General features: G+C 52.2%; 51 protein-coding genes, 1 pseudogene and 1 CRISPR repeat array (1 of these 53 running past the window's edge). Of the genes and pseudogenes, 34 read left to right on the top strand and 18 right to left on the bottom strand.

The window, feature by feature from the left end; all coding sequences use genetic code 11:
* The 14 genes from OR1_RS14730 to OR1_RS14665 all read left to right on the top strand — a co-directional run.
* On the top strand, positions 1-1,085 hold the 3' portion of the coding sequence (locus OR1_RS14730) for a beta-N-acetylglucosaminidase domain-containing protein (RefSeq protein ID WP_041972660.1). 415 nt of this gene lie to the left of the window's left edge; the window shows 1,085 of its 1,500 coding nt (coding positions 416-1,500); the start codon falls outside the window, past its left edge; it ends in the stop codon at positions 1,083-1,085.
* A gap of 53 nt (positions 1,086-1,138) precedes the next feature.
* Positions 1,139-2,515, top strand: a complete 1,377-nt coding sequence (locus OR1_RS14725; protein WP_041972659.1) for an O-antigen ligase — start codon at positions 1,139-1,141, stop codon at positions 2,513-2,515.
* Positions 2,516-2,595: 80 nt separating this feature from the next.
* Positions 2,596-3,201 carry a class I SAM-dependent methyltransferase gene (locus OR1_RS20975; RefSeq protein WP_052440485.1) on the top strand — a complete coding sequence of 202 codons (606 nt, stop codon included), beginning with the start codon at positions 2,596-2,598 and terminating at the stop codon, positions 3,199-3,201.
* A gap of 89 nt (positions 3,202-3,290) precedes the next feature.
* Positions 3,291-4,427, top strand: coding sequence for a glycosyltransferase family 4 protein (locus OR1_RS14715; protein ID WP_041972658.1), 1,137 nt, complete (start codon positions 3,291-3,293; stop codon positions 4,425-4,427).
* Positions 4,417-5,694: a lipopolysaccharide biosynthesis protein gene (locus tag OR1_RS14710; protein ID WP_041972657.1), complete on the top strand. Its 1,278-nt coding sequence runs from the start codon at positions 4,417-4,419 to the stop codon at positions 5,692-5,694. The genes OR1_RS14715 and OR1_RS14710 overlap by 11 nt, the downstream gene beginning before the upstream one ends.
* Positions 5,695-5,763: 69 nt before the next feature.
* Positions 5,764-6,930, top strand: a complete 1,167-nt coding sequence (locus tag OR1_RS14705) for a glycosyltransferase (RefSeq protein ID WP_041972656.1) — start codon at positions 5,764-5,766, stop codon at positions 6,928-6,930.
* 2 nt (positions 6,931-6,932) lie between these two features.
* Complete coding sequence (locus tag OR1_RS14700) at positions 6,933-8,114, top strand: glycosyltransferase family 4 protein (RefSeq protein WP_041972655.1); 1,182 nt, start codon at positions 6,933-6,935, stop codon at positions 8,112-8,114.
* Positions 8,104-8,757 carry a hypothetical protein gene (locus tag OR1_RS14695; RefSeq protein WP_041972654.1) on the top strand — a complete coding sequence of 218 codons (654 nt, stop codon included), beginning with the start codon at positions 8,104-8,106 and terminating at the stop codon, positions 8,755-8,757. Before OR1_RS14700 ends, OR1_RS14695 begins: the two co-directional genes overlap by 11 nt.
* Before the next feature lie 2 nt (positions 8,758-8,759).
* Positions 8,760-9,461, top strand: coding sequence for a hypothetical protein (locus tag OR1_RS14690; RefSeq protein WP_041972653.1), 702 nt, complete (start codon positions 8,760-8,762; stop codon positions 9,459-9,461).
* A complete protein-coding gene (gene pssD / locus OR1_RS14685; protein WP_041972652.1) occupies positions 9,454-9,912 on the top strand; it encodes a PssD/Cps14F family polysaccharide biosynthesis glycosyltransferase in 459 nt (152 codons plus the stop codon). The genes OR1_RS14690 and pssD overlap by 8 nt, the downstream gene beginning before the upstream one ends.
* Entirely contained in the window at positions 9,909-10,376 is a 468-nt protein-coding gene (locus OR1_RS14680) for a glycosyltransferase (RefSeq protein ID WP_041972651.1), read from the top strand. The genes pssD and OR1_RS14680 overlap by 4 nt, the downstream gene beginning before the upstream one ends.
* Positions 10,376-11,173 (top strand): glycosyltransferase, encoded by a 798-nt coding sequence (locus OR1_RS14675; protein ID WP_041972650.1) that lies wholly within the window; start codon positions 10,376-10,378, stop codon positions 11,171-11,173. Before OR1_RS14680 ends, OR1_RS14675 begins: the two co-directional genes overlap by 1 nt.
* 85 nt (positions 11,174-11,258) lie before the next feature.
* Entirely contained in the window at positions 11,259-12,800 is a 1,542-nt protein-coding gene (gene xrtD / locus OR1_RS14670; RefSeq protein ID WP_052440484.1) for a VPLPA-CTERM-specific exosortase XrtD, read from the top strand.
* 53 nt (positions 12,801-12,853) lie between these two features.
* Positions 12,854-14,422 carry an MraY family glycosyltransferase gene (locus OR1_RS14665; RefSeq protein ID WP_237754312.1) on the top strand — a complete coding sequence of 523 codons (1,569 nt, stop codon included), beginning with the start codon at positions 12,854-12,856 and terminating at the stop codon, positions 14,420-14,422.
* A gap of 30 nt (positions 14,423-14,452) precedes the next feature.
* On the opposite strand, the gene OR1_RS20970 is transcribed toward OR1_RS14665, so the two are convergent.
* The 10 genes from OR1_RS20970 to OR1_RS14615 form a co-directional block, all read right to left on the bottom strand.
* Complete coding sequence (locus OR1_RS20970) at positions 14,453-15,646, bottom strand: CAP domain-containing protein (protein WP_160295262.1); 1,194 nt, start codon at positions 15,644-15,646, stop codon at positions 14,453-14,455.
* Between the two features lie 343 nt (positions 15,647-15,989).
* Positions 15,990-16,754, bottom strand: coding sequence for a hypothetical protein (locus OR1_RS14655; protein ID WP_041972648.1), 765 nt, complete (start codon positions 16,752-16,754; stop codon positions 15,990-15,992).
* 33 nt (positions 16,755-16,787) lie between these two features.
* Complete coding sequence (locus OR1_RS14650; RefSeq protein ID WP_041972647.1) at positions 16,788-18,347, bottom strand: Wzz/FepE/Etk N-terminal domain-containing protein; 1,560 nt, start codon at positions 18,345-18,347, stop codon at positions 16,788-16,790.
* 36 nt (positions 18,348-18,383) lie between these two features.
* Positions 18,384-19,574 (bottom strand): outer membrane beta-barrel protein, encoded by a 1,191-nt coding sequence (locus OR1_RS14645; protein ID WP_041972646.1) that lies wholly within the window; start codon positions 19,572-19,574, stop codon positions 18,384-18,386.
* On the bottom strand, positions 19,564-20,175 hold the full coding sequence (locus OR1_RS14640; RefSeq protein WP_052440482.1) for a polysaccharide biosynthesis/export family protein: 612 nt from the start codon (positions 20,173-20,175) through the stop codon (positions 19,564-19,566). The genes OR1_RS14645 and OR1_RS14640 overlap by 11 nt, the downstream gene beginning before the upstream one ends.
* Positions 20,176-20,274: 99 nt before the next feature.
* Positions 20,275-22,563, bottom strand: a complete 2,289-nt coding sequence (locus OR1_RS14635) for a tetratricopeptide repeat protein (protein ID WP_041972645.1) — start codon at positions 22,561-22,563, stop codon at positions 20,275-20,277.
* Between the two features lie 174 nt (positions 22,564-22,737).
* Complete coding sequence (locus OR1_RS14630) at positions 22,738-23,532, bottom strand: hypothetical protein (RefSeq protein ID WP_041972644.1); 795 nt, start codon at positions 23,530-23,532, stop codon at positions 22,738-22,740.
* Positions 23,533-23,572: 40 nt separating this feature from the next.
* Positions 23,573-24,310 (bottom strand): hypothetical protein, encoded by a 738-nt coding sequence (locus tag OR1_RS14625; RefSeq protein ID WP_152609918.1) that lies wholly within the window; start codon positions 24,308-24,310, stop codon positions 23,573-23,575.
* A 12-nt stretch (positions 24,311-24,322) separates the two neighbouring features.
* Positions 24,323-24,934 carry a VPLPA-CTERM sorting domain-containing protein gene (locus OR1_RS14620; protein ID WP_041972643.1) on the bottom strand — a complete coding sequence of 204 codons (612 nt, stop codon included), beginning with the start codon at positions 24,932-24,934 and terminating at the stop codon, positions 24,323-24,325.
* 479 nt (positions 24,935-25,413) lie between these two features.
* The gene (locus OR1_RS14615; RefSeq protein WP_041972684.1) at positions 25,414-26,793 is read right to left on the bottom strand and encodes a sigma-54 dependent transcriptional regulator; all 1,380 of its coding nucleotides are present in this window, start codon (positions 26,791-26,793) and stop codon (positions 25,414-25,416) included.
* A gap of 146 nt (positions 26,794-26,939) precedes the next feature.
* Between OR1_RS14615 and opp4C the strand changes: the two genes are divergently transcribed.
* From opp4C to OR1_RS14575, 8 genes are all read left to right on the top strand, one after another.
* Positions 26,940-27,791, top strand: coding sequence for an oligopeptide ABC transporter permease (gene opp4C / locus OR1_RS14610; protein ID WP_041972642.1), 852 nt, complete (start codon positions 26,940-26,942; stop codon positions 27,789-27,791).
* Between the two features lie 143 nt (positions 27,792-27,934).
* Positions 27,935-28,426, top strand: coding sequence for a hypothetical protein (locus OR1_RS14605; protein ID WP_041972641.1), 492 nt, complete (start codon positions 27,935-27,937; stop codon positions 28,424-28,426).
* Positions 28,419-29,282, top strand: coding sequence for an ATP-binding protein (locus tag OR1_RS14600; RefSeq protein ID WP_041972640.1), 864 nt, complete (start codon positions 28,419-28,421; stop codon positions 29,280-29,282). Before OR1_RS14605 ends, OR1_RS14600 begins: the two co-directional genes overlap by 8 nt.
* A 212-nt stretch (positions 29,283-29,494) precedes the next feature.
* Positions 29,495-30,301: a substrate-binding domain-containing protein gene (locus OR1_RS14595; protein WP_041972639.1), complete on the top strand. Its 807-nt coding sequence runs from the start codon at positions 29,495-29,497 to the stop codon at positions 30,299-30,301.
* 21 nt (positions 30,302-30,322) lie between these two features.
* Positions 30,323-32,347 (top strand): methyl-accepting chemotaxis protein, encoded by a 2,025-nt coding sequence (locus OR1_RS14590; RefSeq protein WP_041972638.1) that lies wholly within the window; start codon positions 30,323-30,325, stop codon positions 32,345-32,347.
* A gap of 195 nt (positions 32,348-32,542) precedes the next feature.
* A complete protein-coding gene (locus OR1_RS14585; protein WP_041972637.1) occupies positions 32,543-33,214 on the top strand; it encodes a hypothetical protein in 672 nt (223 codons plus the stop codon).
* Positions 33,211-33,861, top strand: coding sequence for a FlgO family outer membrane protein (locus OR1_RS14580; RefSeq protein WP_152609917.1), 651 nt, complete (start codon positions 33,211-33,213; stop codon positions 33,859-33,861). Before OR1_RS14585 ends, OR1_RS14580 begins: the two co-directional genes overlap by 4 nt.
* Before the next feature lie 175 nt (positions 33,862-34,036).
* The gene (locus OR1_RS14575) at positions 34,037-34,666 is read left to right on the top strand and encodes an outer membrane beta-barrel protein (RefSeq protein ID WP_041972636.1); all 630 of its coding nucleotides are present in this window, start codon (positions 34,037-34,039) and stop codon (positions 34,664-34,666) included.
* Positions 34,667-34,761: 95 nt separating this feature from the next.
* Here OR1_RS14575 and OR1_RS14570 read toward each other — a convergent pair whose 3' ends face one another.
* The 3 genes from OR1_RS14570 to OR1_RS14560 all read right to left on the bottom strand — a co-directional run bounded on the left by OR1_RS14570 (position 34,762) and on the right by OR1_RS14560 (position 42,886).
* Positions 34,762-35,985 carry a hypothetical protein gene (locus OR1_RS14570; RefSeq protein WP_041972635.1) on the bottom strand — a complete coding sequence of 408 codons (1,224 nt, stop codon included), beginning with the start codon at positions 35,983-35,985 and terminating at the stop codon, positions 34,762-34,764.
* Between the two features lie 21 nt (positions 35,986-36,006).
* Positions 36,007-40,854: an Ig-like domain-containing protein gene (locus tag OR1_RS14565; RefSeq protein ID WP_041972634.1), complete on the bottom strand. Its 4,848-nt coding sequence runs from the start codon at positions 40,852-40,854 to the stop codon at positions 36,007-36,009.
* Positions 40,855-41,110: 256 nt separating this feature from the next.
* Positions 41,111-42,886, bottom strand: a complete 1,776-nt coding sequence (locus tag OR1_RS14560; protein ID WP_041972633.1) for a M3 family oligoendopeptidase — start codon at positions 42,884-42,886, stop codon at positions 41,111-41,113.
* Between the two features lie 162 nt (positions 42,887-43,048).
* Between OR1_RS14560 and OR1_RS20965 the strand changes: the two genes are divergently transcribed.
* Positions 43,049-44,566 (top strand): ATP-binding protein, encoded by a 1,518-nt coding sequence (locus tag OR1_RS20965; RefSeq protein ID WP_052440479.1) that lies wholly within the window; start codon positions 43,049-43,051, stop codon positions 44,564-44,566.
* Positions 44,567-44,688: 122 nt separating this feature from the next.
* Here OR1_RS20965 and OR1_RS14550 read toward each other — a convergent pair whose 3' ends face one another.
* Entirely contained in the window at positions 44,689-45,909 is a 1,221-nt protein-coding gene (locus OR1_RS14550; RefSeq protein ID WP_041972632.1) for an ammonium transporter, read from the bottom strand.
* A gap of 283 nt (positions 45,910-46,192) precedes the next feature.
* Between OR1_RS14550 and OR1_RS14545 the strand changes: the two genes are divergently transcribed.
* Positions 46,193-46,750 carry a transposase gene (locus OR1_RS14545; protein ID WP_041972631.1) on the top strand — a complete coding sequence of 186 codons (558 nt, stop codon included), beginning with the start codon at positions 46,193-46,195 and terminating at the stop codon, positions 46,748-46,750.
* Positions 46,751-46,873: 123 nt separating this feature from the next.
* Here OR1_RS14545 and OR1_RS21725 read toward each other — a convergent pair whose 3' ends face one another.
* Both OR1_RS21725 and OR1_RS14540 read right to left on the bottom strand, forming a co-directional pair.
* The gene (locus OR1_RS21725) at positions 46,874-47,014 is read right to left on the bottom strand and encodes an addiction module protein (RefSeq protein ID WP_082002972.1); all 141 of its coding nucleotides are present in this window, start codon (positions 47,012-47,014) and stop codon (positions 46,874-46,876) included.
* A complete protein-coding gene (locus OR1_RS14540) occupies positions 47,011-47,235 on the bottom strand; it encodes an addiction module protein (RefSeq protein WP_041972630.1) in 225 nt (74 codons plus the stop codon). The genes OR1_RS21725 and OR1_RS14540 overlap by 4 nt, the downstream gene beginning before the upstream one ends.
* A gap of 350 nt (positions 47,236-47,585) precedes the next feature.
* Here OR1_RS14540 and cas3 point away from each other — a divergent pair, with 350 nt between their 5' ends.
* Genes cas3 through cas6e form a run of 6 tightly spaced genes read left to right on the top strand, consistent with a single transcriptional unit; the run spans position 47,586 to position 54,581 of the window.
* Entirely contained in the window at positions 47,586-50,228 is a 2,643-nt protein-coding gene (gene cas3, locus OR1_RS14535; protein WP_041972681.1) for a CRISPR-associated helicase/endonuclease Cas3, read from the top strand.
* Positions 50,225-51,763 carry a type I-E CRISPR-associated protein Cse1/CasA gene (gene casA / locus OR1_RS14530; protein WP_041972629.1) on the top strand — a complete coding sequence of 513 codons (1,539 nt, stop codon included), beginning with the start codon at positions 50,225-50,227 and terminating at the stop codon, positions 51,761-51,763. Before cas3 ends, casA begins: the two co-directional genes overlap by 4 nt.
* Positions 51,741-52,190 (top strand): type I-E CRISPR-associated protein Cse2/CasB, encoded by a 450-nt coding sequence (casB, locus tag OR1_RS14525; RefSeq protein WP_041972628.1) that lies wholly within the window; start codon positions 51,741-51,743, stop codon positions 52,188-52,190. Before casA ends, casB begins: the two co-directional genes overlap by 23 nt.
* Positions 52,191-52,219: 29 nt before the next feature.
* On the top strand, positions 52,220-53,305 hold the full coding sequence (cas7e, locus tag OR1_RS14520) for a type I-E CRISPR-associated protein Cas7/Cse4/CasC (RefSeq protein WP_041972627.1): 1,086 nt from the start codon (positions 52,220-52,222) through the stop codon (positions 53,303-53,305).
* A gap of 3 nt (positions 53,306-53,308) precedes the next feature.
* Positions 53,309-53,989 carry a type I-E CRISPR-associated protein Cas5/CasD gene (gene cas5e / locus OR1_RS14515; protein ID WP_041972626.1) on the top strand — a complete coding sequence of 227 codons (681 nt, stop codon included), beginning with the start codon at positions 53,309-53,311 and terminating at the stop codon, positions 53,987-53,989.
* Positions 53,976-54,581 carry a type I-E CRISPR-associated protein Cas6/Cse3/CasE gene (gene cas6e / locus OR1_RS14510; protein ID WP_041972625.1) on the top strand — a complete coding sequence of 202 codons (606 nt, stop codon included), beginning with the start codon at positions 53,976-53,978 and terminating at the stop codon, positions 54,579-54,581. The genes cas5e and cas6e overlap by 14 nt, the downstream gene beginning before the upstream one ends.
* A gap of 277 nt (positions 54,582-54,858) precedes the next feature.
* On the opposite strand, the gene OR1_RS14505 is transcribed toward cas6e, so the two are convergent.
* Both OR1_RS14505 and OR1_RS14500 read right to left on the bottom strand, forming a co-directional pair.
* Positions 54,859-55,194 carry a type II toxin-antitoxin system PemK/MazF family toxin gene (locus OR1_RS14505; protein ID WP_041972624.1) on the bottom strand — a complete coding sequence of 112 codons (336 nt, stop codon included), beginning with the start codon at positions 55,192-55,194 and terminating at the stop codon, positions 54,859-54,861.
* Entirely contained in the window at positions 55,179-55,421 is a 243-nt protein-coding gene (locus tag OR1_RS14500; protein ID WP_041972623.1) for a ribbon-helix-helix domain-containing protein, read from the bottom strand. The genes OR1_RS14505 and OR1_RS14500 overlap by 16 nt, the downstream gene beginning before the upstream one ends.
* A 241-nt stretch (positions 55,422-55,662) precedes the next feature.
* Here OR1_RS14500 and cas1e point away from each other — a divergent pair, with 241 nt between their 5' ends.
* The 4 genes and pseudogenes from cas1e to OR1_RS21720 all read left to right on the top strand — a co-directional run.
* Positions 55,663-56,586 (top strand): type I-E CRISPR-associated endonuclease Cas1e, encoded by a 924-nt coding sequence (gene cas1e, locus OR1_RS14495; protein WP_152609916.1) that lies wholly within the window; start codon positions 55,663-55,665, stop codon positions 56,584-56,586.
* Positions 56,567-56,878: a type I-E CRISPR-associated endoribonuclease Cas2e gene (cas2e, locus tag OR1_RS14490; RefSeq protein ID WP_041972622.1), complete on the top strand. Its 312-nt coding sequence runs from the start codon at positions 56,567-56,569 to the stop codon at positions 56,876-56,878. The genes cas1e and cas2e overlap by 20 nt, the downstream gene beginning before the upstream one ends.
* A 39-nt stretch (positions 56,879-56,917) precedes the next feature.
* Complete coding sequence (locus tag OR1_RS14485) at positions 56,918-57,151, top strand: peptidase (protein ID WP_041972621.1); 234 nt, start codon at positions 56,918-56,920, stop codon at positions 57,149-57,151.
* Between the two features lie 29 nt (positions 57,152-57,180).
* Positions 57,181-57,294, top strand: a pseudogene (locus OR1_RS21720) (type II toxin-antitoxin system PemK/MazF family toxin); the annotation flags it as partial.
* Between the two features lie 82 nt (positions 57,295-57,376).
* A CRISPR array of direct repeats spans positions 57,377-57,649; the repeat unit is 29 nt; unit sequence ATGTTCCCCGCAGGCGCGGGGATGAACCG.
* Positions 57,650-57,671: the final 22 nt, after the last annotated feature.

Here is a 57,671-nt window from a genome sequence, read left to right as displayed (position 1 = left end):
AAGTTGGCAGATATTACGCGCTTCAGTCACTCAAACAGCTTCATGTCACTAACGGGAATGAATTTTATTTTCGGGCAGCGACCATTGTTGACCGTCCCTTGTATGAAACAAGGGGGATTGTTTTCGGAGATTTTAAAAGATGGTTTAATGGCCCGCCAGTCATTCATGATCGCAAAACAATTTATACGGGTTGGCCATATCGGGAAAGAGCCCAACAACTCAAATTCAATTTTGTATGGTTGGCTGGCTGGGATGATGCTCGAAAAAGAAGTACGTTGCCCTTTAATGATTCAGACAAGAAAAATTTAAAGGCATTTTTTGAAGATTGTTCAAAAAACTTTATAACGCCATCTGTTGGTCTGAGGCCTTATCGACAGTTTCCTTTCCCCGGACGTGAGAAGGGCGGGGTTATGTATTCATCTCAACAAGACGTTGAAGGGGTTACGAGGAATCTTCTCACCTTATATTCAATTGGATTTAGGAATTTATATTTGGCATTTGATGATATTCCGCCTGATTCGTATTTTTTATATGACCAAGATAAAGCAATGTTTAAACATTTGGGTGAGGCGCATTATCATTTTATTTCACGAGTATACTCTAAACTGAAAAAGGTGGCTCCAGACATTGTGTTTAGAATTATTCCAACAGAATATTCGGGAGTTCATAATCTAACAGAAGGCGGGAAAGCTTACCTGAAATCTGTTTCAATGCTGCCGAAAGAAATAGAATTCGTTTGGAGTGGAAGGACATATAGAGATCCAGTTGCAGACAGCAAGGAAGCCCAAGATTTCTCGCATGTATCGGGTGACAGAAAAATAATCGTTTGGTCAAATTATTATCCTGGAAAGTATTATCCTAAAGCTGCCGGTCAAACACCTATACCGAAAATAGTTGCTCCATTTAAAGGTGGTGATGAAAACTTATTTCGTTTTACATCCGGGTTTTTTTTCCTGCCTGTTGACCAGCCTAACGAAGATGGCGCCCATGTCTCGTGGTATACAACTTCTGATTATATGTGGCGCCCATCAGATTACTCGCCTGACGATTCATTTAACCGCGCATTGAAATATACAGCAAAATAATGTGTAAGAACGTTTCAGTTTTGATTTTGTGCGATGGAGAGTAAATAGAATTTATGGGACAAATTGCCAACGCAATATTGATTATAGGGGCATCATTTTTTGCAATTAGTCTTTTATTGAACGTGGGCAATTTTATAAAATATCTTCAGAGCATTAGAGGTTCAGCTAAGTTTCTTGGCTTAGTTTGGTTTATTTGGTTAATAGGGCTCGGGTTATGGTTCGGCAGGGATGAACCTCGTGTCGCTTTGGGTATTATGGACCGGTCGGCATTACTGCAGGTAATGTCAGTAGTAATCGGTGGGATTGCATTTATTGTTTTATCAATTAATAATGCGTGGGTTAAAAATTTGCGAGGGCCTCTTCTCTTCCTCATACTGTATGGAATATACGGAGTTTTGACCTCTCCGGTATCACCGGCTGTTTATCTTTCAGTATTTAAGGCGATTTCAATTGTTATCCTGGCATTGTTGGGTGTTGTAGCTGTTAATATTCTTCGTAAGCAAAACCACTCAGAATTTCTTGTCGAAATATCCTGTTTCTACTTCAGCATACTATTATTGTTGTCTGCACTCGGAGGAGTATTAGTCCCGCACATAACGCGTAAACCTAATCCCGGTCTTTTCGGGTTTCTGTTAGAAGGCTTCCCACATCTTAACTCGAATTCTTTATCATATATTGCTGCAATCGTAGCGATCACGGCATTATGTCAATATGGCAGTAATAACTATAAGTTCTCTTCAAAGACCTATGTTATAAGTAAAATTATTCTGGCAATGTCGGTATTGTTACTTGCCCAAGGTAGAACCGCAATAATAGGGCTTTTGTTATCATTTGTCATGTTGTCAGTTTATATGCCAAAGCTGAGATATCTTCTCTTTATGATATTTTTCGCAATACTTCTCGGTTACGCAAACTACGCAATTACAGGAAATTTAGGGGACGGTTTTGGTACCGTCGAAGCATATCTTCGCAGAGGAGCCACTGAAAAGAGTCTTGCCTCTATGAGCGGACGTACCGATGCTTGGTCAATCGGGTGGGAGTCTTTTTTAAAAGCACCAGGAATCGGCCATGGTTTTTATTCATCAAATTTTATTGGAATTGCAGCTCATAATTCATATATTAATGTACTGATAGACTGTGGAATGATAGGTTTTTCAATATGGTTTGCCATGCTTGCTTCAACTTTAAACAGATGTCTATTTGTAATAAATAGATGGTCTAAAAACGAAGATTTTGACCGCTATACATTTAATTTACAAATCGGATCTATTCTAATAATTCAATTTTTACGCACAATAACTGGATCTGATATCACGGTTAATTCATACTCACTTATATTATTCACTTCAATTATTGTATATGTTTATTCTGTTGATACAATGAAATGCGCAACGGAAAAGACAGACCTTGTTCAATATCCAACCAATTAACCCGGAACTATAGATCTAAACAAATGCGCAGCAATACTTGCTTCTCTTATTAAGATACTTATGCATATCGGAATGAGTATATGATCAATATTCAAAGATCTTTAGGGCTATTGATAAATCCAGACGAAGTATATTTCGATTATGAATCTCCCAGTGCCAAGGTAATGAATTACGGCTGTGGCAACCGCAAGAAGCCTGGGCATATAGGTGTTGATATCGTCAGCAGTGCTGATGCGGACTATGTGGTTTCGCCAGGGGCACCTCTACCATTTGCTGATAACACGTTCGATATGGTTATCAGCCGTTATGTATTGGAACATGTGCATGACCTTGACCAGTTACTATGTGAAATCAGCCGAATTCTGAAACCAAATGGCGTGTTTCGGTTCTGTGTTCCGCACGCATTCAGTATTGATATGTACGATGACCCCACGCACTGCCGTTTTATTACTTTGCGCACGATGAACTATTTTACCGGGTTAAGTAACGTGCACTATACGAGTTCAAGGTTTACTCGGTCTATCCCATATTTACGATTGACGTTGGCTTGGCCGCGTCTTCGCTTGATTCGCTATCCGGTAAATATTATTTTGGGGGGGATCGGGATGCTGGCGCCTTTTTGTGGGGAGCAGTTGATAAAATTGCCATTTATCAACGGAACACTCTTTTTCGAACTGAGAAAGTGAATTTCAATAAAAAATTCCAGATAAATATTTTACGTTTTGCATTAAGCTTCCATGATTGAACATACTTTTGCCATTGCAGGAAAATGACCATGATTTATATATTTTATAATAATGATCCTTATGCTGATGATCAAGGAGGGGGCGCAGAACATTTCAGATGTATTCATCGGGCATCAAAAAACAGCCATTTAAATTTCAAATTTATTGCGACACGCATTGCTCAAACAAATGAACCGGTCCATTCTGATGTTGAATATATATCGAAAGGGACTAATTTCTTCAGATATTATATCGGATTGTGGTTTTGGTTCTTTGTTAATAAGAATGCAATATCAGAACATGATGTCTTTCATTTTCATAGAAATTACGCTGCTTGGCCAAAATATATTCTGATCCCAAAAAATGGAAAAGTAATAATTACCTACCACGGGATAACAGGTATATTTCTTAAGAACAAACTTGGAGTGTTGTCTTCCCCGATCAGGAGGATAATGATGTTGCTGGAACGAAAGGCTGTTAATAAAGCTGACCGTTTGATTGTTGTTTCGAGACGAACTGCTGAATCTCTCAAAGAACAGATCCTGCTTAATAATTACAATCGAGTTAGTATTATCCCTGCAGTATTGAATACAAAAAACTTCTCAGAATCAATGCCACCTGATCCGAATTTGGCTTATAAGCTGGTTATTGTTTCAAGGCTTTCTGCTGAAAAGAACATAAAGCTGGCTATCGATGCTCTGTTTGAACTTGTCAGCACCGGTCATAATTATACTCTCACTATTGCCGGTGATGGAGACGAACGGAATAAGTTATTTGTACAATCGCAAAATCTCGGCCTTGCTGATCGGATAACATTTCTTGGCCGTATCCCCAATATACAAGTTCCGAGTCTTCTTCAGCAACATGGGATTGTTTTGTTAACCAGTCACGTTGAAGCATCTCCGACAATCGTAAAAGAGGCAATTTTCGCCCAACGTCCGATTGTGACGACTGACGTTGGCGACGTGCATGAATGGCTTGATAATAAATCCTATGGTTTTATTTGCCAACATACTGTCGAAAGCGTTGCAGAAGGCATTCAAAAAGCGAGTGTTTTGGTTTCCAGTGGCATGTACAATAGGACAATTAACTTGGACGATATCTCGGAAAGCTCAATTATGAACCGCGTGCTCAGGATCTATGATGACCTTTCGGCAGGATCGATCTCAAGAATCGATGACATTTAAACTTTCCGGTCGCACATTATCGCTCCTCTGCCGATCATCTTGGGTCTTTTTCGCAAAGATATCCTCGGCAATATGCGGTTTTGGCATTTTCTGGATTATTGCCCGACATTATTCCATTCAGCAGGTGGGAGAATATGTCTTTCTTCAAAGTGTTTCTGCTTTGGTAGTTATGACCTCTAACTGGGGGGTAAACGAACTGGTTTTCAGGGAGTGTAGTCTTTATCCTGAACAGTCCGGTTCTTATCTCAAAATCTCAAGAAAAGCCAAAGCAATTTTGGGCATAATGCTTGGTGTTGCCAGCGGTTTGATTTTATTCGGATTGTCACACTATTCAGTGAATATTTTCCTGGCACTCTTGATTACAGCAATGACAGATGCGCAAACAATCAGTTACTTTATGATTTTGAGGGCTAATGATGACAATTTGACTGAAGGTATTGTCTTGCCCACTAGAGCAATAATTAAATTATTGTTCTGTTCCAGCTTGTTCCTGGTTGACTTCAATCTGCTGGAACTTTTGTTGGTTATGCTCATTGCGAACCTTCTGGCACTGCTAATAGTTGGGCGGCGAACTAATTACAAGATACGATCAATTATTGCCGAGTTTCCTGAAGCCAATAATACAGTAGTAAATATTTTAAAAAGATCGACTCCTTACGCTCTTAGTGGAATAGTCGGTAGTATGAGTGCTCAGGCAAGGGTTGCATTGGTAGGTGTGCTTGGTGGTTCAGCGCTAGTGGCTCAATACAGTGTTGGAATGCAATTTTATCAAGTGATAAACTTTATTCCGAGTGCCTTGAATATCACCATACAACCCCGGATGGCAAGGCTTTATAGTAATGACCAAATGCTCTGGAGGCATGAAGTAAAAGTCTTGCTTGGCGGTGTGGCTCTCCTGGGAATATTGATCGGAGCTGGTTGTGTATTTATATTACCCCTTATTGTTGCCAAATTTTTTGGTGAAAGATATGCATCTGCACTGGAGCTTTTCCCATTTTTGGGTATTGCATGTTCTCTGAACGTTATGTGGGTTTCTATTCTATCCGCAGCAATTATTGGTGCGGGAAAAGTTCTTAAATTTGTTCGGATGTCCATTATTGAATTGGTTGTATCACTTAGTTTGGCCTGCTTGCTGATTCCGCAATTTGGATTGGTCGGCAGTGGGATAATGTTCATTACCAGTGATTTAATTATCTTCCTATTGTTAATGAGATGGTTCTGGGGCGAGTCAAGAGATATTAGGTCATGTAATTACGAAAAACATTGAGCTGTTATGGTGAAACAAACACAGACTTTGGTCCTGTTTTATAATGCCATTAAGGTGTAATTTAATAAAGTGCTTAATAATACGAAACAAAACAGAATAATCAGCATTCACTGGGGCTTTATCCCTGGTGGCGTAGCTGTTTATGCAAGTGAAATTGAGAATGTATCTAACTATGCCCCGATTAGTTTGAAAAGTTATTGTTTGCATGCGCAGAAATGGCAACTTGATCATACCAGTATTGATAAAATGAACATTGTCCTCTTGCCAATAGTTTCGAGACTTGATCTGTCATGTATACTGACATTGCGAAAAATACTTTTGAAAGAGAAACCAGACCTGATTCTTGCTCATGGTTTCAACGGAGTCTTTGTTGCGGCTCTTTCAGGAGTTGGGTTTGATATTCCAATAGTATCCTCTTGGCATGGAGACTATTTCCCCAGCACACCGGCTCAGAAATTGAGAAAACCTTTATTTGACGCTCTGCAAAAGATCCTCTTTCGTTATGTTGTCAAGGATGTTGTTACCGTGTCCCGGTTTTCCAAAGAAATACTGGTTTCTAAAGGTGTCGACGAACAGAATATCAGTGTTATATACAATGGCATCCCTGATATCGAGTATCTCCCTGAAAAACGTGAAGAGATACGTAAGTCTCTTGGAGTGCCAGATGGTTGTTTTCTTGTCGGGACGGCTTGTCGTCTGGCGTCTCAAAAAGGGCTGCAATGGTTTCTTCATACAATTGCTTTGATAGTCGAGATCAGACAGGATGTTAGATTTGTTATCTGGGGTGATGGCCCATTAAAGAACCAGCTCTTAACATTGGCACAATCACTTGGGATTAATGGTTATATAACTTTTGCCGGATATCGATCAGATATTGCTTTATGCCTTACCGCCCTGGATTTGTTCGTAATGTCTTCCTTTGCCGAATATTTTTCAATTGCCCTCCTGGAGGCGATGCGGGCCGGATTGCCCATTGTTGCAACACGGGTTGGAGGGAATCCTGAGGCTATCGAGGACATGGTTCACGGCATTCTTGTTCCATTTGCCGATCCGCAGGCGTTAGCCAACGGTGTCTTGACATTGCTGTCCGATGAAAAATTAAGGAGAAATATGGCGATACAGGCACGTGAGCGATTTCAGGCCGAGTTTACCTCAGAAAAGATGGTGGAGAAAACTGCACAGTGGCTTATGGATTGTAATCGTAGACATACATCGCTTCTTGCAGGCGAAGCATAAGAATGAGGCTGTTGTTTTTCTGCCATGATTTCAGGGCGAAAAATCTTCGCTTGATGCCCTGGCGCTATCTACTGGAAGTGTCTTCAGGTCTTGCCAAATCAGGACATGAGGTGTCACTGTTGTCGGTAGAAGACGAGCGGACAGTTGGTGGTGAGATTGTTGAGGGGGTAACGGTATATAGACTAACTGCACGGGAACTGTTTGTCCCAGGAGTGTTTACAGAGTTGACCGCCAAGGCCGAGTGTATCGTTTGGTCAGCCACTCCACAGGCAGTGCTCTATTATCGCTGTCTTTCACGATTGAACCGCCCGATAATTCTTCTGTTCACTGGGCCATTTTATTCGCTGAAGGAGGTCTTGCTTGCACAGTCGCAGCATATCCCTTTCCGGCAGCTCATATCTCATTACAAGAATGTCCTGGTGCCGCTTCGTTTTACCTCTTATTTGATTAATGCGCCATTTGTAAAGGCCGCGGCGGTTTTGAGCGAACGGAATGCCGGCCTCTTAATTGCTAATGGGGCTCTGCCTGCCAAAATCTGCCTCGCTCCCCCCGGGCATGAGCAGAGCAACGATATGATTGCACCTGCTGCAGTAGCGGAAATGCGGTGCAAGTATACCTTACCTCACGATAAAAATATATTGATGTATCTTGGCTCGTTGTACCGAATTCGTGGCGTAGATTTCCTGCTGGAGTCGTATGCTGTCGCTTGTCAGCGCAGTAACGATACCGTTCTCCTTGTCCTTGCCAGGACTGATAACCATGAGGAAACGACAGCACTGAGCCGCCGTGTTGAGGAGCTTCGCATCGCTGATCGCACAATTATTGTTCCAGGGCTCCTTCCCAAAAAATCAGTCCATGAGTATCTGATGGCTGCCGATGCGATTGTTATTCCATTTATTCTGGTGCCATCCGATATGCCGATCGGGGCCCTGGAAGCGATGGCGCTGGGGAAGCCGGTTATCACCACTAATGTCGACGGTATGCCGGAAATGGTTCGCAACCGGGGGATAGTCGTTCGGCCTGGGGACAAAGAGGGGTTGGCGTCAGCCATGAATTCAATTTGCCGACATGAAGAGCACTATGCTGGTTTACAAAAGAATTGTTTGCAGTACATGAGTGACTACCCGACATGGGACATGATAACCGAACGATTTGCCGGGGTGGTTGGTTCTGATGCGCAATGACCTTGCTGGACTGCCCCGGGTGATTTACATGACCGGTGTCGACGGGTCCGGGAAAAGTTTTTTGACTGAAAAACTTATTACCGAACTGCAGCGACAGGGTATTTCTGTCAGCCACCTTTGGCTACGGTTCTCCAATATAACATCAAAACCTCTCCTGGCTATCTGCAGGTTGCTGGGGCTGAACTACTATCTCGAAGTAAATGGTGTTCGTATCGGCTATCACGATTTCCATAGATCTTCGCTTATTGCGTGGCTTTTTATACTGTTTCAACTTATTGATACTTGGCTTATGACGGCGCTTAAGGTGTGGCCGAAGCTTGGGAGTTCAAACGTTTTGATATGCGACAGGGGCGCGTATGACACACTGATTGATGTCATGGTTGATACGAAATTACAACGCTTATATCGGACATCTTTGGGGCGGTTATTCGTCAAGCTGCTTCCTGCACCGCACAAAGTATTACTTATCAGTAGAAAGCCGGCGGCGATTTTTTGCTCACGACCGGATGTACAAGTGGACAAAAACTTTGACCTGCGCTGTGAACTATATGAAGATTGTGCCGCATATTTCAAGTGGTCTGTTATCGACAATAATGGAACCCCTGAGCAAACAATGCAGAAAATCCTGCAGGAGTTAGTATAGAAATGGCGCAAAAAGAAGTTCATCCAATACTACAGAGATTACATCTCGATAGATTAGCCAAGTCATATTTTGGTATTATCGCTTCTTACTGGTTATTTCAGGGAATGCTGTATATGGATAGGCGTGAGGCGGCTTTCAAGATCTTTTTGGATTCAATACTGGTTGGTTTGTTGGTTGTTTTACACGTAAATATTGTTGTATCAATACTCATAGCACACTCAATAAATATGTTTATCAACGGTCATTTGTATGTATTGAGAAAAAATATTGGCAAATGCCATTCAAACCCTAAAGATTTCATTGCCTATGTAGAGAAAATGTATTTACGAATTCAAGGGATCAAATTTTTAACTGGGGCTGCTGCCTATGGAAGCCTTTCAAGAAATGAATTCAAGTCGTCGTCTGACTATGATCTGCGGGTGTTCCCGGCTAATAACGCTACATCATGGTTAAAGGCAGTGGTATGGGTGTTTATTGAAAGATTCAGAGCATTGTTGCATGGTTTCCCGCTTGATATCTATGCGTTCAACTTGGAGGTACATGACAGAAAAATACGCTCTGATGAGCCGCCGATAGTTATTTTTGACCCATTAGGCATTATTGCGAGAAAATATTCAGCTTCAGTCTCATTCGCTGATTTCGCTGCGCGATTTAAGGCGACATACATTCCGAACGAGAATGATAGGAAGCACAATTATGTTTAACAAGCATAATGAATTGTGTGTTGTCTGTTCTGCAGGGGGGCATTTGACTGAAGCTTTAATGGCAATAGAAAATATACAAACTCCCGCATTCGTTGTAACATACCGTCTTCCTCATTTGGTTAATAATCCATCCGGATATGAAACTCACTTCATAATCAATCCGCATAAAAACCCTTTTAAATATCTTGTTAATTTTATTCAGGCATTCAGAATATATATTATGAAAAGGCCAAAATTTATTTTAAGCACTGGCAGTGGTATGACCATAGGGATGTGCGTGATAGGTAAATTATTTGGTTCAAAAATAATCTACATTGAAACAGGTGCCAGAATCTACAATCCTTCGTTGACCGGAAAGTTCATGTACTATGTCAGCGATCTGTTCATAGTCCAGTGGGAGCCTTTGTTAAAGCATTTCCCGCGAGCCAGGTACGGAGGTTTGTTGATTTGATTTTGGTTCTTGTCGGCACAAATCCTTACTGTTTTGAAAGACTGGTTCGCGCAGTGGATCTGTATGCCGAGCAATCGGGAGAAGATTTATTTGTCCAATTGGGGCACACCGCATATATTCCTCGGTACGCAAGCCATAGAAGATTTCTCGAAAAATCCGCGGTTCACGAGAAGATTCTTCAATCTGAACTGGTAATTACCCAGGGGGGATTTGGCAGTATAGCAGATTGTCTTAGAGCAGGGAAAAAGGTGGTGGCAGTTCCACGTAAACCGGAACTCAACGAAGCTCCTGACTGTCAAGAAGAATTAGTGCGCGAACTCGAAAGATTGGGATTAGTTACTGGGGTCTATGATATTGCGGATCTTCCTAGGGCCATAAATGAGGCGCGTACACGTGACATTGCTATTAAGCATTGTAACAGAATAGCAGAAATCATATCCGGTTTTATTGAGGATAATATTTGATGGACTTGAGTGTCATAATTGTTGAATATAAAGATACGGAAATAATTATACCAGCAATAAATTCCATCATCACTTGGTGTAATGATTCAACTGAAATAATTGTAACAAGTAACAGTTGTTATTCAGATGAAAAGCAAGCTGATATAATTTCTAAATTCTCAGCAGCCAATTTCATCTTCAATAGTGAAAACGTTGGGTTTGGCAAGGCGTGCAATCAAGGAATTTTGAGATCAACAGGGGAATATGTCCTGTTGTTTAACCCTGATTGTAGAATGCTGGATTCGTCAATAAAATATGCTGTCAAAATGATGGAAGAAAACCCTTATATTGGTGTAATAGGCCCTATGATTATCGATAATGCCGGAGAAATACAGGATTCATGCCGGTATTTCATGACACCGCTGAAGCTTATAAACCGATTATTGAAGCGTACCTTTAAATCAAATACCGGCTCGGTACTCGAAAGTGTCGATACTTCTAAACCCCAAACAATTGACTGGGTATCTGGCGCCTGCATGCTCGTTAGACGCAGCGCCATAGATTCCGCAGGGATGTTTGATCCCCGTTATTTCATGTATGTAGAAGATATGGATTGGTGCCGGACTTTTTGGAAGCATAATTGGGAGGTTTGGCATCAGCCTTTGTGGAAAGTCGAGCATAATGCCGGGAGAGAGAGTACGACAAGATTTTCAATAATGAATCGATTGATGTGGATACATATCATAAGTTTAGTCAAATATTATGCAAAGTGGTTGTTTATGAGACCAAAAGAAGCAGATCAAAATAATGCCAGTTAGTGTCGAGGAGACTTCTGATACAGGGACAGAATATGCTTTGGCAGTGAAATGAGACAGCCTTGTCGGAGCAAACTTAGGCCAATCAATGAGTCAAATAGGTAAGACACTGAAGACACGCACAGCAAACATATTTATATGCTCGGCTATAGCTGTTATTTGCGGCCTGTTGTACTTCGTACCCTACTCAAATATGTTGAAGTTATGGGGAAATGAAGACTTTGCTTACTGTTACTTCGTGCCACTTATTGCAGCCTATCTGGTATGGGAAAAAAGAAGGGAATTAGATAGAGTTCCTTCAGTGCCCTCATGGAGCGGCTTCGCTGTGTTGTTGCCGGGCATTGCGCTTTACTGGCTGGGTGAACTGGGGGGGGAATACTATGCCCTTTCTCTGTCATCTTGGCTGGTTCTGGTAGGTCTGCTTTGGATGTACCTGGGGTGGAACAAGCTCAAGCAAATTGCCTTCCCGATGTTATTCCTTCTGGCCATGTTCCCGCTGCCGAACGTGGTTTACAGCAACATGAGCTTTAAGTTGAAGCTCCTCTCCTCCCAGATTGGGGTCGCTATGATCCGGCTTGCCGGTCTGACCGCATTTCGGGAGGGTAACAAAATTGACCTCGGATTTACCCAGTTACAGGTGGTGGATGCCTGCAGTGGTCTTCGTTACCTGATCCCTCTACTGTTGCTCGGTCTGCTGCTTGCCTATCATTTCAATGCTGCCAGGTGGAAGAAAGCTGTTCTGGTTATCTCCACGATCCCGCTGACGGTACTCACCAACAGCCTGAGGATAGCTTCTGTCGGCTTTCTTTACCAGTTCTGGGGGGCAGCTGTTGCCGAGGGTTTTTTTCACGATTTTTCCGGTTGGTTGATCTTTATGGTCAGTCTTGCACTGCTGCTGGGAGAAATGTGGTTGCTACGGCGTATCGGAGGGGCTTCTCCTGCCGAACAAAGTTTCAATATCCAGTCTGGAGACAATGTCGGGAGCCGGTTCTCCTGGCAGATGATCGCTGTAGTCACTATCCTGTTGTTGGGGACACTGGGTGCTTCTCGTACCCTGGATTTCCGTGAAAAGGTTCCAATCGCCAGGCCTCTGCAGCAGTTTCCAATGACGGTAGGCGAGTGGCAGGGTGCCCGATTTGGGCTGAATGCTGACCTCTTGGCATCTCTACACTTGAGCGATTACCTGATGGCCGAATACCGCAATCCGCAAGGCAAGGTTGTCAGTATATATGTCGCCTACAATGACAGTCAGCGTAAGGGCGAATCGAGTCATTCACCGGCGTCGTGTCTGCCGGGAAATGGTTGGTCGTTTGAGGAGTCCGGTGTTGTCACTACTCCGGGAGCCGCCGGGCTTATGACGGTTCGACGCGCTTTCATACAGAAGAGCGGTGACCGCATGCTGGTCTACTATTGGTTTCCCCAGAGGGGTCGGATTCTTACCTCCATGGTACAGCTTAAGCTGTATGCCTTCTTGGATGCCTTGACCGTGCACCGCACTGACGGCGCTCTTGTCAGATTAATCACTCCGGTGGAGAACGGAGAACCGATCGAGTTGGCCGAAAGACGTCTGAAAGAGTTTGTCCAACTCTCAGTCCCAGCTCTGAATACTTTCATCCCGGGTTCCAGATGATCTTTCTTTCCACATTGCTGTTTTCGGTGATTTTTACCACTATTGCCATCCCGTTGCTGAGCAAGCTGGCATTTCGTTATCAATTGCTTGATATGCCTGACGAACGCAAGGTTCACACGCAACCGATCCCGCGCATTGGCGGGATTGCAATGGCAATCGGTGCTTTGCTGCCGATTTTTTACTGGGTATCGGAAGATAGGATGGTTCTTTCCTATCTTGCCGGCGCTGCAGTAATTGTGGGGTTCGGTTTGCTTGACGATATCTCCGGCCTTTCCCCTGTCGGGAAGCTGGCCGGACAGATTATTGCGGCACTCCTGGTGATATTTTGGGGTGGCATCAAAATCACCTACTTGGGGATGCTTCTGCCAGAAGGGGTGGTGCTGCCGGAGGTGGTTGCCCTGCCGATTACAGTGCTGGCCATCGTCGGCGTTACCAATGCAATTAATCTTGCCGATGGTTTGGATGGCCTTGCCGGTGGAATATCGTTGTTAAGCCTGGCTTGCATAGGGTTTCTTGCGTATCTGGAAGGGGACTTTTCGGTCGGGCTTGTTTCTTTGTCTCTTTGCGGCGCTGTATTCGGATTTTTACGGCACAATACCTTTCCTGCTACGATTTTCATGGGGGACACCGGGAGTCAATTTCTCGGTTACTCGGCTATTACCATGGCCCTGGCCCTGACCCAGGGTTCAACTCCCCTCAGCCCACTGCTTCCGCTGATCATCCTCGGGTTTCCGGTACTCGACACTCTGACGGTCATGACCAGCCGCGTAATAAGGGGGAAATCGCCTTTCTTGGCGGACAAGGCCCATTTCCATCACAGTCTGCTGGGTCTTGGTCTGCATCAGACCGAATCCGTGCTCGCCATCTATCTGATTCAGACGTTTCTCATTCTCTCTGCTTATCGATTCCGATTTTACTCCGATTGGCTGTTACTTCTTGCTTATATAGGATTTTCGGTAACGGTTCTGATAATTTTCTCTCAATCCAATCGTTATCATTGGCAACCTAAACGGCTGGCTCTGATTGTTAAGATCAAAGGTTTTCTTGGCTGGTTACGCGATGATACCGATACAATCAAATATCTTTTTGGCGCTCTTAAGGTAGGGATGCCGGTAATACTGTTGTTGACGGTTCTGTTGGCAAATCCTTTGGGAACATACTTAAAGATAGCAGCATTAATAACGGCAACGGTCTTGCTTTTGATAATGAGGTTCTTCCGGAACGGATTGGATGACTGGTTAAGAACGATTCTTTATTTACTGATTCCGATATCTATTTATCACAGCGACATAGTAGTCAGCAATTTTAGCAGCATGACCTTTAGAATATATAATTCTGCCTTTATTATCCTGGCAATTCTGAACATTTTGGTGTCTAAGCTGACTAAAAGGAAAATCGGTTTTAAAAGCACGCCGCTGGATTTCCTGATTCTTTTCATAGTACTGGCAATTCCCAATATTCAACAGACAAATTTGCATGATTTTCGTTTGGGGCTTGTTGCCGCCAAGATAATCATCATGTATTTCAGTTGCGAGATATTGTTTGCCGAGCTGAGAGGGAATTATCGGGGCATGACGAAAGTGACGCTGATAGCGCTGGTTGGACTTGCAATAAGATATTGATCGTAACTCTTTGATTTGGTTATTGCGCTGTTATTTTAAGGCGATTTCCACCGAATTCATCGGTCCGAGCGGATCTGTAAGGGAGCCGAACCAAATTACGGCAACATTCTTGTAGATCCCGACACCAAAAGCGAGAAGGTTACTGCTTTTCCAGATTCCTGATTCGAGGATCAGGGCATTGTGGCTCGGGCTTGCTTTCCAAGCCTTTAGTACATTGGCCGGAGTCACTTCAGAGTCACTTGTGGCATAGGCGTTTTCATACCCGTCGCCGGTGTAGATGAAGTTAGTGATTTCCCGCGGTTTGTCCCACATGGCTTTTGCGTAGGCATGGTCTTTCGTGTAGCAGACCGGCGTCCAGGAGCCATTGTTCGACCAGCTGTGGAGGGAGCAGTCAAACCCCCGACTGTCCGTTCCATCAATAGGACGGTTTTCGACCAGGTCAATCGCATGCATACGGGCAACCTTGTTCAGTGACCTGGAATTGGAAACCGGCGGGAGCCCGTTTGCTTCTCGATAGTTATTAACAAGCCGGGACAGCTCTGCTTCCGTTGCCGAGAGGCGAGAGAACTCGCCAGATTCGTCAATTACGCGCTTCATGAGTGTTTGAGTCGAATCCGGGATGGGGTCGGCATAACTTGTAGTGCTCACTCCGAGGGAAAGGATGGCTGCAAGAACCGCTTTCACCAGCATCTTTTGTAAGCGGATGCCATGCTTGACGCGGCTGGGGAGGATGTATCCCGCTTCTACGAGTACCTCACCAAGTTTCTTATTGGATAGTTCCTGCCTGCGAAGGGCATCCTCCAACTGCTCACGAGTAATATGCCCGGTGGCAACAAGCAGCTCGCCAAGTCTGAGAGGTGAAGTCTGAGGTGTTTGCTGGTTGATCTGAAAGTCGAGTAAGGCGTTCAGTTGTCTTTGCGTGAGTATGCCGAGGCGTTTGAATACCTCGCCAATTTTCTCGCCGCTTCGCTGCTGTTCGGCAATTACAAGATCAAGCTGATCGTTGGTAATATGCCCTGAATGAACGAGTAGCTCGCCAAGCAGCTGTCGCTCTCCAGCAGCAATTTTTACTGCATTGTTGATGTCTCCGAGGTGTTCTTGTACTATCAGCGGGGCCTTGACATCATCAGATGCCAGTACCCCCATCCTGACTAATACCTGCCCTAAAAGCTCCTTGGTATGTTTTTGCTGTTCGAGCGCATAATCAAGATTTTGTTGCGACATAAATCTGCCGTCCAGCAAAATCCTTCCAAACAGGCGGTTAGTTGATTGTCCCATGGAAATTATGTCCATACACTTAGTGGTGATTGGATGATGTAATACTTTAGTCCTAATTTACCATTTTTGGGCAGTTGATGTCCATACTTCAAATTATGCCTTTAGTTGATTAAGCATTTCCTGTGCCAGGCTGTTAACTGATTGATATGCGAGATGTATTGTCGGGGGAAAGCAAGATTAGCTGTCTGGTAGGTGGCTGATTGTTCAGAAATCTAACGAAATAATAAGAAAAAATGTTCACGAAATTAACAGGGATCGGGAGAGGGTACCATTCACCGGAAACACATGATCACTCATTCTTTCGATTGAGAACCAATCCTATGACTTTTTCCCTGGGGAGCATCTGGAGGGATTTCTGCACGTCGTTAACCGAAGTCTGCCCGTCAGCGCGCACCACTACAACAATAAAGTCAACCAGAGGGGCGAAGGCAAGGGCATCTGCAGAGGATAGCACTGAAGGCACATCGAAAATAATGAATCTCTCTGGGTACCGGGACTTCATCTCCTGAACAAGGGTCTTCATCCCGGGGGACCCAAGGAACTCACTGCTTCCGGTAACTGGCTGCCCACCGGAGATAACGGTAAGCTTTTCGATCCCAGGCCAGACAATGAGGTTTTCCAACGGCTCGCCGTTAGTAAGATAGTCGGCCAGACCTTTTGTACCGTTATACCCTAGAAGTTCATGGATCTTCTGCTGGCGCAGGTCGCAATCCACCAGTAGCGCAGTCTGGCTGAACTCTCTGGCAAAGGTCAGGGCAAGGTTTATTGAGGTCAGCGTTTTCCCTTCTCCTGGTAATGCGCTCGTTATCATCAGGGAGTTGCCACCGCTTTTCTGCGCGTGACGAATGATTTGCGCCCTTATCACCTTGTATGATTCAATTTCCGGCGCCAGACCATTAACGGCAATGCATCTGTTCCCCAGAAGGGTTTCGGGTACCACTGTCACTGACCGGGAAATCGAGTAGTTGGGCGATATCCAGCCCATTTTCCCCTGTTCGTTGGAACGATTGTCAGTTGTAATCTGCTGCGTTTTTGAATTTGCTTCCGTTGTCATGCGATCGGGTCTCCGGTGATCTTCAAGGCAAGGCTATATGGCCAGTTTCCGGGCAATCTTTGCCCAGAGAACATCCAGATCCATTATGAAAAAATGAAAGAACAGGAAGGCCGCTACAATTGTCAGAAAGACGGCAAAAATATATATTCGCCGCCTTTTCCCGGAACGAAGCAGGTCTTTTTCAGAAATAATCTCCGGGATTGTAGCAAGAACAGGAAAACCGGTAAGCCTGGTCAATGACTCTGCGGTTCGAACCGTCTGGTCTCCGGATTCCTTGATCGCCGCTACACCTACGCCGGAGCCGATTCCAAGAATCAAACCGATCAACAGCAATGCCGGCACATTGGGGCTGGCAGGTTTCTCCGGTATCCGGGCAGGATCGACAATTGTAAACCGCTCTCCCAGCTGCTCCTTTTCCATTCCGTGTGCCACTTTAGCTTCCATGGCCTTCCTGGAGAGGTCGTCATACTTCTGTTGCAGGTTGTTGCGCTGCACGAGCAGAGATTTATATCCTTCCTCGACCCGGGGAGAAGCGATAAGTCGGCCCTGATAACTGTCCCGTTTCCTGGTCAGATCAGACAGCTGTCGCTTGATGGAGTCAATCTCAGACTTGATGCTGGCCAGTTGCGCGGAAAGGGAGATGTATGCGGGGTTATCGGGGTTTGAGCCGGATATATCGCGATTTCCTGCTTTCAGTTGCCGCTCAAGAGCAGCAATCTCGGATTTCGTTTTCACAACATCAGGATATTTTTCTGAAAACCGGCTTTTTAGATCGACCAACCGTAGTTTAAGCTGATTCAGGGATTCCTTGTCGGTTGTCGAGAGTTCCGGCGGGGTATTTGCCAGCTGGGTTTGAAAATAAACCTCTTTTTCCCTGAGGGTACGGAGTTGATCGTTAAGTTGGCGTATATCGCGATCCGACTGTTCAAACGCCTGCATGTTGACCTGATTCAGTTCCGGCAGGGTATTGATGTTTTTCTGTTTGAAGCCGGCAATATTTGCTTCTATTGCGGCAAGATTATCCTGAATAGTCTTCATTTCCTCGGATAGAAATCTCGATGTGCCTTGAGACTGCTGTTCTCTGGCCTTTAGGTTCTCGGCCACATACAAGGATGAAAGCTCGTTGGCGACCTGTTGTGCGACTTCAGGTGATTTTGCTTCAAAAGAGATGCTGAATGCAATGGTGGCCTGTGCCGGCGCGACGGGATCAACGACATCAGCGCTGATTGTGTTGAACTTGAGATCCTTTTTCCGCATTTTGTCGACTATTTCATCCATGGTCAGCCGCGTTTTCAGATCAGAGTATAGATTGAAACGGTTAATTATTTCGAGAAGTTTGGGCGTACCCATGATCCTCTGATTAATCGTTTGCAGCCGCTGGTCGGCAAAACTCGTTATGTTGGCTTTTACGTATTCAGCAGGCACCTCCTGGGCCTCGATGAGAATTGTTGCGGTGGAGCGGTACTTTTTGGGCAAAACAAAAGCAGATATAGCCGCAATAAGGAAAATAGCGATGGCAGGTCCCAAAATATGGCATTTTCGTCGCCTGAAAATAACTAGAACTTCGTGAAGATTATTTACTTCTGCGTTCACTCCGTACCCCTGGTAATAAAAATATTGTCTGATTAATTAGAATAACGGTATCGGATATTGATAGGTCAGCCTGGCGAAGATTCTATTCCGATCGGAATTTGTATCGTTCAGACGGTCATGGACAATCGCATATTCGTAGGCGAGATTAAAAAACAGATTGCGGGTGAGTGCATATGTAAGACCCGGACTGATTAAATAGGTTGTTTTGTTGGTATCTTGGTTGGCCTGGCCGCTATTTTCGGCACTGTTCAAGAAGAAACCGGCAAAAAGGGAGCCACTGAATTCAGAGGAAAACTTGCGGGTTAGAAGAACGGTAACAGATGTCTGTTCCGTGGGAACGGCATATCCGGTAATATTCTGAAGATTGTGAAAAAAGTTGAGGTACCCTGTGGTAAAGTCATCGTGGTATTCGAGCGCCATCTTGGCGATCCATCCCCATCTCTCTTCATCCAGTTTACGCGGCACAAGAAAAGAATATTCCGAGACCCTGCCACCGACATCTGCCGAAATCGACCATAGTTCATGCAGTGACCGGCTGGCCCCGATTGTAGCGGAATATGTGTCCACTGTTGAGACATCCACTGCCGCTGTCGAATAGTCGGCATGGTTAAATCCGACGTCACCGCGTACTTTAACCAATGGGAGGATCTTGTTGAGATCGTACTCCACGCCGGCATACGCAAAGTGGGCAAAAATATCGGTCAGTAAGGACGAGTTGTAATTTATCTGCTGGTATGCATAGGTAAGGTTGCCTGCCAGTTTTTCGGTCATAATGTACTTGCCGGTGAGCGAATAGTCCTGCTGTTCCCTGGGACTGTTGATAACCAGACCTGACGATTCCAGAATCCTGTCGACTGGCGAGTCGCGGATATAACTCGCCGATGCTCCGGCTTTAAAGAGAGGGGTGAATTGATAGGATGCGGTTCCCCAATAATTCTGGTCCGTAGAGTTCAGGTCGCTTGCCGATGAATAGTAGAGCAGATCAAGGCGTGCCGATAAGTTGGTTGACAGCCGCTCCGACTTCTGCAGGAGCGAAACGGATGGAGAAACGGCAGTGATGAACGAACTGTCTTTTGATCGCTGGGAGAAGTGAATGTTATCGTTATATTCTTCCTTGAGGGACACTGCGGGTACGATGGCAAACTCTTCCTCAGCCCTGGCCTGGCCTGCAATCATGGTAACAAGTCCGATTACAAATACGTATTGACGCAGGGAATTATGGAACATAGATAACATCACCACGTTTCAATTCGATATTTTCATGGAGATTTTTCCCCTTGGTCACGGCATCGTAATCAAAGGGGAAAATAGTGGTCGTCCCATTTTCATAACGGAACAGTTGTATCTGATCGCTTTTGGCAAATGGGTTCAGCCCGCCTGCCATTGCCAGTGCCTGGAGCACGTTGATATTGGACACAAGGGCAGAGCGCCCCGGAGTATTGACGCGCCCAAGAACATAGATATGCATGCTGTTGCACTGCTTAATCTCTATGGTGAGAACTGGGTCCGGCACGAATTGGCTCAGTTTTGCCGTTATCTCGTTTTTTAATGCGGCCAGGGTTTTGCCTCCTGCCGTTAACTCACCGATGAGTGGCATGGAAATCTTGCCGTCCGGCAGTACTACGACAGTGCGCGTCAGGGTCGGATCCTTCCAAACCTCTATGCCGATGAGATCTCCAGGGCCGATGATGTAGTCACGGGTTGCTCCGTCCTTTTGGGCATTCGGAGCGGTCTCAGTAGTTTTTGGCAAGACATCGGCTCGCACAGTCTGGCTGATAGCCGATATAATGAAGAGAAAAATATAGGTAATGATGGCATAGCGAGACATATCAAGAGACTTTCACTTCTGTTTTAGAATTCTCTTACCTTTGATTTTGAGAAAAATAATATGATTCTGCGTAATTGTCAAAGGAATATCCGGTTGTCGTCACAGCTTTTTAAGTGTTTCCAGAGCTTCTTGCCGGCCTTCGAACTCACTCCCTGGTATGGCCTTTTGCAGGAGCGACCTAGCCTGGGATGTCTTGTTGTTCCGGAAAAAGGTCATTCCGAGATGGTAATTGACAATCGCCGAATTAGGGAGTTTTGCCGAAGCCTTCGCCAGGATCTCCTCGGCCTTACGATAATCCCCTTTGCGATAATATGCCCATCCCAGCGTGTCAAGGCCGATCGCATTCTCCGGTCTCAATTGGCAGGCCTTTTCCGCCAGTTTCACTGCTCGTTGAAAATCAGCGCTGTTGTTCCCTTTGTCATTTAAAAAGGAGGCGTAGTTGTTGGCTGCAATCCAGTTGTCCGGCTGTTGTGCGACCAACCCTTCAAAGGTCTCTCTCGCTCGTTTGGTATCATTTTCTCTGACAAACAGGTTGGCAATAACCAAAGCAATGGTTCCGGGATCACCGCCGGCATTTTTTGCGGCATTGATTGCATCTTCTGCCTGACGGTATTTGCCTTGCGCCGCAAAAATTTCACTCCGAAGTAAATGGGCGTTTAGATTCCGGTTATTTTTCCGCAGGGTGTTATCGCAGAGGATCATTGCCGCGTCATAGCGGCGAATTTTCAGATAAGCCTGTACCAGGGGCCTCAGCAGGGAAGAATCCTCCGGTGACACTCTCAGTGCCTGCTCAAGTTCGGTAACGGCCTTGTCGGATTTATTCTGGGCTTGAAGGAGTTCACTCATCTTGACAAAACCGATGGGGAGCGTTGGGGCAAGCCGTTTCAGGGCGGAATATTCCGATTCCGCTCTTCTATACTCTCTCATGGTCAGAAACATATCCCCCAGAGCTATTCGCGTTTCCAGATCATTTGGTTGCCTAGCAATCACTTCCCTGAGAAAGCGTTCAGCTGTGACGAAATCTTTTTGCGATGCATAGAAGCGGCTGAATGCCTTTTGCAGTGCCCGAGAGTTGGGCTCAAGTTTTTGAGCCTGCAATAAAGCCTCTTTTGCCAGCAAGGGCTCGTTATTCAAAAGGTGGGCTTCTGCCAGAAGGAGATAACCGGCAAGATCTTTCGGCCTGTCGTTGACATAGGTGCGAAAGGCAGTGACAGCTTTGGCGCCGTCTCCTCTCAGCAGGGATAACTCTCCCCTTATGAATGTTGCATTAGGGTCTTGCGGGCTTGCTTTGATAACTTCCGAAACGTAGCGCTCCGCCTCAGCGGTATTCTGCCTGGCCAGTGAAATCTTTGCCAGCGTATTCTTGGTTTCAATGATTTGCGGGTGGTGGGAGTCTTTGTTCAACGCCAGGCATTCCTTCAGGACTTTTTCCGCCTGATCGAGTCTGCTGGTATTGGCGTAGAGATCGCTCAGCGCAAAACGGAGCTTGAAACTTTTGTTGTTGGCAGAAATTGCATTCCGGAGAACCTGTTCCGATTCGGAAAACTGGTTATGATAACCATAAAAACCGGCAATATCGATGATCTTGTTTTCCTTGTTCGCCGATCGCGCCAGCAACTCTTGCAGTACAGCCCGTGCCTTTGCTTCCTGGCCAGATTCCCAGTAAAGACCGGCAAGGGCAATCGGGTAGCTGTGATTCTCAGGCTCAAGTTCCATTATGGCTTGGATCTGGGCGGCTGCTTTATCTACCTGTCTTGATTCGGTATAGATTTCAACAAGGATTCGGCGCAGGGTAACAGATTTCCCATTTTTTTCTATTCCCTGGAGAACGGTCTGTTCTGCGGCGTTGTTGTTTTTCCCGGTCCGGTAGGCAATCGCGAGCAGCTGGTAGATGTCGGGATCTGTTTTGCCGCTGCGCAGCATTTCATTCATGATAATAACTGCTTGTTCCGGTTTGTTGGCTGCAAGGTAGATTGCACCTTGAAGAATCCGGCCTTCCTGGTGGCCGGGATTGGCCTTGAGGACCAGATCCGCTTTTTCCTGGGCCTTATCCAGCTCTTTGCTCATCAGGAGCAGTCTGCCGAATTGTGCTTGGCCATCAAGGTTTTGCGGGTTCAGTTCAATTGATTTCTGGAAGCTGGAGAACGCGCCGCTGTAATTCCCCTTTTTTAGCTCCACCAAGCCGAGTAGATAGTGGGCATCGGCATATTTGGGGTCGATCTGGATGGCATTCTTGAGTTCCAGGGCAGCCTTGACCAAGTCTCCCTTATCATACAGGCTTTTGGCTTTATTGAAGAACTTGAGCTTTTTTTCATCCGGCCCGCTGCAGGCTAAGATGACACCAACAGTGCCTGCCAAGCAGATCATCCCGAACCGTTTCAATCGCATTAAAACCCCATAAAATGAATTACTAATTGCTTAATGATTGTGAAACTCTGCAGGTCAATTGATCAGATACATTGTGAGTGATAAGCAAAGAAAGAAAACTAGATAAAAGTTGCTGAACGAATGCGCATCATTGTCACATAAAATCAGATCATGACAGGATTCGAAAAGCCTCTACTACCTCATTTTGCGAAAAATGGTCCGAAGTATCCCCAACCCCGCAGCGCCGGAACCGAACAGCAGGAATGTCCCAGGTATGGGGACAACCGGCGGAACTTCAAGAGGAGTAAGATAAGGTACCTGTTTTGTGGGTAAGTCGATGCCGCCAGTCGGCGCTCCTGACGAGTTCTGACCGGGCGCGCCTGCCATCCCTTGGAGCGCGGCCATGGAGACGATATCGCTTAAGTAGGGGGCACCTGCTGAGAGCTGCCGGGCCGGGCCGGCAACGATTTCCTGTTGGGGGTCAGCGCTCGATTCGCTTGGCGGCGGAGCAATTACATAGTCATTGCAGCAATAGGTCCGAATATACCTGGTCCCGTCGGTGATATACCGGTCACCCTTAGGCAATCTAACCGGTTTTCTCGTTTGCTTGATGGTGCTCCCTTTACGGTAAGAAACATACGTGAGGAGCGATTCTTCGAGCCTGCCCAATCTGGCGTTTTTCCAATCAAACCCCGCAAAATGTTTGGCCAGTACCGGGTCGTTTGCCACCAGCTTTCGGAAATCCTCAATCGAATGGATGCTGTTCTTTTTACACAGGCCATACCATTTACCGGCAATTTCACTGCTGGCATCGGCAGGCTCTTCTTCATCAGCCGGTTGTGCCGCAACGGCCTCGGCTTGCGGCTTCAGAACCTTTTCCGCAAGAGGCGATTTTACTGACGCTTTGTCAGCGAACTTGTCTTGCATCAGGTAAGCCGCAATCAGCACCAGTATTGCCGCCAGGAGAATTGCCGTATATTTTCGGTTCATGTTCTATCCCCGGAATAAATCAGAGCAGACCTGAAATATATTATTTTACGCAAGCAGACATTTCATCATCATTGGCAACCCCTTCACCAAACCAAACCGAGGCATAATTCCCGTAAATCCCTATTCCCATCGATGTCCATCGGTTTCTCCTGAAGTTCCCCTGCTGCAGGATGATATCTTTTTCATCCTTCTTGTTTTCCCAGCCGTTCATAACCATTGCAGGATTCAGAGGCGCTGAGGTCCAGTAGATATTTTCGTAACCGTTAGCCATGTAATTCACTATTTCATGGGGTTTTTTAAACATATCCAGAGCATATTTATGGTCTGCGGTGTAGCAGAGCGGTTTCCATTCACCCCTGCCGGCACCCTTGTCAGACCAGCTGTGCAGGTCGCACGGCTTGCCGGAACTGTCAGTCTTGTTTTCATGGGGTGCGAAGAGCGCAAGATCGATCACATGCCATTTTGCCACCGTATAGAGCGACTTGCTGACCGGCAGGGGGGGGAGCTTGTTATCTACGCGCAACTTGTTGATTTTAGCGGCAAGTTCGGCTTCATCCTTGGACAGGCATTTCCCGGGTGTCGGTTCAGGGGATGCGGCGGTTGGCCCGGCGCAAGCCGGTTTTATTGCAGTGACTGAGAAGGCCGCGATAAAAAGAACTGAGATGAAGGTTTGCAGAAAACGAGTTGCCGCCATAAGTTTTTCTCCAGGAAGAGCGGATATGATCGTGATGAAGTGAATACACTGGTGAAGCGACATGATTTGGTCATGCCGCTTCATGGGATTTCCGGATTAGGCCTTGGTGCTGTTCCTGCGCTTCAGGCCGATCAACCCGATGATTCCTGAACCGAGCAGCCATGCAGCTCCCGGAATCGGGGTGGCGCTGACATCGGCAGTTACGCCGCCGCAATGGGTTTCTGCAAAAATGGTGTGTCCTGTTATCGTAGATGGCGAACCTGACGGCAAACCCCACATTAATAGTTTCAAATCGCCTGAATTCTTGGCTGTAAATGTGCTTCCTGAGCCGATGGTATAGTAATCTGAACCAACTTGCCCGACAAGAGAGCCAATATGAAATGTGCTGCCATTATAGGTAAGATCCTGTTGATTAAAATGAGCGTTGGTGCTGGTGCCGTCGGGGTTTACAAATCCCCTGGAATGAAATGCATTCGCATTGGTATCGTAAAGACCAAGCATAAACTGTCCTTGAACGTTTGTTACTGAAACAGATTGACCGGCTGTAAGATGCATGATGGCATTTAACGGATTTATGGCTTTGTTTTGGGGGTCACCCAAGTCATTACTGCCAAATACTTCGTATTGGTAAGTGTATGCGGATGCATTTCCGCAAAGCCCGACCAGCAGAGCAAAGGTTATGGCAAAGAGCAATGATTTGTTTTTCATTTGGCACCTCCAGTTACTTATTAATATGAAAATATTGATGAATTTATCATTGTAATCAGCAGCTTAATTAACGGTTATTACCTGAAATGTCAACTATTAATATGCAATAATGTCACCAAATTGTAACAATACGTTTTTGTTGAATTAATTCTTACCTAAGGCGGCAATTATGAAGGTATGTAAAATTATCTGACATTAATTCCGCCAGTCCAAGGTAAATAAGTAATGCTTTTGCGTGTTAGACCTTGGTATTTAAATAGTTACGCCCGATTGCGCAGAGGTGCGAGGTGTAAAAATTTCCGACAAATGGTCTGTCATCTTGTAAGCTTGTCCTGCGGGGGCGCTGTAATAATACGATAGAACTAATAGAGTGGTATAAAAATGGTAGGATGTGGGTGGTTTTAGGCGATTGCTTATCTAATAAAAGAGAGTGCAACGCTTTTGGGGGGCAGGTTTTTTGCTTGATGATGATGTCGGGATCAGCGCTGCATGCCGAGGCGGCGCATCTTTTCCACCAGGGTAGTCCGGTTCAGGTTCAGTAAGGCGGCTGCCTGCGCCTTGACCCCGTTGGCCAGGGTCAGCGCCTCGTCGATCATCTTCATCTCGATCCGGCTGACGGTCTTGGTCAGGTCGATGCCGGAAATCGGCACCCGGATGCTGTATTCGTCCGGTTCCCGGAAAGCGCCGCTGACATTGGGAGGGAGGTCTTCCTGGGTAATATGGTTAGCTTCCGTAAGCGCCACGACCCGCTCGATGACGTTTTCCAGCTCACGCACGTTGCCTGGCCAGTGGTAACCTTCCAACGATTCCAGCGACTCCCGGCCGAGATTCATGAGGGGACGGTTCATCTCCTGGCAGTATTTTGCCAGGAAGTGCCTGGCCAGGGGGAGGATGTCCTGGATTCGCTCCCTTAGGGGCGGCAGGATAATCGGGATAACATTGAGCCGCCAGTAGAGGTCTTCGCGGAATCTCCCCTGCCGTACCTCCTCCTCCAGCTGGTTGTTGGTTGCGGATATCACCCGCACGTCCAGTTTGATGGTCCGGTGCGAGCCGACGCGCTCGACCTCGTGCTCCTGGAGGACTCGGAGCAGCTTGGTCTGGAGCTGCAGCGGCATGGTGCCGATTTCGTCCAGGAAGATGGTGCCGCCGTTGGCTGCCTCGAACTTCCCGATCTTGTCCTTGTTCGCGCCGGTGAACGCCCCGCGGACATAGCCGAACAGCTCGCTTTCCAGAAGGTTTTCCGGGATGGCGCCGCAGTGGACCGCCACGAACGGCATGGTCCTTCTAGTGCTGTTGAAATGGATCGCCTTGGCGACGACCTCCTTGCCGGTGCCCGACTCACCCATGATCAGAACTGTGGAATCGGTCTTGACCACGCGCTTCAGGAGGTTGAACACCTGCTGCATCGCCGGTGAGTTGCCGATGATATTGGAGAATTCGTACTTGTCCCGGAGCTGTTTCTTCAGGTAGACGTTTTCGTTGACCAAGTGATGCTTCTCGATCGCCTTTGCCAGGACGATCTTCAACTCTTCGAAGTTCACCGGCTTGGTGATGTAGTCGAACGCCCCTTCCTTCATCGCCTGGACCGCGGTTTCGGCAGAGGCGAAACCGGTGATCAGGATGACCTCCATGGTGGCGGAGATCCGCTTCACCTCCTTGAGGATGTCGATGCCGTTGGAGTCCGGTAAAAACAGGTCGGTGATGACGACGTTGAACGGTTCGGAAGAGAGGTGCTGCAAAGCCTCGTGGCCGGTGGCAGCCCCCTTCACCACGAAACCGCTCCGCTTGAGCAGCAGGGAAAGAGGCTCACGCCCCATCTCGTCATCGTCGACCAGCAGGATTTTAATCTGATCTTTCACGGGGGGCAAGATATCATGTTCGGCGCATATTGACAATACTCTGCTATGTCTTGAGAACAGTAATGTATGATTCTGTGGCATGAAGCGCGATTTCATGGTAAAAATGCGGGGAGTTGGCAACCGATATCAGAAGGCGGTAGATAGAGATGGCGCAGAAGGGTTGGCTCTCCGGCATATTCTGGCAGCGGCTGCGGCGAAACCGGTTCGCCATGGCCGGCGGCATCGTGGTGGTGCTGCTGTTTCTGCTGTCGTTGCTGGCGCCGTGGCTGACCCCTTACTACCCTGACGCCATCGATGCCTATAATGTGCTGATGCCGCCGTCAGCGACACACTGGCTCGGAACCGATGAGCTGGGGCGGGACGTATTGACCAGGCTGCTTTTCGGAGCGCGGATATCGCTGAAGGTGGGATTTGTCGCTGTCGGCATTGCCGTGGCCGTCGGGACCGCAATCGGCCTGGTGGCCGGCTATTACGGCGGCTGGTTGGACTCCCTGCTGATGCGGCTGGTGGACATCATGCTCTGTTTCCCCACCTTTTTCCTGATCCTGGCGGTGATCGCCATGCTGGAGCCTTCCATCTGGTACATCATGGTGGTGATCGGGCTGACCGGCTGGATGGGGGTGGCGCGGCTGGTGCGCGCCGAGGTGCTGTCGCTGAGGGAGAGGGAGTTTGTCATGGCCGCCAGGGGGCTCGGCGCTTCGGACCTGCGGATAATCACGCGTCATATCCTCCCCAACGCCCTGTCACCGGTGCTGGTATCGGCCTCGCTCGGTGTGGCAGGCGCGATCCTGACCGAATCGGCGCTCTCGTTCCTCGGCATCGGGGTCCAGCCCCCCACACCCAGCTGGGGGAACATCCTGACCTCGGGTAAAGACTATATCGAGTTTGCCTGGTGGCTGTCGCTGTTTCCGGGGGTGGCGATCCTGGTCACGGTGCTGTCGTACAATCTGGTGGGGGAGGGGATCAGGGACGCCCTCGACCCGCGGCTTAATAGATGAAACGCGCCTTTTGCGCGATATCCGCGTAAGTCTTCGCGATCCATCGTGCGACGTAGCGTTGCTACGTCTCCTCAGGCCCGCTCGACAGCCTTGATCTCGCACAAAAATCGCGTTTCATAATAATCTGGTTTTGGAGAACCTTGATGCAGATAGAAAAATCAGCTTTTGACATTGCATCTCTTGACGACGAGATCCGGGTGGATGGGCTCTGCAAGGGGTTGCTGATGGCATTCTACGAGGCGCTGCTGGCTGAGGGGCTGGACCAGGCGGCCGCAACCAGGCTGGCAAACGGAGCGGACCATTTCATCCGCGACTTTGTTATCGGCGTCAAGCAGCGGAACATTTTTGACGAACGCCCCGGCCTGGTGCGGCAGTTTGCCGGCAACTGGTATATCGTCAATACCCTCGAACCGGCTGTGGCCTACCTGGCCGACTCCCTTCCGGGGGTAGCGAGATTTTACCGGTATCTGGCCGACAACGGCCTGGTTTCAGCCGGTTTCTGCTCCCGGGTTGAAGCGGAGTGCTGCGCCTTGGAGTACTATGGCAGCCGGATCGAGGGGTTCTGGGGGATCACAGGCGACGGTTATTTTGACTGGGACAACGAGTGCCCAATGAAGGAGCCGGAGCATGCCTGAGCGCTGGGAAACCGTTCTTAGCAGGCTGGAATCGGTCCTTGACCGGGCAGACCGGCTTCTGACCGGCCTGGTTACCGACCCGGCAGTCGACCCGGCCATGTTCGAGCGGTTTATCGCCTTTCGTTGGGAACGGGCCGCCAGCGGCGGCAATCTGGCGCCGGTGGCGCACCCGCATCTGCTCGACCTCGACGACCTGATCGGCATTGATTACGTCAAGGAAGAACTGGTGCGGAACACCAGCCAGTTCGTGGCCGGCCGGGCCGCCAACAATGTCCTGCTCTGGGGAGAGCGCGGGAACGGCAAATCGTCCTGCATCAAGGGGCTGCTGAACCGTTTTGCCCCCCAGGGGCTCCGCCTGGTGGAGCTGCAGCGGTGGGACCTGCTGAGCCTGCCGCTGATAACCGGGCTGCTCCGCAGCCAGCCGTACCGGTTCATCCTGTTCTGCGACGACCTCTCCTTCGGCGAAGGGGAGGTGGACTACCGTTCCCTCAAGACCCTGCTGGACGGCGGGATCGAAGAGCGGCCGGACAACATGCTCATCTATGCCACCTCGAACCGCCGGCACCTGATGCCGGAACTGACGAGCGATAACAGCGGCTCTGCCGAAATCCACCCCGAAGAGGCGATATCCGAGAAGCTTTCCCTGGCCGACCGGTTCGGCCTCTCCCTGGGGTTCACCGCCTTTGATCAGCAGACCTACCTGGCGATCGTGGCGAATTACGCCGGCCAGCTCGATATCCCCCTGGCAAGCGGCGAGCTGCGCCGCCGCGCTCTGCTCTGGGCCATGGAGAGCGGTCGCCGCAGCGGCCGTTCGGCCCGGCAGTTCATTGCCGACCTCAGCGGCCGGCTCTCCTGAACGGTCTTTTCTTTGCTTATTATTTATTAATCTAATTAGTTGTATTTCCAGGCCATATTATTTCACACTAAAATAATTCTAAAGTTTGACCGGTAAATTACAGATAAATTACCTGTCTGAATCTCTGCAGAAGCACTGCCGGTTGCAAATCGCCTTTATTACGGTATATATGTTTACACTCTAATACAGTTCATATAGTCAGGAGGAGAGAGATGAAACAGATCATTCTGCTGGTTGTGCTTTCCATGCTGGTCTCGACCGCTGCCGGTGCCGAAACCATTAAACTCGGCGGTTCCGGGAGCATGATCCCCCTGCTGACCCAGCTGGGGAAGGCGTACATGAAAAAGTACCCCAAGGATACCGTGGAAGTGAACCAGAAATCTCTTGGCCAGCCCGGCGGGATCGCGGCGCTCAACGCCGGGGCGATCGATATCGCCATGTCGGCCATGGGCATCACTCCGGAACAGAAGAAGCTTTCCCTGCAGCCGGTCGAGATCGCCCAGGTCGCCGGTGTCGTGGCGGTGAGCAACAACGTGACGGTCAAGGAGATCACCAGCCAGCAACTCTGCGACATCTATAGCGGCAAGATCAGGAACTGGAAGCAGCTGGGCGGCGCCGATGCGCCGATTACCGCCTATACCAGGCCCGAGAGCGACTCCACCAAGGTCAACTTCAGAAAGGCCTTTGCCTGCATGGCCAATCTGAAAGAGGCGCCGGAGATCATGAACCTGGCCAAGCATCAGGACATGATCAATGCCCTGGAAACCAAGCCCAACGCCATTGGGGCACTGGACACCATCTCGCTTGCCAACGCCAAGGGAAAATTCAAGGCGCTGAAGATCGACGGCAAGGGCCATGAGATGTTGGCCGGCGGCAAGTGGCCGTTTATCCTGCACAACAACCTGGTGCTCAAGAACAAGAGTGAGGCGGTCAAACGGTTCCTCGGCTTTGTCAAGTCCCCGGAAGGGCAGGCGATCATCAAGGGGGACAAAGCAATCCCGGTACCGTTCTCATTCTAATTTCCCAGCGGAGTCGTTCTTTTGCCTGAATTCGTCATGCTGAAAAAATCCTATTCGAAGAGCCTGTCGCGGCGCTTTGTTCTCAGGCTCCTGCTGGTCCTGTTTCTGGGGCAGAGCATTGCCCTGGGGTGGTCGCTCTATACCAACGAGCAGATCCAGAAGAACGACATCCGCGAGAAGCTGACCCTTACCGGGAAACAGCTCGGCGCTCTGGCAGTGGTGTCGCGCGGTACTTTCGATTTTACCTATCTCGGCCAGCTGATCGACGAGCTGATCAAGGACCCGGATATCCTGCGGATCACCTATATCGACAAGGGGATGACGATTGTCGACCGCACGGAGAAGAAGTCCAAGGGAGAGATCCTGAAGCTGGAGATCCCGGTGGTCGACGGAGGGGAAACCGTCGGGAAGATGGTCTTCGAATATACCGATTACCGGGTCGTGAAGAACCTGGTCAAGCAGGCAACGACATCTGCGCTGTTCATGCTGCTGCTGTTTCTCGCCCTGGCCTGGTTCGTCTTTTATTTCTTCAACCGGGACATCGGTTCCAAGGTTGCCGCCATCGGCGAGACCATCGAACAGATGACCAAGGGGGACCTGACCAGCCGCACCGTGGAGCAGACCGACGATGAGTTCGGCGCCATCTCCGGCGGGCTCGGGTTTCTCATCAGCTGGCTGGCCACGACCATGGAGCGGTACAAGGGGATCTCCGTGAATGTCGCCAAGGCCACGGAGGTGCTGAACAAGACCTTCAAGGACCTGATCAACGGGGTGAACCGGCAGCAGCTTTCCACTGAAAACGCCATGGTATCGGTCCAGAACGCCATCGATTCCCTGGAAAACGTTATCAAAGCCACCGATAACCTGCTGGAACTGTCGGACGAGAGCACCCAGGCGCTCAGTGCGATCCTGACAACCTCCCAGGGGATTGCGGACAAGATGGAGCGGCTCAGCAACAATATCCACCAGTCATACGATTCGGTTCTGGCCATAACCCGGTCATCGCGGGAAGTGGCGCTGTCCGCAGGCAGGGCCAACAGCTCCATGGGGTTCGCCGACTCTGCGGTCTCCAACATCAGCGAGTCGGTCACCAGTATCAGCGGCTTTGTCAGGGAAACCACCGAGATCTCGAAAAAGACCAACGCCATCATTGCCGAGCGCGGTATTCAGTCGGTTCAGGACGCCATTGAGAGCATGCTGCGGATCGAGCAGTTCGTTTCCGCGCTTTCCGCCACAATCGAAAATCTCGGCACCCGCTCCAAGGATATCGCCAAGATCCTCGACGTCATCAAGGAGGTCACGGAACAGACCAAGCTGCTCTCCCTGAATGCCCAGATCCTGTCCGGCCAGGCCGGGGAACACGGCAAACCTTTTGCGGTGGTTGCCTCGGAGATGAAATCGTTGTCGGACAAGACCGCGATCTCCACCAAGGAGATCGAAACGATCGTCTCGACCATCCAGGGAGAGATCAACAGCGCCGTCAAATCGACCCAGGACACGACCCGGATGGTCTCGGAAGGGAAGTCGGTTGCGGCCCGCGCCAGCGACGCCCTGCATTCCATCCAGGAATCATCGGGCCGTTCCGCGGAAATGGTGGTCTCCCTGGAGAAGGTGGCATCAGAGCAGAACCATAGCCTGGATCAGATCGTTGCCGCATTCGGGGAGATCCGAAACCTCATCAGCGACGTCAACCATGCGACCAGGGAAGAAGAGAAGGGGATGAACTCCCTTCTCGACGGGTTCGGAGCGATCAAAACCGCCATGGACGTGACCAAAAGCGCCTCCGAGGAGCAAACCCGCTCCATCCAGCTGATATCCGAGAACCTCTCCCATGCCAATGACCGGACCAGGGCGATCTCCGACGCGGCGCGGGAACAGCGCGAAGTCAGTCAGGAGCTGATCAAGTCGATGAAGAGGATCATCCAGATCGGGGCGGAAACGGTCAATGGCGTCCGGGACGTCTCGGTCCGCATCATTGCCATGGGCTCCGAAGTCGAGTCGCTCAAGCGCGAGATCAACAGTTTCAAGACGAACACCCCCGAATAGATCCCCTTCAATTCTCCCTCTATCCCTGTAGTTGGCAAAGACATTGCACAATTCCCTCAGACAATGCGGATTCAGCGGTGCAGCAGGCCGCTTAGCCGCTGTTGGCACTGTTTTGGAGCCGGCCGGTCCCTGTCGGAATTTTGACTGCATGGCGCCGAGAAGTCGTATATTTGAAACCTGTTCGTGGGGGAACCGATGCGAATTTCGTTGATCCTGATTTCGTCCATACTGCTGCTGTCCGGTTGCGCCTCCCAGCTTCCGATCCCGGCCAACTATCCGATCTCCACCCAGAAAAAGGCGCGGGCCGCCCATCACTGGGATGTGCTGGCCGACGACATTGCGCTGCAGACCCAGATTGCGGCGTACGGCAAGGAGAGCGCCATCAGGGACAAGCCGGTGTATGTCCGGGAGATGCGCGAAGCCACGCCGTTCAACAAGGCGTTCCGGAACTTCCTGATCACCCGCCTGGTGAACCGGGGGCTGGCGGTGAACGACCACCCGGTCGGCGGCACGGTCGAAATAAACTATGACACCCAGATTGTCCGCCATGCCAGCAACCGGTACACCCATATCCCCGGCACCGTGACCGCTTTGACCGCCGGGCTTTGGGTCATCCACGGCATGGTGGAGTCTGGCGCGGAGGCGCTGCCGGCGGCGCTCGGCGTTTCCGCCCTCATGGACTGGGGGCTGGGGCATTATGCCGGCGGGGCGACCCATACCGAGCTGATCGTCACCACATCGATCGTAACCGACAACCAGTACCGGCTCCGCAGCAGCTCGATCTATTACATCGAGGAGGAAGACTCGGACCTGTTTGTCGAGGCGCTGGAGCGGCCAATCAAACGGATGGAGGTGGTGGGCAAATGAATGGCTTCGCCAAAAGTCCAATAGCTGTGTTACTCAAAACCTTCGTCACTGCGGCGTACCCCAGTACGCCTCATTCCTCACGTTTCTCGCGCCTTGCTCTTGGAGCTTTTTGCTGTGCCATTTTGTGCTTCAGCCTTTCCGGCTGCGCCTGCTTCAGGGGTGGCCAGAACGAGAGCTGTTCCGAAGACGGCGATTGCCTGATGGCAGCCAGCTACCAGGCAGTGGACCGGATGCTGGCGGAAATCCCGGCATCGCGCCGTCTCCCCAAGGAGCGGGCGGTGCTGGTAGCCACCCTGGTCGATATCGATACCCTGTCCGGTTCCCGCCTGGGGCGGACACTGTCTGAGCATCTCTCCACCCGTCTGACCAAGAACGGCTACAAGGTTGTCGAGATGAAACTGCGCGACAGTATTTTTGTCAAACAGGCCGAGGGAGAGCTGATGTTGTCGCGCGAAGTCCGCGAGATCGGGCGGAACCACGAGGCGCAGGCCCTGCTGGTCGGCACCTATTCCGAATCGCGCGGCCGGGTCTATGTCACCGTCAAGCTGGTGGGGGCCGCGGACGGCACCGTCATCTCGGCCCAGGATTATCTCCTACCCATTGACGCCAATGTCAGGGCGCTTCTGTGGGGGAAAAACGGCAAGTGACGGCGCAGCCAAAAGTCCGTCTGCTGCGTTACGCTCAACTTTCGTCATTGCGACGTAGCCTCCGGCTACGACTCATTCCTCAAGTTTCGCAAGCCTTGCATACGAAGCTTTTTGCTGCACCTTTCGCGGGATAGTCCTAATTGATGGCGAACTTTCAAATGCTAAGGAGGGATATGTGAAGAAGAGAACCGTATTGGCATTGGCCCTGATTATGGCGACAGTTGCCGCCGGAAGCGCCTCGGCGGCAGACGAGCCCTATGTGACGGCCCGGGGAGGCCTGTTTCTCCCCAATGGCAAGGATGTGGGTTTCAAGTATTTCGACACCGGTTACAACTTCGAGGTGGCTGCCGGATACCGGCCGGTGCCGTATGCCGCGATCGAGGCCGGGACCGGGTTTTACTCCACATCGGGGAGCCAGGCCAACGCCGGCAAAAGCACGGATCGCACCGCCTATGGGGTGCCGGTTACCCTGAGCGCCAAGGGGATTCTTGAATTCGAAAAGCTCATGCTCTCGGCCGGGGCCGGCGTCGGCTATTACTTCGGTTTCATCAATACCGACCATACCAACTCAATCACGCCCGGCCAGAATTTTTCCGAAAGCAACCATGGCGCTGCCGTCGGCTACCAGGTCCTGTTCGACGCCGATTTCAAACTGTCGCAGCACTGGACCGTGGGGGCCAATTTCAAGTGGTTCTCGGCCAAACCCGAGATTGAGCTGAAAGACCCGACCGATTACACCGTCAAAAAGCAGAAATGGGAGTTCGGCGGCATCAACATCGACGTTGGGGCAAAGTACTTCTTTTAATTGGGCGCCACAAGCAGCGCCCCTACAGTCCGTCTCACGAAAAAGGCCGCTCCCAAAGGGATGCGGCCTTTTCTTATTCCATGTCTCTCTCCGGGTCAGTTCACAATTGCAAAGGAGACGGTCGTCAGGTCGGTGATCGACTCTCCCCCTTTGGTAACCACCGTGACATTGGATGCTGTGAAGCTGGTGTTGACCGGGGGGGAGATGGTCGGCGAGGTCTGCAGCATGACCGTGGCGAATTCGCCGGAACCGAAACCGGTGCTGCTGATCAGGGCAAAGCTAAGGGTATTGGTCGAACTGTTATAGCCGGCGGGCTCAAAGTATGAACCGATGGCCGCATTCCCCGAGGCGGTGATGATGCCGGCCAGCGGCAGGCTATCCGTGCCGGTCTTCACCGACATGCCGGCCGGCAGGGTGATGGCGAGCTGGATTCCCTTGATGATGTCCGTTGTGGCGAAGTTGCCGGTGGCGTATATCTTGAGGGTCGTGGTGTAGTAGCCGAATTTCTCCAGGCCCGCGGTCAACGCCTGATAACCGGTGTTGTTGAAGGCGCTGGCGAAAAAACCGGTGGCCGGGTCGTTCAAGGCCGCCTTGAAGGCATTTACCGCGGCCAGCGAGAAACGGCCGGTATTGAAGAGCTGCTTGCGGTAATCCTCGATGACCCCGGTGAGCGATGACGAGGTCGCGAGCTTGGACACGGCGGCCAAGGCCAGGGTGTAATCCTGGCGGGGCGCGCTGACGCCGTTCAGTTCACTGTTCAGCGGTTCGACCGGCAGGTCCGAGAGGATATCGAACGGCAGGAGGCCGGTGAGGAGCGCGTTGGCGGCTGTAACCGCCTCTTCCCTCAAGATCGTGCCCTGGGTGCCGTTGACGGTGAGGGCCAGCCTGACGGCAACCTCGGTGAACGGGGTGATCGCCACATTGACCGTGCCCCCGACGCTCCCGATCACCAGGGCGGCGCGCAGCGGGGCGTCCAGGGTTTTCCTGGTGCCGTCCGCCTCATTGGTGTAGCTGCCGCTCGCTTCCAGGAGCACGAGGCCGGTATGTGACCCGATATTGATCTGGTATCTGCCGTCAATGCTGCTGGTAACGACGGCTGCGGTCAGTAACTGTTTCTGATTGATGTCGCGGGATGCGGGCAGGGTATAAACCTTGACGGTCCCGCCTTTGAGCATCCCTTTGGACGCGACCCCGGTGATGGCCGTTGTTGTTGGCGGGGTGATTACCCCACCCGAAGAGCTCCCCCCTCCGCCGCAGCCGTTCAACAGGGTGAGCGCCATCATCGCGAAAATGGTTCCGATTATCTTATATGGGTTCATAACAACTCCTGATAACATTTTCTACCAATTGGAAATTCCGAGTATCCGCTCAATAATGACCACTGCGTCGCTGATGTCGATGACGCCGTCGGCAAGCGGCCTGCCGTTCTTGAGCGGCCCGACATCGCCATGCAGCAGTGCCGCCCCGGTTACGGTCTGGCGGCCGACCGCCGCTTTCAGGGCAATCAGGGCGTCCGCTATGTCTACCTTGCCGTCCAGGTTGATATCGCCGTCGGGATCGGTGGTAAAGCTCCAGTTGACGTTTGCCGTCAGGCCGTTGCCGGCCGGATCGGTTATGCCCGGAGTCACGGTTGCGGTATAGGTTGTCGCATAACCGAGCGCTCCGGCCGGGGCAAAGGAGGCGGTGCGTGTTGACTGGTTGTAGCTGACCGCCCCGGTAGCGCCATTGTTCAGCATAAAGGTCGAGCCATTGATGGTTGCCGGCTTTATATCTTCGCTGAAACTGGCAGTTATTGCCGCCCCCGAGACCGGGATTCTCGTGGTGCCGTTGGCAGGGGTGACACCGGTTACGGTCGGCGGAATGAGATCGATGGACCAGATGTAAGCCGGCGGCGCGGTTTCGACATTGCCGGCGCGGTCGGTCGCCCGTACCGAGAAGCTGTGCGGTCCGTTAGTCTTGCCTGAATACCCCATGGGGCTGTTGCAGGGGACACTGCTGCCGTCAAAGGTGCAGACATAGGTCGATGTTTCATTGGCGCTGAAGCTGAATGACGGCGCGCTCAGGTTTGAAGGATCGGGCGGCGCCGCGGTTATGGTCGTTACCGGAGGCTGATTGTCGAGGGTAAGCGTCACAGTTGACGGCGGCAACTGTATGTTGCCGGCCTTGTCCTGGGCAGTCACCTTTACGATGTAGGTCCCGTCCGGCAATTGGGCGCTCTGGAAGCTCCAGGTCCCGGTAGCGCTGTCATAGGAAGCCTGGGTGGTGACGGCATTGTTGGCGCTGTCGGTCACGGTAACATCCACCTTCTGCACCCCGGACAGGTTGTCGCCGGCGGTCCCGGTCATCTGCAGCAGATGACCCTGAAGGTGAGGATTGGCAATGGCGTCGATGGTCGATGTGGGGAGCGTCTGATCGATGGTCACCAGAACGCTGCTGTTGCTGTCGGCCAGGGACGGGTTGCCGGCCGTATCGACCGCTCTCGATTGGACTGTATAGGCGCCGTCGCTGGAACCGCTGCCAACCGTCCAGGGGTAGCTCCACGACGTGGTGCCGATGGCATCGATCCAGGTCAGGGTTGCCGGGGGGGAGGCGGTGGGGTAGATGGCCGTCTGGACCTTCTGGAGCGGGAGCCCGTTGCTGTCGGGAGCGGCGGTTCCGATAATGGTGGTGGAACCGGCCCTGCCGATGAGCGCGTTCGTGGCCGGGTAGGTGATTACGGATTTCGGAACCGGGTTGCTTATGATGATATTGGCGGTGGCATTGGTCGCCTGCAGGTTGTCGGCATTATCTTTGGCCCGGAACTGCATGGTGTAGACCCCGTTTGCCGGTAGGTTCCAGAGATAACTCCAGGTGGTGGTGCCGTTTACGTTTGCCCAGTTGACGCCGTCGATGGAGGCCTGAACGATCTTCACTCCGGATACGGCATCGGCTGCGGTTCCGTTGAAGGTGAAGGTGCTGCCGGTCAGCGGGGCCGCCGGGGCATTGGTGATGACGGATACCGGCAGGTCGTTCTTGTCAACCTTCCAGGTATAGCTCTGCGTTGTTGGCGCGGATGCCGAGGTGTTTCCCGCAGGGTCGGTCGCCTGGACGGTGAAGGTGTGGCTGCCGTCGGTGAGCCCGCTGTAGACCTGGGGGCTGGTGCAGGAAAGAAATGGGTTCGCGTCGATCTTGCACTGGAAGGTACAGTCGGCCTGGTTTGCTGAAAAGGTGAAGCTGGCTTCGGAGAACTGGGTGTTTTGAGTCGGAGTGGCCGTAATGCTGGTGGCCGGAGCCGTGGTGTCGACCGACCAGCTGTAGTTCGCCGGGGCGCTTGAGTTGCCTGGTAGCGGCTCGACACCGTCGAACGCCGTAACGCTGAAGGTATGGCTGCCGTTTGCCAGCGCTGCGAGGACGTACGGCGAACTGCAGTCAGAGGGCGCCGCTGAATCTACGGTGCATTGAAAGTTTGCCCCGGGGTAGCCGGCGCCGGTCTTGGTGGAGGTGAAACTGACGCTCGGGGTGAGGTCATTGGAGAGCGGCAGCGGCTTTGCGGTTATCGTGACCTCGGGCGGCACGTTGTCCACCGTTACATTGACCTGGGAGAGGGCGGATTGCACAAAACCTTTGTTGTCCGTGGCTCGGGCCTTGATGATGTAATCACCGCTGGTTGCGGCGTTCCAGGGGTAGCTCCAACTGGTCCAGGAGTTCAGGGTCGGATTTTTGTTCGCCGTCTTCCAGAGGGCGTCGGCGCTGGTCCAGATCTCAACGCTCGCCAGGGTGGAACCGTCGCCCGGATTTCCGGCTGCGTCCGTGTCAGTGGCGGTGCCGGTCATCAGAAAGCCGCCGCCCCCAGTGGTTCTGATGGTCGCATTCAGGAGCGGGGCGGTAATCAGCGCCTCGGGCGGGTAGCCTGCTTCCCCCTTGAGACTGACAACTATCGGGTTGACCGGCGCATCATAGCCGATGGTCAGGTCGGCCAGCTTGATACCTGAGCCGGCCACCGGGGTCGGCGAGAACTTCACGCCGATGGTGCAGTAGTCGCCGGCATTGATGGTGAAGGGGAGATTGGTCTGGTCGCCACACTGGCGGTTGCCGGCCCTGACGACCTCGAACAGGGCGACGTCGGCCGCTATGCCGGTAAAGTTGAGCGATGCCACGTTCAGCTGGATGGTGCCGGTATTGCGGAGAGCAAAGACAATGCTCCCCGTGACGCCGATGTTCACCTTGCCGTAGTTTTGCGTGCCGGTAACCGGGGTTTCTGAATTGTCGGCCGGGTTGACGGTTCTGACCGCGGCATCGGGAGCGACCGATAGGGAGAATATCCGGCCGCCGTCAGTGGCTGCGTAGACCTTGACCGGGTTTGTCGCTACCGCGGTGAGCCCGTTGACATAAAGATCGATATTCTTAAGCCCGTTATTGATGGGGGTCCAGATGTCGCCGTTGTTGTTGGAGAAGAACACGCCGCCGCCGTTGGTCCCGGCGACCGTAAACTGGGGGGTGTTCATGGACGCCAGTGAGCGGATGTTTTGATACTGCGCCTGAATCCCGGTGTTGACAGCGTTCCAGCTGTCCCCCTGGTTTACGCTCCGGTAGACGCCGCTGCCTTTAGTGCCGGCATAGATATACACGCTATCGACCGACAATGAGGTTATCGAGGTGCTGGCCGCCAGTCCGGAAATCTTCTGGATCCAGTCGCTGCCGGCAAACTCTCTCCGGTACACCCCGCCGCCTGCGGTGCCGGCGTACAGGTAGGTGCCGTCATGAGCCAGGCTGGTGACATCCTTGTTCCCCAGGCTGTTGTTCGGGTTCAGCTCGTTCCAGGCGCCGCCCACGGAATCCCAGAAAAAGACCCCGGCTGCTGTTCCTGCATAAAGGGTGTCGGCCGGGTCCATCAACAGGGTCCTGACGTCAAGAACGGTCAGGCCGGTATTGAACGGATTCCAGTTGATGCCGTTGTCGATCGAACTGAACACCCCGCTGCCTGTGGCTGCATACGCTGCCGACCCGGCCGAGTCATAGACCAGAGATGCAGCGAACAAGGTGGTCGCCGCTGGCGTCGCGGTCTGGATCCAGCTGTCGCCGCTGTTCGTGGAACGGTATATCCCGCTGCCGCTGAAACCGGCAATGACGTTGTTGACGCTGGCCGGGTTGAAGGTGACGCCCTTTCCCACGATCAGCCCGGACGAGAAGACGCTCCAGGAGTTGCCGGAGTTGGTCGACCGGTAGATGCCGTTGTCGGTGGCGGCATAATAGGTGGTCCCGCCTTCGAGCCGCGCCAGGCCGTAGACCGCTGTCGGCGAGGGGAGGCCGGTGACCGCTGTCCAGGGGGAGCCGGCGGCGATGCTTCTCTTGTAGAGCCCGTTGCCGGTTCCGGCAAAGAACAGGGTAGGGTTGGTAGCGTTGTTGACCAGGAGCGCGTTGATCGCGAGATTGGCGGGCTGGCTGAGGTCGGCGACCCAGCCGCTGGTGCCGTCATTGGAATAGACCCCTTCTGCTGCCGTGCCGGCGATGATCGTCGCCGGGGTCGTGGCGGCATAGGCAAGGGCGGAAACCGCCTTGCCGGCCAGTTCCTGGCTCCAGCTGGCGGCGCTGTCCCCGGATGTGTAGACGCCGTTATTTGTGGCTGCATACAGTATTGCCGGGGTTGCGGGGTTGACCAGGAGGGCGCGGATATCCAGATCAGCCGGGTCAATCCCGATGTTGGCATCAGTCCAGCTGTCGCCGCTATCGATGCTTTTGAAGACCCCTGCGGCGGTGGCGGCATACAGGATCGATGGGGTTGCCGGGTTGACAGCGATTGCCCTGACATCGGTGCTGGTCAAGCCGGTGGAAGACGGGCTCCAGTTCGCCCCGCTGTCACTGCTTTTGAAAATGCCGTTTTTCGTGGCTGCATAGACGACATGCGCCGCAACCGGGTCGATCGTGATCCCCTGGATCTGCCGGTCGGTAAGCCCGGAACTGGAAGGGGTCCATTTGGTTGCCGCAGTTGCGGCGAGGTAAATTCCGCCGCCGTCACCCCCGGCGTAAGCCGTGGTTGCCGAAACCTTCACCGCCTTGAAGAGCGCCGTGGAGGGGCTCGGTCCTCCGGCGCTGCTCCAGTTGTTGAAACCAACGGCGTGGGCAGAGGGGACCAGAAAGCAAAGGGCGACCAGGAAGAAGATGACGGTAACGAAGTTTATTCCGGTACTGCTGAGTAAGGGATTGCGCATAGGATTGTCAATAAACCCTTGTCTGATGGGGATTTGCGAGGCCGTCCCGCGGACTCAGGGTAAATGAGCAATTTCCATGCCCTCAGGGCCGGAGGGGGAGTGAAAAGGGTGCTGCCGCTGAAACCCTTTGCCTGCGCCGCTCCGGCGGGAAGGATCAATGGCGCCTGGACAATGGCGCCATTTTCACCGGGTCAAATAGTTGACGCGAGGTGCCAATAAGGGTGTGAAATAGTGAATAGTAAAAAAAGCCGTCTTATTAAGTGGGTTTCACCAGTCCCTTCAGCTGGCCGACCAGCTCTGCCAGCAGGTCGTAACCCTTTTGCCAGAACCCGGGGTCGTTGATATCGATCCCGGCGAGCGCCGCGGTATCTGCCGGCGATCTTGAACCGCCGCTCCGGAGTACCGCATCGAATAGCGGGACAAAGGCCGGGCCGGTCTCCCGGTACCGGCTATAGAGGGACAGGACCAGCAGTTCGGCAAAGGTATAGGCATAGCAGTAGAACCGGGTGTGGATGAAATGGGAGATATAGCTCCACCCCCAGCGGTATGGTTCGATCATTTCCACTGAATCGCCGAACAGCTTGCCGTTCTCTTCCCACCAGATCTCGCAGATCCGGTTCGAGGGGAGGAGCCCGCTGCTCCGTTCGTTGTGCAGCCGCTGCTCGAAGCGGGTCAACACCACCTGGCGGAAGGTGGTGGCGATGATATCCTCAATAGTGGCGCAGAGCAGGGAGATCTTCACCTCCCGGTCGGTTTCTTCGGCCAGCATCCTGCTGGTCAGCAGCATCTCTCCGAATACCGACGCGGTCTCTGCCAGGGGGAGCGGCGCATGGTAGTTCAGCATGGTCTGCTCCTGCGACCGGAGGTAATGCAGTCCGTGGCCGGCTTCGTGGGCGAGCGTTGAGACGTCTCTCAGGTTGCCGGTGAAATTTAACAGCAGGTATGGCGGCAGTTGCGGCGTGAGCCCCATGCAGAATGCGCCGCCCGATTTGCCCGGCCTCGGCTCGACATCGATCCGGCGTTCCCTGAAAAAGCCGTCGATGAGCGGCCCGTAATCCGGGTTGAAGCCGCTGTAGGCGTCCAGCACCAGTTTCCTGGCGTCCTCGAAGCTGTATTTCCGGTGGCACTCGCCGACCGGGGCATAGACATCGGTATTCTTCAGCTTGTCCATCCCGAGCAGTCCGGCCTTGATCCGGAAATACTCCTGGGCCAGAGGGAAATTACGCTCCGTGACCTGCATCAGGTGCTCCACCGCCTCCATGGCGAGCTCGTTTCCCAGGTTGGTCGGCTGCATCGGGTCGGAGTACCCCCGCAGCTCCATCTCCTGGCCGTGGTCGAGCGCCACCGTGTTGAACACGGTGGAGAGCACAATCCCCTGATCGGCGTGCCCGTTCAGGAACACACTCAGCGCCCGTTCGCGGACCGCTGCGTCCGGGTGGTGGAGCAGCGAGATCAGCTCCTCGCCGGTAAAGTCGCGCTCTTCTCCGTCCAGCTCCATCCTGAAGGTGAGCGACGCACTCAGTTCGTCGAACAGTTTGCTGAATGCCTGGATCCCGGTCAGGTTCTTCCGGGTCAGAAGCTGTTCCTCCCGTTCGGGCAGGGCATACGGCTGGAACCTGCGGATGGCGGCCAGATAATGCCGGTAGCCGGCAAGCCGGCCATCAGCGATTACCGGCGCAAAAGAGTCTTCAGGGATCGCCATCAGTTCGAGATCGAAGAACAGGATTTCCCGGGAGATCTCATTGCCGAACTCCATGCCGCGCTGCATCAGCGTCTTGTGCCGGTCCGACTCGCTGTCTGCAGCGAACAGGAGATGTCCGTACAGCTGGGGGAGCACGGCGGATTCCTGCAGTCGCTCGTATTCCTGCAGCGCGGCCAGCAGCCCGGCAGCATCCAGTGTCCCTACCTTGCCCAGGTAGCGTTCCCGGAACGCACCGGCGTCAGCTGCTGCCTGCCCGTAATCGCGTTCCAGTTCCGGTGCGTCCGGAGAGGAATAAAGGCGTGTTGTGTCCCAGCGCATGGTATCGGTCATCGGTCATCTCCTCTGGATTGGGTAACGAAAAGGTTAGACCAGGAATCGTCATGCGTCAAGGGGGGCAGAGCGCGCGGTCCGGGCATTCTTAGTTATTGCAATTAAATGATAGTCTGTTAATGTATGTAAATATGTACACCTGCCGGTACAGGGAATGAATCTTTGAAACAGACGATCCTCCTGATAATGTCGCTCTCGATCCTGTTCCAGTTTATGGCGGCCTATTTGGCTGTCAGGCTGATACTGGTGAGCGGCGCCATAGCTGCCTGGATTTTCCTGGCATCCGGCTTTGTATTGCAGGGAGTGCGCCGGGCCATCGCGCTGCAGCATCTGTTGAGCGGCAACCAGCAGGGGGACATGACGGTAGAGGTCCTCGGCATGGTGATCTCGCTCCTCATGCTCTGTGGTATCTGGAAGTTCGGACCTTTGTTTGCCGATATCAAGCGGACGCACCAGGATCTGCTGGACCGGCAGAGCGAACTGGCCGCACTCAACAGGAGTCTTGAGGAAGAGGTGGTTGAACGGCAGCAGCTTGAGGAATCGCTCCGCAATACCAATACGATTCTGGAGAAGACCTTTGCCAGCCTGGACGAATCGATCTTCATCGTCGAGACCGGCACCGGCAGGATCCTCGATGCTAATGTCACGGTAGAGAGGATGTTCGGCTACAGCCGCGACGAACTTCTCGGCGCCAACACCACTTGTCTGCACCTGACGACGGAGATGGCGGACCGGTTTCGCAGGGAGATGCTGCAGGCTTATGCCGACAAGGGGGTTTTCGAGACCAGATACCGGATGCGGCGCAAGGATGGGACCGATTTCGATTCCGAACATTTAGCCTCCCCCATCCTTTACGAGCAGGGGGATGTCAAAAACCATGTCAGCGTGGTGCGGGATATCACCGAGCGGAAACGTTTTGAAGATGAACTCCGGTCATTGAACGAAGAACTGGATCAGCGGGTGGCACAGCGGACCATGGATCTGCAGCGTCTCAACCGGGAGTTGGAGACTTTCTGCTATTCCATCTCGCACGAACTGCGGGCGCCGCTTGCCCGGCTTCAGGGTTTCAGCGGTGCGCTGGCCGAATCGCCGGAGGCGAGGCATTCCGGGGCGCTTACATATCTGTCCGAACGGATCGGCGTTGCCAGCTTGAGACTCCGGAGCGTGATCGACAGCCTGCTGCTGATGAACCGGCTCGCCCGGACCGAGGTTCTAAAAGAGCCTGTCAACCTGTCGGTGCTGAGCGGCCAGACCGCCCGGGAACTGCTGGCAGAGACGCCGGAACGAAGCGTCAGGCTGGAGATCGCGCCGGATCTCCTGGTTCAGGCGGACCGGAGCATGCTCACCATCTGTATGCGGAACCTGATCGGCAACGCGCTCAAGTACAGTGCGAAGGTGCCCGAAGCCGAGATCGAGATCGGCCGTACCGAGGTGGCGGCGGAACCGGTCTATTTCGTCAGGGACAACGGCGCCGGATTCAACATGTCATTTGCCGACAAGCTGTTTGAACCGTTTTGCCGGCTCCACTCCGAAGTGGAATTTGAAGGGAGCGGCATGGGACTCCCCATTGTGCAGCGGATCATCGAGCGACATGGCGGCAGGATCTGGGCCGATGCGGCCGAGGGTAAGGGGGCAACGTTCTATTTCACGCTGGGCGAAAGGGTGAAGGGTGAAGGGTGAAGGGTGAAGGGTGAAGGGTGAAGGGTGAAGGGTGAAGGGTGAAGGGTGAAGGGTGAAGGGTGAATGAAGTTCTACTCCGCTCCCCTTGAGGAAGGAGCGGAGTCGAACCGGACCATTGCCTGCTAGCGCACGTGGTCCTCGGGGTAGGCGCCGATGGAGTGGACCGTCAGGTCCGAACCACGGAATTCATCCTCCTCGTGGAGGCGGATACCGACGGTCTTCTTGAGGATCGAATAGGTAATGAAGCCGGTTGCCAGGGCAAAGGCGATGGCGCAAAGGGTGCCGAGCAGCTGCGAGACGAAACTGACGCCGCCGGCCCCGCCGAAAAGCGGCTGGCCGAAGATCCCGGCGGCAATCCCGCCCCAGCTCCCGATGATGCCGTGCAGCGGCCAGACCCCGAGGACATCGTCGATCTTAAGCTTTTCCTGCTCGATGGAGAATCCGAAGACGAAGATAAAGGCAGCGATTACCCCCACGGCAAACGATGCCAGCGGGTGCATGATGTCGCTGCCGGCGCAGACCGCGATCAGACCGGCCAAGGCACCGTTGTGCACGAAACCTGGGTCGTTCTTGCCGGCCCAGATTGCGCCCAGGACCCCACCCACCATGGCGAGCAGCGAATTGACCGCCACCAGGCCGGATACCTTCTCCAGGTTGCCGGCGCTCATCACGTTAAAGCCGAACCACCCCACCGCCAGAATCCAGGAGCCGAGCGCCAGGAACGGGATGTTGCTGATCGGGATCGGGTGCGATTTGCCGCGCAGGTAGCGTCCCATCCGCGGTCCGAGCAGCAGCACTGCCGGCAGCGCCAGCCAGCCGCCGATGGAATGGACCACCACCGAACCGGCATAATCGTGGAACTCCGCGCCGCCGATGCTCTTGAACAGCCCCTGCAACGCCGAATTGTTTTGCCCCCAGATCAGCGACTCGAACAGCGGGTAGGCCAGCCCTGCGAAAATGCCGCCGGCGATCACCTGCGGCCAGAACTTGGCCCGCTCGGCAATGCCGCCGGAGATGATGGCCGGGATGCAGGCCGCGAAGCAGAGGAGAAAGAAGTAATGGACCAGGTCGTACCCCTGGTTGCCGCCGAGAATGGCCGGAACGGGCTTCAAGAACGATATGCCGTAAGCGATGGGGAAACCGATAACAAAATAGGCGACCGTCGAGACCGACCAGTCGGTGAGGATCTTGACAAAGGCGTTGACCTGGTTCTTCTTCCGGACCGTGCCTACTTCAAGAAAGGCGAAACCGGCGTGCATGGCAAAGACCATGACCGCGCCGAGCATGAGAAAGAGAACGTCGGCACTATGCTTGATTGCTGTAGTCGCTGACACTGCGTCCATATTCCTACCCCCGTTGGCAGATATGAAGCCACACCTTCGTGACATCGCCTACCTATGAGCAACCTCTTTGCCAAACTTGCAACTGGCTTGAATCATTCAAAAAAACAATCTGTTCTGGGGTGGAATTGTATAATTAACCGCCGTGCTGCCTAAATAATAGGCTGAATGGAGGATGACCAGGGCGTGGCAATCAGTGCCCCTACGTTTTTGTGTAATGACGTATTCTGTCATGGTCTTGTGTTAGGGTTCGTTCACGTTTATGATGCGAAGCGCGGAGGGGAAGATGGGGTACAACCCGGAAACAGATCATCGCCGTTCGATCCGGTTGCGGGATTACGATTATTCCGGCGTCGGAGCATATTTCGTCACCATATGCGTCCACGGGCGGGAATGCTTGTTGGGCGGCATACGTGACGGTGAGATGTCGTTGAATGCCGCGGGGCAAATGGTGGCGGCGATGTGGCGGGAATTGCATAACAAATTCCCAACGATTGAATTGGATACGTTTGTCATTATGCCCAACCATTTCCATGGAATCATTGTTTTCGTAGGGGCACCCCTGTGTGGGTGCCCAGATTTAGATGGTTCAACGTCGATAAAAGGGCGGCCACACAGGGCCGCCCCTACATTGGGTGATGCGATGGATTGGTTCAAAACCATGACCACCAACGCGTACATTCGCGGCGTGAAGGAATGCGGTTGGTCGCCGTTCCCCGGCCGGTTATGGCAGCGCAATTATTACGAGCGGGTCATCAGGGATGACGCCGAATTGGCCGGAATCCGCGAATATATCCGCAATAACCCGGCCAATTGGGCCGATGACGAGGAATATCAACCGTAGGGGCGCCCCTGTGGGTGCCCGGTTTGATGATTTCGTAGGGGCGAACCTTGTGTTCGCCTTATGTGAGGGGAGAGAAGTGAATTTTTGGGCAATCAACAATGATGGAAAACCTTGCATCTCCGTCTATCCGAGCTTAGAAAACACCTCTTCAGCTGGGATGGCGGAGAATTCCCCTCGCCGGAAAGCCTCTATCCGGTCTTCCGCCTCCATAGCCCAGAGCACATCCAAGGTTTTACGGTCAACATCGTCAAAACTCAGGGTCATTGCCGGCGATTCCGGGCTCGGGCCAGGACTTTGTCTGCAGGGGATGCTTGTGCGCTTCCTTCATCCAGTTCGTTGTCACGACTGCATGCTTCATCGACCCATAGATGCTCGATTTGCGCATCATTCATGTCGTCCAGGCTGGCCAGCAACTCCCGAGCGAGGAACGCCCGTGACACCGGACTCAATTTGAGGGCTTCAGCTCTCAGTTCTTCGATACTCATCGATGGCCTCTGACTGTGTTCAAAATAATTGTGAATTATGAACACACCCTAGCACACCGGAAATGCTGTGTCAAAGCAGTAGGGATGCTGGATTGCGGGCAGTAGGCCGATGTGGCAGCGGCCGATCACAGTTGTTTATTCCGGTATAATCGAATTAGAACGCTTTTGTGGTTGCGACATATTATGTCATTGGCTTGTGTTAAGGTTCTTTTCATTTATGATGCCTGAAGGGATGGCCCTGTCTGTCCGCCCGGATGTGCACAACGATGTAGGGGCACCCCTGCGTGGGTGCCTGGTGTGATGATTTCGTAGGGGCGAACCTTGTGGGTGCCCGGTCTTGGGAGGGGATGATGGAGAAGTATTTCCGGTATTGGGGGAAGGCGGAGAAGGATGGGGATGGTTGTCATTTGTTGCCGTATCATTGTCTTGATGTGGCGGCGGTGGCGGCCGCGTGGTGGGATGATAGCCCGGCTATTCGCCATGGGTTTAAACTTTACAATAACCTGCCTGAAGAGCAGCTTCGGGCGTGGGTTCTTTTCTTCGTAGCACTTCATGACTATGGAAAATTTGACGTACGATTTCAATTACGGGTGATGTCGCTTTGGAAGTTGCTCTATCCGAATGCTAATACATACGAATCACTTCCAAGTATTCAGGAATGTATAAGCTATTATCATGGAGAAGGTGGCCTTTCCTGGTTCATTCAGGATCATGCTACCAAGCAAAATGATACGGATACGCAGCAAAATACGGGCTGGGATTTCCTTGATCAAATGGAAAGCACCTTAGGCAATTGGGATTTGCTGAAACCGTGGATTGAAGCTGTAACCGGACATCACGGGCATATCAAGTCTGCCGATTATGTACCTCAAGCTTCCCTGTCCTCAACATACGACAAGCGTTTAGGTGAAGTTGACCGTTCAGCTCGTAGCGCATGGTTCCACGCGGTTGAATCCCTATTCCTCTCGCCGATCGGGCTTTCTTTTGTCGACTTGCCTCCTGTATTTTCGCCGCTCATGGCTGGTTTTTGCTCTGTTGCAGACTGGCTTGGATCCCGCTGTGATAATGAGAATTTCTGTTATTGTCGGGAAGAGCGGGATTTGCAGACATATTTTGAAGAGCGTTTTGTTAATGATGCGCCGAGGGTTTTGCAACTTTCCGGTGTCATTGGACAGCCCAAGTCCTATGAAGGAGTCAGCGCGTTACTAGGCAAAGAGAACAAGCCACGGTCACTGCAAACGCTGGTAGATGACTTACCTCTGAAAACCGGTCTTACGCTGGTGGAAGCTCCCACCGGCAGCGGTAAAACGGAAACTGCCCTGGCCTATGCTTGGCGGCTTGTCGCCGCAGGTCTGGCCGATTCCATTGTATTTGCCCTGCCGACGCAGGCCACGGCAAATGCCATGCTTGGGCGATTGGAAAGAATTACCCCTCTTCTGTTCGCAGATAAGCCGAATCTTCTGCTGGCCCATGGTTTAGCCCGTTTCAATGATGCCTTTACAAAAATAAAACATAGCGCAATCGATGGATATGACTCCCAAGAAGATGGCTGGGTGCAGTGCAGTCAGTGGCTGGCGGAAAGCCGCAAGCGGGTCTTCCTCGGGCAAATTGGTGTCTGTACCGTGGATCAGGTGCTGGTGTCGGTGTTGCCGGTTAAACACCGCTTTGTACGCGGCTTCGGGGTTGGGCGAAGCGTGCTGATCGTCGATGAGGTTCATGCCTATGACGCCTACATGTATGGCTTGTTGGAAGAGGTTCTTCGGCAGCAGAAAGCCTCGGGAGGCTCGGCAATTCTCCTGTCGGCAACTTTACCGGATTGTCAGCGTAGGCAACTCTGCTCTGCCTGGGGAGCTAATCCGGGGCAACAGGAAGAGAAAGTTCCGTATCCGCTAATTACCTGGACCGACGGAGCTGATCCACTATCTCATGAACTTGATCCTGGGCAGTTACCGGAAAACGTAACGGTCAAAGTCGAGCCAATCCGCATCGAGGGGTTACTTCCCGATGAATCCTTGCTCCGCCGGATTGTTGCCGCAGCCGAAGCCGGGGCTCAGGTGTCGATTGTCTGCAATCTGGTGAATTTGGCGCAAGGACTTGTCCGCACATTGCGGGGCATGACCGGTTTGCCGGTTGATCTGTTTCATGCCCGCTATTGCTATAGCCATCGTCAGGACAAAGAGCTGGATGTCATTGACCGGTTTGGCTTAGGCGGAGATCGTAAAAAGGGAAGAATTCTGGTCGCGACACAAGTTGTAGAGCAGTCGCTGGATATTGATTTTGACTGGATCATTACCCAGCTTTGCCCGGTAGACCTCTTGTTTCAGCGGATGGGGCGATTGCACCGGCATCATCGGCCTGGCAAACGGCCGGCAGGTTTTGAAGAACCACTTTGTACAGTGCTGTTGCCCGAAGGGGGTGATTTCGGTTTACACGGGGTTATCTATGCCAATACCCGAATTCTCTGGCGGACAGCTGAAAAACTGGTTGCCGCTCCGGAGGGAATGATTGTCTTTCCCAAGGCTTACCGTGACTGGATCGAGTCGGTATATCAGGAAGACATATGGGGAGATGAACCGTTGTCAGTAACCGAAGGTTACGAGAAATTCAAATACGAAATCGAAGAGATCAAGCGCTACAAGGCACGGTACATGGTGGATACGGCAATGAATCCGTTTAATGACACCGATGACAAGGTTCTTGCCGTAACGCGCGACGGAGAAATGAACCTTTCCGTTGTGCCGTTCTTCCATACAGCGCAAGGGCGGAGGTTGATGGATGGGACAGTTTTCGAGACCCTGGACGAACTCAGGCAACTTGAGGCGCTGTCTTTGAATAGTGTCGGTGTACCGAAATCATGGCAGTACGATCTTGGAAATCCTGATGAAGGGAGGTTCTGGCTTGAGATGGAGCAGGAGGGGGAAGGTTACCGGGGGATGTCTAAAGGGGTGACTTTTCGCTATCACAAAGACATGGGACTGGAGAGAGAAAAATGAATCTACTTATCGATCAGTGGATACCGGTCCGACCGCTGGAAAGCGGCGGAGCGGTCAAGATCTCTCTGCGCGAACTGCTGTGCGGAGAGGGGAAGTGGGAGTTATGCCTTCCACGAGATGATATGGAGCTTGCGGCGATGCAGTTGTTGATCTGCATTACCCAGGCGCTGTTTACACCGAAAGACGGCAAGGAGTTAATGATCCGTATTGCCAGACCGATTACGGTTGAAGAGTACGAATCAAGTATTCGAAATTTTGCCGACTGGTTTTGCGTTGATCATCCGAAACAGCCATTCATGCAGGTTCGCGGGGTTGCAGCAAAAGACCCGACGCCGATGGATAAGCTGCTGGCCGGGGTGACGGGCGCGACCAACAGTTGTTTCGTTAATCAGGCGGGATTGGCAGACGGCTTGTGTGGAGGTTGCGCGGCGATTGTCCTGTTTAACCAGGCATCGTGCGCACCGAGCTTTGGTGGTGGATTTAAAGCCGGATTGCGTGGCAGTGCACCCATTACAACATTGGCTCAAGGCGACCATTTGCGGCGGACTGTCTGGCTCAATGTGCTGCATGAAGAAGAGCTGATATTGAATTTCCCCTGGCACAGAGATACCGCTCCGCAGAAGCCCACCTGGATTGAGCCACTGAAGGCGGGAGAGACCATTCCTGCGCAGAGAATAGGCGTTGTCCGTGGTTTGTTATGGCAACCGGCGCATATTGAGTTACTGCCGCCGGTGGCGGCAGAGATATGTTCATGCTGCGGCTGCCGTACTGACAAGGCATACGTCGCATTCAATAAGGCAAAGTTTAGTTACACGGTTTCCGGGACTTGGCCCCATCCCCACTCACCCCGCATCATGACCAGCAAGAAAGGTGAGATTGAAGAAAAGTTTGCTTCCTTTACGACCTCGGCGCCTGCCTGGACACAGCTAAGTCGGTTTGTAGTTCAGCAGCAGATTGATAAGACTAATACCGATGGTCAGCAACCGGCTGAGGTTATTACACAAGCTCGCAAGATTCTTCCTCCTCAGCTGCAAAAACTCCACTTGCTGATTGGCGGTTACCGTAACAATCAGGCTTCGGTTCTTGAACGACGACATGAGGTTTTTACGTTGAATCATGGGTGGGACAAACATTCGGGAGTTATCGGTGAATTGGTTTCCTTAGGACGCAGTTATCGTGATGCTTTGTACAAGGCAGTGTTCGTTTTTGTGAATGGTGTAAAGGATGTGAAAGGCGCAGGCGTGAAAATTAATCAAGCTGCGGAAGCCCAATTTTACCGGCGCTCCGAGCCGACCATCGAAGAAACGCTGGCGAGGATAGATTTTGCCGATCCGGCACCGGAACTGGCGATAATGCGTGCTTCATTAAAGTCGATAGCCACCGATCTTTTCAATGAAGCCACTCGTCCCTATCTGAATGATCCACAATTGATCAAAACGCTGGCGGTTGCCAGGCGGACGCTCTTCAAACATTTGAATAATCTGGAACCACAAATGAATACAGGAGGAGACAATGGAACAGCAAAAATTCCCTGATTTCATGGCGCTCTATCACGCCTGGGAGCAGTTGGCGAATGGGCCGAAGGCTGAATTGCGACGAGTCGCCAAGCCTGATGAGTTGCTTGAGGTGCCGACCTTTTATCGTCTGTTCAGTGGGAAAGCCCACGCTGAATGGGAAAAACAGGCATACCAGCGGTTGATTTTTTGTTTGCCGTACATCAGGCACAACAATGATGCTGTCGGGCTTGGCAAGGCACTGACCAGAGGGAAAAGTGTCAGTGAAAAACGACTGTTTCAGGTTGTTCGTTCGGATTCGCCCAACGACATGATCCAACTGCGCCGCATTGTGCAGATGGTTGAACCGTCCGCAAACTGGACTATGGCGGCGAAAACCCTCTGGTATTGGAACGACCGGAGCAAACGCGATCTTCTGGAAGACTATTTTCTCAATCAACCCAAGTAATCAAAACTCATATACGAAAGGAATCAGCCATGAAAAATTTCATCAACTTTCACATCCTTATTTCCCACAGCCCGTCCTGTCTCAATCGTGACGATATGAACATGCAGAAGTCGGCCATCTTTGGCGGCAAGCGGCGGGTGCGTGTTTCCAGCCAGAGCTTGAAGCGAACCATGCGCAAGAGCAAGTATTATGCGGATAATCTTGGAGAGGCAACTATCCGGACCAAGCATCTTGGAGACTTGAAAGCTTGTCTTGTCGATCGCCTTGCTGATCGGTTTGATGCTGAGTTGATTGGTAAAACTCTGGCGTTGCTGACAGTAAAGGATTTGAAAGCAGAGGTTGCTGTTGAAGGGGATGCCGTTGCTCCATGGGCTGTTGAAGAGTTTGCATGGTTCTGTGATCAGGTCAAGAAAGGAGTTGAGCAGGGGCTTGATGAAAAAGGGCTTGCCAAGCAGATCAAGGATCAAGCCGCGGCTATGCGACAAGCGCTGGCAAAAGGGCTTGATATAGCGCTTTCCGGACGTATGGCTACATCTGGGCTTTTGAGCGAACTTGGCAAGGTTGACGGTGCTCTTGCTGTCGCTCACGCCATCACCACCCACACTGTTGATGCAGATATTGACTGGTTTACCGCAGTTGACGATCTTCAGGAACTGGGTTCCGGTCACCTTGATACCCAGGAGTTTTCCAGCGGGGTTTTTTATCGTTATGCCAGTCTGAATATTGATCAGTTGCAAAAGAATCTGGGCAATGCTCCACGCGAAAAAGCGCTTGAAATCGCCGCCCATGTGCTGCATCTGATGGCGACGATAGTCCCTTCCGCCAAGCAGCAGAGTTTTGCCGCCCACAATCTGGCTGATCTGGCAATGGTATCGTTTTCCGACATGCCGATCTCTCTTGCCAATGCCTTTGAAGAGCCGGTCAAGGCATCTTCAGGGTTTCTGAAGCCTTCAATCAAAGCGCTACAAGACTACCGGCAGGCAGTCTATACCGGGTATGGCCTTGATGAGCGGTGCGGCCAGTTTGCGCTCTTTGCAGAAGTTCCCGAAGGGGTGAAAGCGGCAAAGACTCTGGATGAGTTGAAGACATGGGTGAAAACCGACGGAAAGGGGTAAGCCATGGGCGACTATCTCATTTTAAAACTGCATGGCCCCATGCAGGCGTGGGGAGAGCATACTTTTGAGGGATTGCGCCCGTCGGCAAATTTCCCAACATGTAGTGCTCTACTCGGACTTCTCGGTGCTTGCCTCGGCATTGGCCGTAATGAGCGTGATCGTTTGCAGGCACTGGCGGATAGTGTCGGCATGGCGGTAAGGGTTGATGAACGCCGCGTTCCCCGCAAGAATGGATCAGTGCAAACGGTTCGCATGGTGAAAATGACTGATTACCACACGGTCAAAGATGCTCGCGAGGATTACACCGGCTTGAAGAGCCATGAAACCATCCAGACGTGGCGCGAATACCTCTATGACGCCGAATTTACCATAGCGCTCTGGTGTCGTGCCGATGCCGAAGTGTCTCTTGCCGAACTGGAAAAGGCAGTTCAGCAACCGCTCTTTACGCCTTATCTGGGGCGGCGCAGCTGTCCCCTTGCCAGACCATTGTTTCATGCCTGCGTAACAGCAAACGGTGTGGCGGAGGCATTGCAATCGGTTGCCCCGCAAGGCGGAACGATCTACAGCGAGGAAAAAATCAGCGACACGATGAAACGGGTCCGCGATGTGCCGTTGATCCAGCAACCGCGCCAGTTTGCTGGGCGTAACCTCTATGTTCTGGGAGGTGGCCATGTATCTGAGTAAGGTCATGATCAGCGGCACTGCCTGCCGCAACCCCTATGAAATACATCGCGCACTGTGGAAGCTGTTTCATGAGGATGCGGAGGCAGAGCGGGATTTTCTGTTTCGAGTCGGGCAGTCGGAGCGCAACAGCGCAGAGGTATTGCTACAGTCCTTTCGTAAGCCGGAGATATCTGTTGAAACGGCACGAATATTGGGGTGCAAGGAGTATCCGCTGACATTGCAGGAAGGGCAACGGTTACGCTTTTTACTGGTCGCCAATCCGATCAAAATGATCAACGACGAAGGGGGGAGAAAAAATGCCTCTGGCGAGCCCAAAAAATGCAGGGTGCCGCTTGTAAAAGAAGAAGACCAGCGAGCATGGATCGAGCGGAAGTTTCTAGATGTTGCTCAGCTGGAAAATCTTGTCATCGATCCGGTATTTCCGCTTCGCTTCAGGAAGAGCAAAGAAGATCGAGCCGGAAAGATTCAGCAAGTCAGCTTTCAAGGGGCGCTTTCCGTTCAAAATCCGGAATCGATGATTTCCTTGATAAAAACCGGCATCGGCCCGGCAAAGGCCTTCGGTTGTGGGCTACTGTCGCTGTCGCGGGCCTGAGTTATTCAGAAATCCTGAATAACTGGAAAGGGAGGTGGCAAAATGCCACTACCCTTTCCAGGAATGGTTGCAAGTTGTACCTACCCTTCGTGAAATCAGCTGTCGACAAGTTGTCGACAACTTGTGCCGCAGATTTTGACAGAATCATCAAGGCGGGCGATCGCAAGGATCGCCCCTACGGAATCGGTACATCAACAGCGGGCGGCCAAGGGGGTCGCCCCTCGGGAATTGCTGCGAGAGGCAGTTGTTGCAAATTTGCAACAACTGCTGTGCACGATCATCCCACAATCTCATTCAGCCCCTCGATCACTTGGGCCAGCTCTTCGGGACTGGCCTCGGCAATCTTCTTGCCGATCCGTTCTACGGAGAGGGTGCGGATCTGGCTGATCTTGACCCAGGACTGTTTGGGAAGGACGGAAGAGGTGAGTCCCAGGGTGAGAGGAAACCCGGCCCTTTGGGGCTGGCTGGTTATGGCGACGGCGATGACCGTGCCGGAGCGGGCGTTGAAAACATCGGCGCTTACGATCAGCACCGGCCGCAAACCGGCCTGTGCGTTGCCGCGCGTGGGGTTCAAATCTGCCCAGCGGATATCGCCTCTCAGTATGCGGGCCACTGGTCGATCTCCTCGCCTATCCCCTCTTCGGCCATGGACTGTTCAAAGGTGGGGTCCAGTAGGGAACATTGGTCGGCCAGGCGGCTTTTGGACAGGCGGTCGAGCTTTTCCCGCACCGCCAGTTCAATGACTCGACTTCGATTGGGGAATCTGTGTGACCTGACAAGTGAATCGACTTCAGCCAGGATCTGTTCGTCCATTGTCACTGCCAGCTTGGCTTTTGCCATGACGAACCTCCATAATGGTTATGGTATGATGATATGTCATACCGTGGAGGGAGTCAATATGTGCGCATGAAAAAGGAGTAATGCATGGGACAAGGCGCAAAGAAGACAGAGCATAGCGGAGCCAAGAAAGGTTGTGGCGCATACAGGGGCCGCAAACAGGCGGCAAAATCAGAATCCAACCGGGTGAGGCGGGAGTCTGACAAGGCAGAAACAAAGCCGGAATCGGAGGAGTAAGACATTCATGACTCAACCAATCCTTCCCCCATTAAAACCGCTTCCGATCAAGGACCGCATTTCGGTGGTCTACGTGGAGCGGGGAAATCTCGACGTTATTGACGGCGCATTTGTGGTGGTGGATGTCACCGGCGTCCGCACCCATATCCCCATCGGCTCGGTGGCGTGCCTGATGCTGGAGCCCGGGGCACGGGTATCTCACGCCGCCGTGGTGCTTGCGGCGCGGGTTGGATGCCTGCTGGTCTGGATCGGCGAAGCCGGGGTGCGGCTCTATGCAGCCGGTCAGCCGGGCGGTGCGCGGTCGGACCGGCTATTGTATCAGGCCAAGCTGGCGCTGGACGACTCGGCGCGGCTCAAGGTGGTGCGCAAGATGTATGCGCTCCGGTTCAGGGAGGAACCGCCGGAGCGGCGTAGCGTGGAGCAGTTGCGCGGCATCGAGGGCGTGCGGGTGCGGAAGATGTACGACCTTCTGGCCCGCCAGTACAACGTGGAATGGCAACGCCGCAACTACGACCATACCGAATGGGAGAGCGGCGACCTGCCGAATCGCTGTCTGTCGTCAGCCACTGCCTGTATCTACGGCATCTGCGAAGCGGCGATTCTGGCAGCGGGCTATGCCCCGGCAGTCGGGTTCATCCACACCGGCAAGCCGCAATCGTTTGTGTATGACATTGCCGATATCTTCAAGTTCGATACCGTGGTGCCGGTGGCATTCCGGATTGCCGCCAAAAAACCTCGCGACCCGGAACGGGAGGTGCGGCTCGCCTGCCGGGACGCCTTCCGCCAGAGCAAACTGCTGGATCGGATCATCCCCACCATTGAAGAGGTGCTGGCTGCCGGGGAGTTGGAGCGGCCAAAGGCGCACGAAGAGGCGGTAGCACCGGCCATCCCCAATAAGGAGGGTATCGGCGATGCTGGTCATCGTAACTGAAAATGCGCCGCCACGGCTGCGGGGGCGCCTGGGGCTCTGGTTGGTGGAGGTGCGGGCAGGTGTGTATGTCGGGGATGTTTCGCGCCGGGTAAGGGAGATGATCTGGGACAACCTGGAAAAAGGGATTGAGGATGGCAATGCGGTCATGGCTTGGACGTCCAACAACGAATCCGGTTTCGACTTCCTCACCCTCGGGGAGAATCGCCGGATGCCGGTGGAGATGGATGGTATCAAGCTGGTATCTTTTCTGCCGGAAGTTTCAGCAGATTCGCCCGGCCGTGCAAGTAAGTAATTACTTTGTATGTCACATATTATAATGGGGGAGAAGATAATGCTTATTCATCTCGTTTCAAGCGGCAATTCCAAAGTGCTGCGCATCCCGGCGGCTCTGCTGCGGCAGTACGATTTAACAGACGAAGTGGAACTTCTGCCGGGTAAGGATGAAATAGTTATTCGTCCGGTGGCGCGGAAGGCGCGGCGGGATTGGGACAAGGCGTTTGCCTCCATGCATGAACGTGGCGACGATGTCTTGTTGATCGATGATGCCTTGGGTGCGGAGGATTGAGAATGGAACTGAAATGATACCATGCCTATCTGGTCAACCTCGATTCCACTATCGGCCACGAAAACAGAAAAACACGACCCTGTCTGGTCATCTCCCCGGATGAGATGAACCGGCACTTGAGGACTGTCATTATTGACCCCATGAAAGGGTGGAAATAACCGTTCAAATTTCGGTGGCATGAAGCTCTTTGAAAATCGAATGAAATTTCGATGAGATAGAGGAAGTATGTTCCCCGCAGGCGCGGGGATGAACCATTGTCACAGTCGAGAAGTCAGACGGCTCGGAGATGTTCCCCGCAGGCGCGGGGATGAACCGTAACTTATCCATTTCTGGTTTCCTTCCATGGCATGTTCCCCGCAGGCGCGGGGATGAACCGCAACCCGGTGGCGCAACTTGCCAACGACCGGGATGTTCCCCGCAGGCGCGGGGATGAACCGGGACGCTTCTCCCAGGACAAGAAAAAGATATCATGTTCCCCGCAGGCGCGGGGATGAACCGATGTACAGCAGACACGCCAGCA

Source organism: Geobacter sp. OR-1 (genome assembly GCF_000813145.1).
In the GTDB taxonomy this organism is placed as follows: Bacteria; Desulfobacterota; Desulfuromonadia; order Geobacterales; family DSM-12255; genus Geoanaerobacter.
The sequence above is the reverse complement of the archived record's forward strand: the minus strand, read 5'-3'. Positions and strand labels throughout refer to the sequence as shown.

What these genes read in the sequence shown, in the direction of transcription:
- OR1_RS14595 (WP_041972639.1), top strand. Translation starts at nt 29,495, where the DNA reads ATGAAACAGATCATTCTGCTGGTTGTGCTTTCCATGCTGGTCTCGACC.
- OR1_RS14655 (WP_041972648.1), bottom strand. Translation starts at nt 16,754, where the DNA reads ATGACAACGGAAGCAAATTCAAAAACGCAGCAGATTACAACTGACAAT.
- cas1e (WP_152609916.1), top strand. Translation starts at nt 55,663, where the DNA reads ATGACTCAACCAATCCTTCCCCCATTAAAACCGCTTCCGATCAAGGAC.
- opp4C (WP_041972642.1), top strand. Translation starts at nt 26,940, where the DNA reads ATGGCGCAGAAGGGTTGGCTCTCCGGCATATTCTGGCAGCGGCTGCGG.
- OR1_RS14675 (WP_041972650.1), top strand. Translation starts at nt 10,376, where the DNA reads ATGGACTTGAGTGTCATAATTGTTGAATATAAAGATACGGAAATAATT.
- casB (WP_041972628.1), top strand. Translation starts at nt 51,741, where the DNA reads ATGGAACAGCAAAAATTCCCTGATTTCATGGCGCTCTATCACGCCTGG.
- OR1_RS20970 (WP_160295262.1), bottom strand. Translation starts at nt 15,646, where the DNA reads ATGTCGCAACAAAATCTTGATTATGCGCTCGAACAGCAAAAACATACC.
- cas5e (WP_041972626.1), top strand. Translation starts at nt 53,309, where the DNA reads ATGGGCGACTATCTCATTTTAAAACTGCATGGCCCCATGCAGGCGTGG.
- OR1_RS14620 (WP_041972643.1), bottom strand. Translation starts at nt 24,934, where the DNA reads ATGAAAAACAAATCATTGCTCTTTGCCATAACCTTTGCTCTGCTGGTC.
- cas6e (WP_041972625.1), top strand. Translation starts at nt 53,976, where the DNA reads ATGTATCTGAGTAAGGTCATGATCAGCGGCACTGCCTGCCGCAACCCC.
- OR1_RS14540 (WP_041972630.1), bottom strand. Translation starts at nt 47,235, where the DNA reads ATGAGTATCGAAGAACTGAGAGCTGAAGCCCTCAAATTGAGTCCGGTG.
- OR1_RS14695 (WP_041972654.1), top strand. Translation starts at nt 8,104, where the DNA reads ATGCGCAATGACCTTGCTGGACTGCCCCGGGTGATTTACATGACCGGT.
- OR1_RS14710 (WP_041972657.1), top strand. Translation starts at nt 4,417, where the DNA reads ATGACATTTAAACTTTCCGGTCGCACATTATCGCTCCTCTGCCGATCA.
- cas2e (WP_041972622.1), top strand. Translation starts at nt 56,567, where the DNA reads ATGCTGGTCATCGTAACTGAAAATGCGCCGCCACGGCTGCGGGGGCGC.
- cas3 (WP_041972681.1), top strand. Translation starts at nt 47,586, where the DNA reads ATGGAGAAGTATTTCCGGTATTGGGGGAAGGCGGAGAAGGATGGGGAT.
- OR1_RS14550 (WP_041972632.1), bottom strand. Translation starts at nt 45,909, where the DNA reads ATGGACGCAGTGTCAGCGACTACAGCAATCAAGCATAGTGCCGACGTT.
- OR1_RS14640 (WP_052440482.1), bottom strand. Translation starts at nt 20,175, where the DNA reads ATGTCTCGCTATGCCATCATTACCTATATTTTTCTCTTCATTATATCG.
- casA (WP_041972629.1), top strand. Translation starts at nt 50,225, where the DNA reads ATGAATCTACTTATCGATCAGTGGATACCGGTCCGACCGCTGGAAAGC.
- OR1_RS14500 (WP_041972623.1), bottom strand. Translation starts at nt 55,421, where the DNA reads ATGGCAAAAGCCAAGCTGGCAGTGACAATGGACGAACAGATCCTGGCT.
- cas7e (WP_041972627.1), top strand. Translation starts at nt 52,220, where the DNA reads ATGAAAAATTTCATCAACTTTCACATCCTTATTTCCCACAGCCCGTCC.
- OR1_RS14600 (WP_041972640.1), top strand. Translation starts at nt 28,419, where the DNA reads ATGCCTGAGCGCTGGGAAACCGTTCTTAGCAGGCTGGAATCGGTCCTT.
- OR1_RS14725 (WP_041972659.1), top strand. Translation starts at nt 1,139, where the DNA reads ATGGGACAAATTGCCAACGCAATATTGATTATAGGGGCATCATTTTTT.
- OR1_RS14570 (WP_041972635.1), bottom strand. Translation starts at nt 35,985, where the DNA reads ATGAACCCATATAAGATAATCGGAACCATTTTCGCGATGATGGCGCTC.
- OR1_RS14715 (WP_041972658.1), top strand. Translation starts at nt 3,291, where the DNA reads ATGATTTATATATTTTATAATAATGATCCTTATGCTGATGATCAAGGA.
- OR1_RS14605 (WP_041972641.1), top strand. Translation starts at nt 27,935, where the DNA reads ATGCAGATAGAAAAATCAGCTTTTGACATTGCATCTCTTGACGACGAG.
- xrtD (WP_052440484.1), top strand. Translation starts at nt 11,259, where the DNA reads ATGAGTCAAATAGGTAAGACACTGAAGACACGCACAGCAAACATATTT.
- OR1_RS14630 (WP_041972644.1), bottom strand. Translation starts at nt 23,532, where the DNA reads ATGAACCGAAAATATACGGCAATTCTCCTGGCGGCAATACTGGTGCTG.
- OR1_RS14690 (WP_041972653.1), top strand. Translation starts at nt 8,760, where the DNA reads ATGGCGCAAAAAGAAGTTCATCCAATACTACAGAGATTACATCTCGAT.
- OR1_RS14565 (WP_041972634.1), bottom strand. Translation starts at nt 40,854, where the DNA reads ATGCGCAATCCCTTACTCAGCAGTACCGGAATAAACTTCGTTACCGTC.
- pssD (WP_041972652.1), top strand. Translation starts at nt 9,454, where the DNA reads ATGTTTAACAAGCATAATGAATTGTGTGTTGTCTGTTCTGCAGGGGGG.
- OR1_RS14585 (WP_041972637.1), top strand. Translation starts at nt 32,543, where the DNA reads ATGCGAATTTCGTTGATCCTGATTTCGTCCATACTGCTGCTGTCCGGT.
- OR1_RS14485 (WP_041972621.1), top strand. Translation starts at nt 56,918, where the DNA reads ATGCTTATTCATCTCGTTTCAAGCGGCAATTCCAAAGTGCTGCGCATC.
- OR1_RS14645 (WP_041972646.1), bottom strand. Translation starts at nt 19,574, where the DNA reads ATGTTCCATAATTCCCTGCGTCAATACGTATTTGTAATCGGACTTGTT.
- OR1_RS14580 (WP_152609917.1), top strand. Translation starts at nt 33,211, where the DNA reads ATGAATGGCTTCGCCAAAAGTCCAATAGCTGTGTTACTCAAAACCTTC.
- OR1_RS14635 (WP_041972645.1), bottom strand. Translation starts at nt 22,563, where the DNA reads ATGCGATTGAAACGGTTCGGGATGATCTGCTTGGCAGGCACTGTTGGT.
- OR1_RS14625 (WP_152609918.1), bottom strand. Translation starts at nt 24,310, where the DNA reads ATGAAGCGGCATGACCAAATCATGTCGCTTCACCAGTGTATTCACTTC.
- OR1_RS21725 (WP_082002972.1), bottom strand. Translation starts at nt 47,014, where the DNA reads ATGACCCTGAGTTTTGACGATGTTGACCGTAAAACCTTGGATGTGCTC.
- OR1_RS14545 (WP_041972631.1), top strand. Translation starts at nt 46,193, where the DNA reads ATGGGGTACAACCCGGAAACAGATCATCGCCGTTCGATCCGGTTGCGG.
- OR1_RS14700 (WP_041972655.1), top strand. Translation starts at nt 6,933, where the DNA reads ATGAGGCTGTTGTTTTTCTGCCATGATTTCAGGGCGAAAAATCTTCGC.
- OR1_RS20975 (WP_052440485.1), top strand. Translation starts at nt 2,596, where the DNA reads ATGATCAATATTCAAAGATCTTTAGGGCTATTGATAAATCCAGACGAA.
- OR1_RS14560 (WP_041972633.1), bottom strand. Translation starts at nt 42,886, where the DNA reads ATGACCGATACCATGCGCTGGGACACAACACGCCTTTATTCCTCTCCG.